The sequence below is a fragment of the Streptomyces sp. NPDC004284 genome, assembly GCF_042874035.1.
GTDB lineage: Bacteria > Actinomycetota > Actinomycetes > Streptomycetales > Streptomycetaceae > Streptomyces.
This window is the reverse complement of record NZ_JBIAMJ010000014.1, coordinates 1-57671: the sequence shown is the minus strand read 5'-3', so window position 1 is coordinate 57671 and position 57671 is coordinate 1. Positions and strand designations below refer to the sequence as shown.

Annotated in this window: 45 protein-coding genes and 2 pseudogenes (1 of these 47 running past the window's edge); 20 read left to right on the top strand and 27 right to left on the bottom strand. The window is 72.3% G+C overall.

Annotated features, from left to right (window positions below; all coding sequences use genetic code 11):
- The 5 genes from ACFYUS_RS29125 to ACFYUS_RS29105 form a co-directional block, all read left to right on the top strand.
- Nucleotides 1-1800: the 3' portion of an MMPL family transporter gene (locus tag ACFYUS_RS29125; RefSeq protein ID WP_388858398.1), read on the top strand. 423 nt of this gene lie to the left of the window's left edge; only the last 1800 of its 2223 coding nucleotides appear in the window; its start codon lies beyond the left edge, outside the window; its stop codon occupies nucleotides 1798-1800.
- 177 nt (nucleotides 1801-1977) lie between these two features.
- A complete protein-coding gene (locus ACFYUS_RS29120; RefSeq protein WP_388858395.1) occupies nucleotides 1978-3180 on the top strand; it encodes a sensor histidine kinase in 1203 nt (400 codons plus the stop codon).
- Nucleotides 3177-3860, top strand: a complete 684-nt coding sequence (locus tag ACFYUS_RS29115; protein ID WP_388858392.1) for a response regulator — start codon at nucleotides 3177-3179, stop codon at nucleotides 3858-3860. The genes ACFYUS_RS29120 and ACFYUS_RS29115 overlap by 4 nt, the downstream gene beginning before the upstream one ends.
- Nucleotides 3861-4013: 153 nt before the next feature.
- Nucleotides 4014-4463, top strand: coding sequence for a DUF2690 domain-containing protein (locus ACFYUS_RS29110; protein WP_388858389.1), 450 nt, complete (start codon nucleotides 4014-4016; stop codon nucleotides 4461-4463).
- A gap of 394 nt (nucleotides 4464-4857) precedes the next feature.
- A complete protein-coding gene (locus ACFYUS_RS29105) occupies nucleotides 4858-5154 on the top strand; it encodes a YncE family protein (protein WP_388858386.1) in 297 nt (98 codons plus the stop codon).
- Between the two features lie 132 nt (nucleotides 5155-5286).
- Here ACFYUS_RS29105 and ACFYUS_RS29100 read toward each other — a convergent pair whose 3' ends face one another.
- Together ACFYUS_RS29100 and ACFYUS_RS29095 are read right to left on the bottom strand one after the other, a co-directional pair.
- A complete protein-coding gene (locus ACFYUS_RS29100; RefSeq protein ID WP_388858383.1) occupies nucleotides 5287-6168 on the bottom strand; it encodes a diacylglycerol/lipid kinase family protein in 882 nt (293 codons plus the stop codon).
- Nucleotides 6169-6243: 75 nt separating this feature from the next.
- A complete protein-coding gene (locus ACFYUS_RS29095) occupies nucleotides 6244-7839 on the bottom strand; it encodes an FAD-binding oxidoreductase (protein ID WP_388858381.1) in 1596 nt (531 codons plus the stop codon).
- A 74-nt stretch (nucleotides 7840-7913) separates the two neighbouring features.
- On the opposite strand from ACFYUS_RS29095, the gene ACFYUS_RS29090 reads away from it, so the two are divergent.
- Together ACFYUS_RS29090 and ACFYUS_RS29085 are read left to right on the top strand one after the other, a co-directional pair.
- A complete protein-coding gene (locus ACFYUS_RS29090; protein WP_388858378.1) occupies nucleotides 7914-8513 on the top strand; it encodes a TetR/AcrR family transcriptional regulator in 600 nt (199 codons plus the stop codon).
- Nucleotides 8510-10078 (top strand): glycerol-3-phosphate dehydrogenase/oxidase, encoded by a 1569-nt coding sequence (locus ACFYUS_RS29085; RefSeq protein ID WP_388858375.1) that lies wholly within the window; start codon nucleotides 8510-8512, stop codon nucleotides 10076-10078. The genes ACFYUS_RS29090 and ACFYUS_RS29085 overlap by 4 nt, the downstream gene beginning before the upstream one ends.
- A 70-nt stretch (nucleotides 10079-10148) precedes the next feature.
- Here the strand turns inward: ACFYUS_RS29085 and ACFYUS_RS29080 are convergent, their stop codons facing one another.
- Nucleotides 10149-11195 carry an Lrp/AsnC family transcriptional regulator gene (locus tag ACFYUS_RS29080; protein WP_388858372.1) on the bottom strand — a complete coding sequence of 349 codons (1047 nt, stop codon included), beginning with the start codon at nucleotides 11193-11195 and terminating at the stop codon, nucleotides 10149-10151.
- 108 nt (nucleotides 11196-11303) lie between these two features.
- Between ACFYUS_RS29080 and ACFYUS_RS29075 the strand changes: the two genes are divergently transcribed.
- Genes ACFYUS_RS29075 through ACFYUS_RS29065 form a run of 3 tightly spaced genes read left to right on the top strand, consistent with a single transcriptional unit; the run spans nucleotide 11304 to nucleotide 15512 of the window.
- Complete coding sequence (locus ACFYUS_RS29075; RefSeq protein WP_388858369.1) at nucleotides 11304-12581, top strand: MFS transporter; 1278 nt, start codon at nucleotides 11304-11306, stop codon at nucleotides 12579-12581.
- On the top strand, nucleotides 12578-13861 hold the full coding sequence (locus ACFYUS_RS29070; protein WP_388858366.1) for an amidohydrolase: 1284 nt from the start codon (nucleotides 12578-12580) through the stop codon (nucleotides 13859-13861). Before ACFYUS_RS29075 ends, ACFYUS_RS29070 begins: the two co-directional genes overlap by 4 nt.
- The gene (locus ACFYUS_RS29065) at nucleotides 13854-15512 is read left to right on the top strand and encodes an amidohydrolase (protein WP_388858363.1); all 1659 of its coding nucleotides are present in this window, start codon (nucleotides 13854-13856) and stop codon (nucleotides 15510-15512) included. Before ACFYUS_RS29070 ends, ACFYUS_RS29065 begins: the two co-directional genes overlap by 8 nt.
- Before the next feature lie 84 nt (nucleotides 15513-15596).
- On the opposite strand, the gene ACFYUS_RS29060 is transcribed toward ACFYUS_RS29065, so the two are convergent.
- The 3 genes from ACFYUS_RS29060 to ctaD are packed head-to-tail and all read right to left on the bottom strand — an operon-like array spanning nucleotide 15597 to nucleotide 18455.
- Nucleotides 15597-16238 carry a vitamin K epoxide reductase family protein gene (locus ACFYUS_RS29060; protein ID WP_388858360.1) on the bottom strand — a complete coding sequence of 214 codons (642 nt, stop codon included), beginning with the start codon at nucleotides 16236-16238 and terminating at the stop codon, nucleotides 15597-15599.
- A 16-nt stretch (nucleotides 16239-16254) separates the two neighbouring features.
- Nucleotides 16255-16839 (bottom strand): hypothetical protein, encoded by a 585-nt coding sequence (locus ACFYUS_RS29055; protein ID WP_388858357.1) that lies wholly within the window; start codon nucleotides 16837-16839, stop codon nucleotides 16255-16257.
- The gene (gene ctaD / locus ACFYUS_RS29050; RefSeq protein ID WP_388858708.1) at nucleotides 16836-18455 is read right to left on the bottom strand and encodes a cytochrome c oxidase subunit I; all 1620 of its coding nucleotides are present in this window, start codon (nucleotides 18453-18455) and stop codon (nucleotides 16836-16838) included. Before ctaD ends, ACFYUS_RS29055 begins: the two co-directional genes overlap by 4 nt.
- 306 nt (nucleotides 18456-18761) lie before the next feature.
- Here ctaD and ACFYUS_RS29045 point away from each other — a divergent pair, with 306 nt between their 5' ends.
- Nucleotides 18762-20432: a GAF domain-containing protein gene (locus tag ACFYUS_RS29045; protein ID WP_388858355.1), complete on the top strand. Its 1671-nt coding sequence runs from the start codon at nucleotides 18762-18764 to the stop codon at nucleotides 20430-20432.
- A gap of 30 nt (nucleotides 20433-20462) precedes the next feature.
- Here the strand turns inward: ACFYUS_RS29045 and ACFYUS_RS29040 are convergent, their stop codons facing one another.
- The 4 genes and pseudogenes from ACFYUS_RS29040 to ACFYUS_RS29025 form a co-directional block, all read right to left on the bottom strand.
- A complete protein-coding gene (locus tag ACFYUS_RS29040; protein ID WP_388858352.1) occupies nucleotides 20463-21185 on the bottom strand; it encodes a response regulator in 723 nt (240 codons plus the stop codon).
- Nucleotides 21179-21439: a hypothetical protein gene (locus ACFYUS_RS29035; protein WP_388858349.1), complete on the bottom strand. Its 261-nt coding sequence runs from the start codon at nucleotides 21437-21439 to the stop codon at nucleotides 21179-21181. Before ACFYUS_RS29035 ends, ACFYUS_RS29040 begins: the two co-directional genes overlap by 7 nt.
- A 234-nt stretch (nucleotides 21440-21673) precedes the next feature.
- Nucleotides 21674-22198: a hypothetical protein gene (locus tag ACFYUS_RS29030; protein ID WP_388858346.1), complete on the bottom strand. Its 525-nt coding sequence runs from the start codon at nucleotides 22196-22198 to the stop codon at nucleotides 21674-21676.
- Nucleotides 22199-22389: 191 nt separating this feature from the next.
- Nucleotides 22390-22596 (bottom strand): annotated as a pseudogene (locus ACFYUS_RS29025) (protoporphyrinogen oxidase); the annotation flags it as partial.
- 160 nt (nucleotides 22597-22756) lie between these two features.
- Here ACFYUS_RS29025 and ACFYUS_RS29020 point away from each other — a divergent pair.
- The 3 genes from ACFYUS_RS29020 to lanKC all read left to right on the top strand — a co-directional run bounded on the left by ACFYUS_RS29020 (nucleotide 22757) and on the right by lanKC (nucleotide 27362).
- The gene (locus ACFYUS_RS29020; protein WP_388858343.1) at nucleotides 22757-23719 is read left to right on the top strand and encodes an acyl-ACP desaturase; all 963 of its coding nucleotides are present in this window, start codon (nucleotides 22757-22759) and stop codon (nucleotides 23717-23719) included.
- A 215-nt stretch (nucleotides 23720-23934) separates the two neighbouring features.
- Nucleotides 23935-24492 carry a pyridoxamine 5'-phosphate oxidase family protein gene (locus ACFYUS_RS29015; RefSeq protein WP_388858340.1) on the top strand — a complete coding sequence of 186 codons (558 nt, stop codon included), beginning with the start codon at nucleotides 23935-23937 and terminating at the stop codon, nucleotides 24490-24492.
- Nucleotides 24493-24773: 281 nt separating this feature from the next.
- Nucleotides 24774-27362, top strand: a complete 2589-nt coding sequence (lanKC, locus tag ACFYUS_RS29010; RefSeq protein ID WP_388858337.1) for a class III lanthionine synthetase LanKC — start codon at nucleotides 24774-24776, stop codon at nucleotides 27360-27362.
- Between the two features lie 555 nt (nucleotides 27363-27917).
- On the opposite strand, the gene ACFYUS_RS29005 is transcribed toward lanKC, so the two are convergent.
- From ACFYUS_RS29005 to ACFYUS_RS28995, 3 genes are all read right to left on the bottom strand, one after another.
- Nucleotides 27918-28799: a carbon-nitrogen hydrolase family protein gene (locus tag ACFYUS_RS29005; RefSeq protein WP_388858334.1), complete on the bottom strand. Its 882-nt coding sequence runs from the start codon at nucleotides 28797-28799 to the stop codon at nucleotides 27918-27920.
- A gap of 8 nt (nucleotides 28800-28807) precedes the next feature.
- Complete coding sequence (locus tag ACFYUS_RS29000) at nucleotides 28808-30334, bottom strand: APC family permease (protein WP_388858331.1); 1527 nt, start codon at nucleotides 30332-30334, stop codon at nucleotides 28808-28810.
- 426 nt (nucleotides 30335-30760) lie between these two features.
- Nucleotides 30761-31357 (bottom strand): TetR/AcrR family transcriptional regulator, encoded by a 597-nt coding sequence (locus ACFYUS_RS28995; protein WP_388858328.1) that lies wholly within the window; start codon nucleotides 31355-31357, stop codon nucleotides 30761-30763.
- A 177-nt stretch (nucleotides 31358-31534) separates the two neighbouring features.
- Between ACFYUS_RS28995 and ACFYUS_RS28990 the strand changes: the two genes are divergently transcribed.
- A complete protein-coding gene (locus ACFYUS_RS28990; protein WP_388858325.1) occupies nucleotides 31535-32716 on the top strand; it encodes a P1 family peptidase in 1182 nt (393 codons plus the stop codon).
- Between the two features lie 31 nt (nucleotides 32717-32747).
- Here the strand turns inward: ACFYUS_RS28990 and ACFYUS_RS28985 are convergent, their stop codons facing one another.
- From ACFYUS_RS28985 to ACFYUS_RS28935, 11 genes are all read right to left on the bottom strand, one after another.
- Nucleotides 32748-33110, bottom strand: coding sequence for a DUF1304 domain-containing protein (locus ACFYUS_RS28985; RefSeq protein WP_388858322.1), 363 nt, complete (start codon nucleotides 33108-33110; stop codon nucleotides 32748-32750).
- A gap of 54 nt (nucleotides 33111-33164) precedes the next feature.
- Complete coding sequence (locus ACFYUS_RS28980) at nucleotides 33165-34340, bottom strand: aldose epimerase family protein (RefSeq protein ID WP_388858319.1); 1176 nt, start codon at nucleotides 34338-34340, stop codon at nucleotides 33165-33167.
- Nucleotides 34341-34461: 121 nt separating this feature from the next.
- Nucleotides 34462-35928, bottom strand: coding sequence for a non-reducing end alpha-L-arabinofuranosidase family hydrolase (locus tag ACFYUS_RS28975; RefSeq protein ID WP_388858316.1), 1467 nt, complete (start codon nucleotides 35926-35928; stop codon nucleotides 34462-34464).
- Nucleotides 35928-36623 carry a cupin domain-containing protein gene (locus ACFYUS_RS28970; protein WP_388858704.1) on the bottom strand — a complete coding sequence of 232 codons (696 nt, stop codon included), beginning with the start codon at nucleotides 36621-36623 and terminating at the stop codon, nucleotides 35928-35930. Before ACFYUS_RS28970 ends, ACFYUS_RS28975 begins: the two co-directional genes overlap by 1 nt.
- Nucleotides 36620-37480, bottom strand: a complete 861-nt coding sequence (locus ACFYUS_RS28965) for a PmoA family protein (protein ID WP_388858313.1) — start codon at nucleotides 37478-37480, stop codon at nucleotides 36620-36622. The genes ACFYUS_RS28970 and ACFYUS_RS28965 overlap by 4 nt, the downstream gene beginning before the upstream one ends.
- Nucleotides 37477-38523, bottom strand: coding sequence for a Gfo/Idh/MocA family protein (locus tag ACFYUS_RS28960; RefSeq protein ID WP_388858310.1), 1047 nt, complete (start codon nucleotides 38521-38523; stop codon nucleotides 37477-37479). Before ACFYUS_RS28960 ends, ACFYUS_RS28965 begins: the two co-directional genes overlap by 4 nt.
- On the bottom strand, nucleotides 38520-39560 hold the full coding sequence (locus ACFYUS_RS28955; protein WP_388858307.1) for an endo-1,4-beta-xylanase: 1041 nt from the start codon (nucleotides 39558-39560) through the stop codon (nucleotides 38520-38522). The genes ACFYUS_RS28960 and ACFYUS_RS28955 overlap by 4 nt, the downstream gene beginning before the upstream one ends.
- Before the next feature lie 38 nt (nucleotides 39561-39598).
- Nucleotides 39599-40993, bottom strand: a complete 1395-nt coding sequence (locus ACFYUS_RS28950; protein ID WP_388858304.1) for a glycoside hydrolase — start codon at nucleotides 40991-40993, stop codon at nucleotides 39599-39601.
- A 64-nt stretch (nucleotides 40994-41057) separates the two neighbouring features.
- Entirely contained in the window at nucleotides 41058-41888 is an 831-nt protein-coding gene (locus ACFYUS_RS28945) for a carbohydrate ABC transporter permease (protein WP_388858301.1), read from the bottom strand.
- The gene (locus ACFYUS_RS28940; RefSeq protein ID WP_388858298.1) at nucleotides 41885-42886 is read right to left on the bottom strand and encodes a carbohydrate ABC transporter permease; all 1002 of its coding nucleotides are present in this window, start codon (nucleotides 42884-42886) and stop codon (nucleotides 41885-41887) included. Before ACFYUS_RS28940 ends, ACFYUS_RS28945 begins: the two co-directional genes overlap by 4 nt.
- Nucleotides 42879-44171 carry an extracellular solute-binding protein gene (locus ACFYUS_RS28935; RefSeq protein WP_388858295.1) on the bottom strand — a complete coding sequence of 431 codons (1293 nt, stop codon included), beginning with the start codon at nucleotides 44169-44171 and terminating at the stop codon, nucleotides 42879-42881. Before ACFYUS_RS28935 ends, ACFYUS_RS28940 begins: the two co-directional genes overlap by 8 nt.
- Before the next feature lie 233 nt (nucleotides 44172-44404).
- Here ACFYUS_RS28935 and ACFYUS_RS28930 point away from each other — a divergent pair, with 233 nt between their 5' ends.
- From ACFYUS_RS28930 to ACFYUS_RS28915, 4 genes are all read left to right on the top strand, one after another.
- The gene (locus ACFYUS_RS28930) at nucleotides 44405-45418 is read left to right on the top strand and encodes a LacI family DNA-binding transcriptional regulator (RefSeq protein ID WP_388858292.1); all 1014 of its coding nucleotides are present in this window, start codon (nucleotides 44405-44407) and stop codon (nucleotides 45416-45418) included.
- A 9-nt stretch (nucleotides 45419-45427) separates the two neighbouring features.
- Nucleotides 45428-47647, top strand: a complete 2220-nt coding sequence (locus ACFYUS_RS28925) for a glycoside hydrolase family 3 N-terminal domain-containing protein (protein ID WP_388858289.1) — start codon at nucleotides 45428-45430, stop codon at nucleotides 47645-47647.
- On the top strand, nucleotides 47644-49068 hold the full coding sequence (locus ACFYUS_RS28920; RefSeq protein ID WP_388858286.1) for a family 43 glycosylhydrolase: 1425 nt from the start codon (nucleotides 47644-47646) through the stop codon (nucleotides 49066-49068). Before ACFYUS_RS28925 ends, ACFYUS_RS28920 begins: the two co-directional genes overlap by 4 nt.
- A 363-nt stretch (nucleotides 49069-49431) precedes the next feature.
- Entirely contained in the window at nucleotides 49432-50865 is a 1434-nt protein-coding gene (locus ACFYUS_RS28915) for an endo-1,4-beta-xylanase (protein WP_388858283.1), read from the top strand.
- Nucleotides 50866-50949: 84 nt separating this feature from the next.
- Here ACFYUS_RS28915 and ACFYUS_RS28910 read toward each other — a convergent pair.
- Together ACFYUS_RS28910 and ACFYUS_RS28905 are read right to left on the bottom strand one after the other, a co-directional pair.
- Nucleotides 50950-51798, bottom strand: a pseudogene (locus ACFYUS_RS28910) (family 1 glycosylhydrolase); the annotation flags it as partial.
- A 63-nt stretch (nucleotides 51799-51861) separates the two neighbouring features.
- Nucleotides 51862-52875: a LacI family DNA-binding transcriptional regulator gene (locus ACFYUS_RS28905; RefSeq protein ID WP_388858280.1), complete on the bottom strand. Its 1014-nt coding sequence runs from the start codon at nucleotides 52873-52875 to the stop codon at nucleotides 51862-51864.
- Nucleotides 52876-53354: 479 nt separating this feature from the next.
- Here ACFYUS_RS28905 and ACFYUS_RS28900 point away from each other — a divergent pair, with 479 nt between their 5' ends.
- On the top strand, nucleotides 53355-55886 hold the full coding sequence (locus ACFYUS_RS28900) for a LuxR C-terminal-related transcriptional regulator (RefSeq protein WP_388858277.1): 2532 nt from the start codon (nucleotides 53355-53357) through the stop codon (nucleotides 55884-55886).
- Nucleotides 55887-55972: 86 nt separating this feature from the next.
- Here the strand turns inward: ACFYUS_RS28900 and ACFYUS_RS28895 are convergent, their stop codons facing one another.
- Nucleotides 55973-57391, bottom strand: a complete 1419-nt coding sequence (locus ACFYUS_RS28895; RefSeq protein ID WP_388858274.1) for an FAD-binding oxidoreductase — start codon at nucleotides 57389-57391, stop codon at nucleotides 55973-55975.
- Between the last annotated feature and the right edge of the window lie 280 nt (nucleotides 57392-57671).

Here is a 57671-nt window from a genome sequence, read left to right as displayed (position 1 = left end):
ACCGCTTCCGACCAGCTGGAGGAGGCCACACAGCACGGCCGTGACGCCGGGCTGACGGTCGAGATCGGCGGAAACGTGCTGGCGGCGGGCTCCGAGGAGGGTTCCTCCGCCGAGGCCGTCGGCATGGCGGTCTCCGCCGTCGTCCTGGTGATCACCTTCGGGTCCCTGCTCGCCGCGGGGCTGCCGCTGGTCACCGCTCTGGTCTCCGTGGGCCTCGGCCTCGCCGCGATCACCGCGCTGGGCAGCGCACTGGGACTTTCGAGCACCACCAGCACGCTCGCGATGATGCTGGGCCTCGCCGTCGGCATCGACTACGCCGTCTTCATCGTCTCCCGCTACCGTGCCGAGATCCTCGACGGGTACGAGCCGAAGGAGGCCGCCGGTCGTGCGGTCGGCACCGCAGGGTCCGCCGTCGTCTTCGCCGGCCTGACCGTCGTGATCGCGCTGGCGGGGCTGTCGGTCGTCGGCATCCCGCTCCTCGTCAAGATGGGCCTCGCCGCGGCCGGCACCGTCGTCGTCGCCGTACTGGTCGCGCTCACCCTCGTACCCGCGCTGCTCGGCTTCCTCGGCCGGCGCGTGCTCCCCCGCCGTCTGCGCTCGCCCGGCCCGACGGGCAGGCACGGGGCGGACGCGGCCGGCGCCCGTGCCAACGGCGGCACGCGCTGGGCCCGGTTCGTGCTGCGCCGCCCGGTCGCGGTACTCCTCGGCGGAGTGATCGGCCTCGGTGTCCTCGCCGTGCCCGCCCTCGACCTGCGGCTCGGCCTTCCAGGCGACGAGGCCAAGCCGACCTCCACCACCCAGCGCCGCGCCTACGACGCCCTCTCCGCCGGCTTCGGTCCCGGCTTCAACGGACCGCTGACCCTCGTCGTCGACGCCAAGGGCGCGGACGACCCGAAGGCGGTCGCCGAACAGGCCGAGAAGACCGTCGCCGCCCTGCCGGGCGTGGTCGCGGTCACGCCGCCGGTGTTCAACCAGGCCGGCGACACGGCCCTGGTCACCGTCGTGCCAGCCACCGGCCCGAGTACCGCCGAGACCTCGGACCTGGTCCACGCCATCCGCGGGACGGCCCAGGGCCTGAAGGCCGAGACCGGTGCGAACGTGCTGGTCAGCGGACCGACGGCGATGAACATCGACGTCTCGCAGAAGCTCAACGACGCCCTGGTGCCCTACCTCGTGCTCGTGGTCGGCCTCGCCGTACTGCTGCTCCTGGTCGTGTTCCGCTCGGTGCTCGTCCCGCTGAAGGCCGCGCTCGGCTTCCTGCTCTCCGTGGCCGCCGCGCTGGGCACCGTCGTCGCCGTCTTCCAGTGGGGATGGCTGGCCGACGTGTTCGGCGTCGAACAGACCGGGCCGGTGATGAGCATGATGCCGATCTTCATGATCGGTGTGGTGTTCGGCCTGGCCATGGACTACGAGGTGTTCCTGGTCACCCGTATCCGGGAGGCCCACGTCCATGGCGAGCGGCCCGACGAGGCCGTGGTCACCGGCTTCCGTCACAACGCCCGGGTCGTGACCGCCGCCGCGCTCATCATGATCAGCGTCTTCGCCGGCTTCATCGGCATGAACGACCCGATGGTCAAGATGCTCGGCTTCGGACTGGCCGCCGCCGTCGCCTTCGACGCCTTCGTCGTCCGGATGGCGCTCGTGCCGGCCGCCCTCGCCCTGCTCGGGAAGAGGGCCTGGTGGTTGCCGCGGGCGCTGGAGCGGATCCTGCCCGATGTCGACGTCGAAGGAGCCCGGCTGCAGACGTCCCCCGCCGTGGGAGCCGCCCCCGAGCGGGCCACGCAGTCGACCGCCGTCTGACTCCACGCCACGCCCTGCCCCGCACCCTGGACCTCCCAGGGGCCGGGGCAGGGCCGTCGCCCGTGGTCGACGGCCGGAACGGGTCAAAATGGTGGTAAACCTACCCCTTCGGTAAACCTGCCTTCCCGGCAGACCTGCCCCTTCGTCGCCCGATCAGCCTTCGGCCCCGGAGAAACGATGACCGACACGTGGTGGCGGCGAGCCGCCCGCCACCCCCGCCTGCTCGACACGCTGCTCGCGCTCGCCCTGCTGGTCATCGCCGGCGGGACGACCCTGCTGAACCGCCTCGGCAAGAACGTCGAGCCCGATCCCGTCGCCCTGACCCTGGCCTTCGTCGCCTGCGCCGCCGTCCTGTTCCACCACAGCCACCCGTACGCGGTCTACGGGGTGACGCTCCTGTGCGGCCTGGCGATCTGCTTCGCCGCACCCCGCCTCGACGCGGGCCTGATCGCGCCCCTCCTGGCGGCCCTCTACTTCCTGGCGGTCCAGACCGACCGGAGGACCGCCCGCCTCGCCACCGCCGTCGCGGCCGTCCTGGTCACGGGCGCCGCGATCATCAACGAGCCCACGGCATCGCTCAACACGAAGATCGGCATGATCGCCTGGATCCTGCTGCCCGGTTCCATCGGCGACTCCGTCCGCACCCACCGCGCCCACCTGGCCGCCACCAAGGAACGCGCCGAACTCGCCGAACGCACCCGTGAGCGGGAGGCCCGCCGCCGGGTCGCCGACGAACGCGTCCGCATCGCCCGCGACCTGCACGACGTCGTCACCCACCACATGACCCTCGCCAACGCCCAGGCCGGCATCGCCCTCCATCTCCTCGACCGCAACCCGGACAAGGCCCGCGAGGTGCTCACCCACCTCGGCGACGCCACCGGCTCCGCCCTGCGTGAACTCAAGGCCACCGTCGGTCTGCTGCGCCGCGCCGACGACCTCGGGGACCCGCTCGAACCGGCCCCCGGCCTCGCGCGGCTCCCCGACCTGATCGGCTCCTTCGAACAGGCCGGCCAGCCGGTCCGCCTCACCGTGGAGGGCGAACCGCGGCCGTTGTCACCGGGCGTCGACCTGACCGCCTACCGCATCCTCCAGGAGGCCCTCACCAACGCGGCCACACACGCGCCCGGCTCCACCACGGCCATCACCGTGAAGTACACCGGCATCCGCATCCGGCTCACCGTCGCCAACGACCGGCCGACCGCCCCCACCCCCACCTCCGAAACCGAACCCGGTGGCTTCGGGCTCATCGGCATGCGCGAACGGGCCGCGTCCGTCGGCGGAAGGCTCGTCGTCGACCGCCGGGCCGACGGCGGCTTCCTCGTCACCGCCGACCTGCCCCTGCTCACCGGTACCGCACCACAGGACAAGGACTCCTCATGACCATCCGCGTACTGCTCGCCGACGACCAGGCCCTGCTGCGCGGCGCCTTCCGCGTGCTCATCGACACCGAGGACGACATGGAAGTGGTCGCGGAGGCGTCCGACGGCCGCGAGGCGCTCGACAGGGCCAGGGCCACCCGTCCCGATGTCGTCCTCATGGACGTGCGGATGCCGGGCACCGACGGGCTCTCGGCGACCGCCGCCATCTGCGGCGACCCCGAGCTCGCCGACACCCGCGTCCTCATCCTCACCACCTTCGAGACCGACGAGTACGTCGCCCAGGCGCTGCGGGCCGGCGCCGCCGGCTTCCTCGGCAAGGACGTCCAGCCGCCCGAACTGCTCTCCGCCCTGCGCCGTGTCGCCGCCGGGGACCCGCTGCTGTCGACCGCCGCGACGCGCTCCGTCATCGACAGCTTCCTCGCCCAGCCCGAACCCGCCCCGGCACAGGCCGCCCTTCCCGAACGGCTCGCCTCCCTGACCGCCCGCGAGCGCGAGGTGATGGCCATGGCCGCCACCGGTCTCAGCAACGAGGAGATCGCCGCCCTCATGTACGTCAGCCCCTTCACCGTCCGCACCCACGTCCACCGCGCCATGTCCAAACTCGACGCCCGCGACCGCGCGCAACTCGTCGCCATCGCCTACCAGTCCGGCCTGGTCCGCGCCCCTCGGCCGCCGGAGTGAGAGCGCGTCGACCAGAAGTCGAGTGACGCAGATCACAGAAGCGATCTCGCCATGTTGTCCGGTTTTGCTGGCTCCGGAGAGGATCTGTAGCTGATCGTTTCGACCTTATGATGACGCGTCAAATCGCACGAACTCACGTAAGGTGACGCCCCCATGAGGATCTCTGCCGTCAAGAAGTCGCTCGCCGTGGTGACCGCTTCGGTCGCCCTCGCCGTCGGGTTCTCGGGGAGCGCAAGCGCTGCCGCCTACGACAACCAGGACCCGAACTCCAGCGGCTGCGCGAGCACCGCGATCACCGCGAAGTCGAGCCCGATCTACGTCGGCAGCACCCAGGTCGGCACGATCGAGCTGCGCTACAGCACCTCCTGCCGCACCGTCTGGGGCCGCGTGCGCTCGACCGGCCCCTACGGCCACGCCACGGTCACGCGCACCTCGGACTGGGAGTGGAACTACTGCGACAACCTGTCGTGGAACTCCTCCCTGGGCCAGTACAGCTGCTACACCGCGATGCTGAACGACACGAACGTCGAGTCCTACGCCACGGGCCACGCCTCGGCCTCCAACGGCTACAACTCGAGCGACGTGAGCACCGGCCGCTACTGAGCCCGGACCTGAGCCCGGCCGGCTCGGTTCACCTCGACCGACGGGCATCAGTACGGATCCGCCTCCGGCCGTGTGCCGCCGTCCGACACGGCCGGAGGACCCCGTCCCGTCGCCCGACAGTCCGGGGCATCCCCCCTGGACCGTCCATGCCCATGCGACGGACGGCCGCTTCGGCCAGAACATTCCGAACCGGGTCCGGAAGTTCCAGGGCGACTTCCACCCTGCCGGTCCGGTGAAGGACGACGCACCGCCCGTCCCGCACCCCGCGGGGCGGGCGGCTCCGCGTCACACGCCCCAAAGCGATCAGATTCGGGCGGCATCGGCCCCGTCGGTCCACGATGAGACATCGGGCGGATCGTCAAAAGACGTGCAGACAGCATGAGTTGAATTGGGTATGCGAACTCCGGCCAGTTCCCGGGATGCGGGACTCCTCATGCCACCGACCCCCAGGGCCGTCCCATGCGGGGAGTGTCCCCCTGGGGCGGCGGTCTCGCCGGACGGCACGCGGCTGTACGTGACGAACCTCGACGCGGGAACACTCCCGGTCGTCGACCGCGCGTCCGGGACGCCGACGGCGACCATCAAGAGCAGCCGCCTCGGCGCATCACCCCTGACGGAGCGTCGGCCAGTCTGTGTCCACGGCTACGGTCGCGGGGAAGCCGTGAAGACACTCGGGTGGCACACGGCTTGAACACCGCGCCGGATGGACGGAGTCCAACGCCTGCTGTCCGCCGACGCATGAGTGCGTGCGCCGGCGGACAGGAGGAAGGGCCTCGCGGTGCCGGGTCCTCTTGGTGGAGCGGACCGCGGCGGGCTCCGAAGGTCAGGCCAGGACGTTCAGGGCCGCGGGCCGCACCCGGAGCGTCACCGGCAGGGTCGCGTCGACCTCGCCGTCCGCGCCGTACGGCAGGGGGCGGTCGGCCTCGATGCGGATCTCCTTGCCGCGCAGGATCTCGACCTGGGGGCGGGCCAGGTGCGCGCCCGTCTTCAGTTCGTTCATCATGGCGAAGAAGAGGTGCTTCGGGGCTTCGTTGATCACCACGACGTCCAGGAGTCCGTCGTCGACCCGGGCGCCCGGCGCGATCTTCCGGCCGAAGCCGTAGAAGCCCGAGTTCGCCGCGACGACCGTGTAGCCGCGACGCTCGTGCGGCACCCCGTCGATCGTCAGCCGGTACGTGGCGTGCCGCCAGCCGACGACCGCCCGGAAGCCGCCGGCGTAGTACGAGGCCGCGCCGCGGAGCAGCCGGGAGGCGTTGGCGTGGCGGTTGGCGACCGCGTCGACTCCCGCGTACACGCTGCCCAGGACGCAGGTCTTCGCGTGCGTCGCGGACTCCACCTCGATGGTGTCGACGGCCCGGGGCTCGCCCTCCAGGAGCACCCGGGCGAGCGCCGGGGCCTCGGTGGGCAGCCCCAGGGCGCGGGCGAAGTCGTTGCCGCGCCCCGCGGGCACCAGCCCGAACACGATGTCCGTGCCGCTGAGGGCGCCACCGATGCAGCCGGCCATGCCGTCACCGCCGACGGCGAGCACGGTGTGCCCGCGCGCCCCGGCGTCCAGGGCGAGCTCCTGGGCGTGCTCCAGACTGCGGCTGTAGACGGTGTCGAGCCCTGCGCCCGCCTCCCGCAGCAGCCGGGCCAGCGGGAGCAGGCCCGCCGTGCCGCTGGAACCCCCTGCGGTGGGGTTGACGACGGCGGTGAACTGTCGCATGGAGCATGCCTCCGGACGGCGGGATGAAGGATCGGCAGGAGCGGGGATCACGAGGAGCAGAGGTCGGGCGGGGAGTCAGCGGACGGGGATCAGGACTCCGGGGCTGAGGACGCCGGACGGGTCGACCTCGGCCTTGACCGCCTGCAGCATGCGGATGCCGAGGGGGCCGATCTCGCGGGCGTACCAGTCGCGGTGGTCGGTGCCGACGCCGTGGTGGTGGCTGATGGTGCCGCCCGCCGCCAGGATCGCGTCGTTCGCCGCCCGCTTCACCGGCGCCCAGTGCGCGACGGCGTCCTCGCCCTGGGCGGAGACGACGGTGAAGTACAGCGAGGCGCCGTTCTCGTAGGTGTGGGAGATGTGGCACATGACGAGCGGCGGGGTGCCGGCCTCGGTGAGGGTGCCGGTCAGCGCGTCGCGTACCGCGGTGTACAGGCCGGGGATCGCGGACCAGAAGGCGGCCGTCTCCAGGGTCTCGGCGAACGCGCCGGCGTCGAGCAGCGCGTCACGCAGGTAGGGGGCGTTGTAGCGGCCGTGCTCCCACTTGTCGCCGGCCTCCTCACCGATGAACTCGCCGTCGCAGGCGAGGAGGACCTCGCGGGCGGCGGCGCGGCGGGCGGCCGTCTCCTGCTCGGTGCCCTCGAAGCCGACGATGGCCATGCAGCCCGGGTTCTGCGGGAGTTCGGTGCTGCCGATGGCGTCCGGCTGCGCCAGTCCGATGAAGGTCTCCGACTCGTCCGACAGCCGCAGCACCGTGGGGCGCGGGCCGTCCTGGGCGAGCCGGCGCAGCGCCGCCGTCCCGGCCTCGAAGGAGGCGAAGCGCCAGCCCTCGTAGATCCGCTCCTGCGGCAGCGGGCGGACGCGCACGGTCACCGCCGTGATCACGCCGAGGGCGCCTTCGGAGCCGAGGATCAGCTGGCGCAGGTCGGGGCCGGCCGCGGAGCGCGGGGCCCGGCCGGTCTCCAGGGTGCCTTCGGGGGTGGCGACCATCAGGCCGAGGACCATCTCGTCGAAGCGGCCGTAGCCGGCCGAGGCCTGGCCGCTGGAGCGGGCCGCGGCGAAGCCGCCGACGGTGGCCCATTCGAAGGACTGCGGGAAGTGGCCGAGCGTCCAGCCCTGCTCGTTGAGCAGCGCCTCCGCCCGGGGACCGCGCAGACCGGGCTGCAGGATCGCGGTGCGGGAGACCTCGTCGACGGCGAGGAGCTGGTCGAGGCGGCGGAGGTCGAGGGCGACGAAGGGCCGCTTGATGGTGGGCGCGAGGCCGCCGACGACGGAGGTGCCGCCGCCGAACGGGACGGCGGACAGGCCGTGGTCCACGCAGGCCCGCAGGACGGCGAGGACCTCGTCGTGGCTGCCGGGGAGCACGACGGCCGCGGGGATGTCGTCGACCTCGCCGGCGCGGATGCGCAGGAGGTCGGGGGTCGACTTGCCGCGGGTGTGCCGGATGCGGCTCTCGGCGTCGTCCCGCAGGCCGTCGGGTGCGGAGACGGCGGCGCGCAGGGCGGCGCTCGCCTCGTCGGTCAGTGCCGGGGCGGGCGCTTCGATGTCGGCGAGGGCGGACGGGCCGCTCTCGCGCGGCGTGACGCCGAGCAGGTCCCGCAGCAGGCCGGTCACCGATTCGGGCAGGGGCGCCGCCTTGGCCGGGTCGCCCCAGCCACTCCACAACATGTCCACTTCGAGAGGTTCCTCACGGTCTGTTTCACGGACGGCGCTGCCGCTCGGCCCGCACTGGCATTACACTGTGACAGATGACGCCCATTCGTCACAACCATGCGGACTCAGATCCCGTGCTCGACGCCGCACGCGACTGCGTGCTCGCCGTCGGAGTACGGCGGACCACCCTCACCGACGTCGCCCGGCGGGCCGGCGTGTCCCGGATGACGCTGTACCGGCGCTGGCCCGATGTGCGCACCCTCGTCGGCGACCTGATGACCCGTGAATGGATCGCCGTCGCCGCCGACGCCATGCCGCCCTCCGACGACGAGCGGCCCGAACGGGCGCGGATCGTCGAGGGACTGGTCGCGGGAGTGGCCGCGTTCCGGTCCCATCCGCTGTTCCAGAAGATCCTCGACGTCGACCCCGAGCTGCTGCTGCCGTACGTCCTCGACCGGCGGGGGGCCAGCCAGGACGCCCTGCTCGGGCTCCTCGTCACCGCGCTGGACGAAGGGCACGAGGACGGTTCCGTACGGCGCGCCCACCCCGATCTGCAGGCCCGGTCCCTGCTGCTCGTCGTCCAGTCCTTCACGCTCTCGCTGCGCACCATGGCCGACGAGACCGATCCCGAACTGAGCGAAGCCGCCTTCCTCGGCGAGCTGCGCACCCTGCTGGAGAGGACCCTCGCCCCATGAACCCCACGAGCAGCACCGCCCTTCCCGGCTCCTCGCTCGACGCCGAGCGGCGCCGGCGCGAACTGGACCGGCTCGCCGACGGCGAGGTCGTCGACGTGCTCGTCGTCGGGCTCGGCGCCACCGGAGCGGGAGCCGCGCTCGACGCCGCCACCCGCGGACTGAGCGTCGCCGCGATCGACGCCCACGACCTCGCGTTCGGCACGTCCCGCTGGAGCTCGAAGCTGATCCACGGCGGACTGCGCTACCTCGCCTCCGGACAGCTCGACGTCGCGCACGAGAGCGCCGTCGAGCGCGGCATCCTCATGGAGCGGACCGCCCCCCACCTCGTCCGCGCCCAGCCCTTCGTGCTGCCCCTCACCCCGCTCGTCAGCCGCGGTCAGGCGGCCCTCGCCCGCGCCGGATTCGTCGCGGGCGACCTGCTGCGCGTCTCCGCCCGCACCGCGCGCCGCACGCTGCCGCAGCCGCGCACGCTGTCCGCCGTCGAGACCCGCCACCTCGCCCCGGCCCTGCGCCCCGTCGGCCTGCGCGGCGGCCTGCTCTCCTGGGACGGCAAGCTCTCCGACGACGCGCGCCTGGTCACCGCGATCGCCCGCACCGCCGCCGCCCACGGCGCCCGCGTCCTCACCCGCGCCCGGGCCCTGGAACTCCACGGCGACGGCGCGCTGGTGCGCGACGAGAGCACCGGCCAGGAGCTGCGCATCCGCGCCCGCACCGTCATCAACGCGGCCGGGGTATGGGCGGGCGGCCTCATCGACGACGTACGCCTCCGGCCCTCGCGCGGCACCCATCTCGTCCTGCGCTCCGAGACCCTCGGCCGGCTCTCCGCCGGCCTGCACATCCCGATCCCCGGCGAGACGAACCGCTTCGTCCTGGTCCTGCCCCAGGGCGACGGACGCGTGTACGTGGGCCTCACCGACGAGCCCGTCGACGGCGACATCCCCGACGTGCCGGAGGTCCCCGAGACCGACATCGGCTTCCTCCTCGACGTCCTCGGTTCCGCGCTGGACGTCACCGTCCACCGCTCCGACGTGGTCGGGGCCTTCGCCGGACTGCGGCCCCTGCTCGACACCCAGGACTCGGAGGGCCGCACCGCCGACATCTCGCGCAAGCACGCCGTGCTCACCTCGCCCGACGGGATCGTCACCGTCGTCGGCGGCAAGCTGACCACCTACCGCCGCATGGCCCAGGACGCCGTCGACGCCGCCGTGGCCGCGCGCGGACTGACCGCCGGCGCGTGCCGCACCGCGTCCCTGCCCCTCGTCGGCGCCGCCCGGCCGGGGACCCTCGCCGGGCTCGACGTCCCGTCCCGCCTCGTCCACCGCTACGGCACCGAGGCACCGGCCGTACACGCCCTCGGTCTGCAGGATCCCGCCCTCGCCGAGCCCGTCGTCCCCGGCCACCCCGTCACCCGCGCCGAACTGCTGTGGGCCGTCCGCCACGAAGGCGCCCTCGACGTCTCCGACCTCCTCGACCGCCGCACCCGCATCGGCATGGTCCCGGAGGACCGCGCCCTCGCCGAGGAAGCGGCCCGGGACGCCCTCGCCCGTACGGCCCAGGTGGGGTGAACGGATCGGTGCCCCTGCCCGGACACGCGGACAGGGGCGCCGGCCCGGGAGACCCGGGCGGCATCGGCCGTCAGGGCCGCGGCAGCGCGAGGGGAACGCGTCGGGTCGCGCGGCCGGCCTCGTCGAGGAGCCAGCCCATGCGTTTGGGCGAGTGGAGGACGACCGTGCGGTCCTTGATCTCCAGGGGCGGGAAGCGTTCCGCGAGGACGGCCTCGAAGGGGTCGACGGCGTGGAGGCCATGGAGCCAGACCATCACGAGCAGGTTGTGCGGACCGCTGACGGACACGCACAGACGGACCTCCTCCATCCGCGCCAGCGCGTTGCCCGTGGCCTCCACCTGCGCGTGCGGAACGGTCACGCGGTAGAGAACCATCGTCGACAGGCCCGCCAGGGGGTTGGCGAGGTCGCAGCGGATGGTGATGTCGCCCTCGCGGATCATCCGCCGGACCCTGCGGCGGGCGGTGTGTTCGCTCATGCCCGTCGCGGCTCCGAGCTCGGTGTAGCCGAGCCTGCCGTTGCCGCCGAGCAGCGTCATCAGAGCCTGGTCCTCCGGGGACGGCCGGTCGTGCATGTGGACGCTGTACACGGCGCGGCGTGAGGTGCGCGGGGCGGTGAGCTCCGCCCGGCCGGCGGGTTCCATGGCCCGCATGCGCCAGTCGCCGCCCTCGCCGTACAGCGTGATGCCCAGCCGCGTGCGCGTGGAACGCACTCCGCGCATGCCGCCGATGGCGCGGCTGACCGACCGGCCCAGGGCGGGCAGGTCGGCGGCGGCGACGGACACGAAGAGATCGAAGTCGCCCGCCGTCGCGTCGACGCTGAAGACCCAGGGCAGCCGGGTCAGGGCCTCGGTGACCGCTTCGAGGGAGCGGGGCCGGCAGCGTACGTCGACATAGGCGACGGTGGCCGATTTCGCCGCGTCGTAGGCGGTGACCCAGGCGAGTCCGCTCGCGCGCAGGCGTTCCCAGCGGCGGGCGGCGGTGGTCGCGTCGACGCCGAGCGCGCGGCCGATCAGTGACCAGGGCGCACGGGGGGCCGCCTGGAGCGCCTCGACCAGTGCCAGGTCCAGTTCCGTGAAACGGGCGTCCGGATCGGGAGTGCGGGAATCCTGCGGACTCATCGGTTCCAGGACGCTTTCCGGCATTTCCACGGCTTCATCGTGCACAGACCGGATCGTAGGGGCACTTCCGGCCGGCGCCCAGTGCCGGCCACCGGCGAGAGGAGAGCCGTGTCCGCTCCGCCCCTTCCGGCAGCCCTCAGGGGACCTGCTTCCCGTACGGTCAGGACGACCGTCGTCCTGCTGTTCGCCGCCTGGCTGGTCGACTACGCCGACCGCCTCGTGATCAACCTCGTGCTCCCCTCCTTCGGCGAGGAGTTCGGTCTCGGCCGCGGGCAGCAGGGCCTGGTCGTCTCCGCCTTCTTCCTCGCGTACGCCCTGTGCCAGATCCCCGGCGGGCTGCTCGCCGACCGCTTCGGTGCCCGGCGCGTCATCTGCTGGGCGCTGCTCGCCTGGTCCCTGTTCACGGCGCTGACCGGTCTCGCGTGGTCCTTCGCGGCGCTGCTCGTGCTGCGGTTCGCCTTCGGGGCGGCCGAGGGCGTCTTCCCGCCCGCCTCGATGAAGGCGCTGGTCGAGCGGACCGCGCCGGAGGAGCGGATGGGTGCCAACGGGCTGATCATGAGCTCGAACGCGATCGCCGCCCTCCTCACCCCGCTCGCCGTGGCCCCCCTGATCGCCGTCTTCGGCTGGCGTTCGGCCTTCTTCTCGACCGCCGCGCTCGGGGTCGCCGTCCACGCGGCCGTACGACTGCGGCTGCCGGATCCGCTGCCCCGCGCCACGGACGGCTCCCCCGCCGCCCCGCACGGTGTCCGCGAGATCCTGCGCGTGGGCGTGCTGTGGCGGTTCGCGCTGATGATGTTCGGATACTCCGTGATCGCCTGGGGCCTCACCACCTGGATGCCGTCCTACCTGAGCGAGGAGCGCGGTGTCCCCCTCGCCTCGGCCGGCGCCCTCATGGCGGTCCCCGCGCTCGGGGCGGCCGCGGCCACGATCCTGGGCGGCCGGATCTCGGACCGCCTGGGCGGACACCACCGCAAGGTGATCGTGCCCGGCATGACGGCGGCGGGGATCTTCCTGCTCCTCATGGCCTTCTCGGACTCGCTCACCGGCTTCGCCGTCTTCGGGACCCTCGCGGTCTTCAGCGCCTCGCTCGGCTACATGCCGATCTTCTCCGTGCCGCTGCGCGGTCTCGCGCCCGAGCACGTGGGGGCGGGCAGTGCCGTGATCGTCTTCGGCGGCCAGGTCGCCGGCATGGTCGCCCCGCCCGTCATGGGCCTCCTCGCCGACGCGATCTCCTTCCGGGCCGCCTTCGCCTTCCTCGTGCTCGGCGCGGTCATCGCCGCGCTGACGGCCCTCCTCACCCCTCAGGACGCCGCGTCGTTCCGGGCCGTGACCGGCCCGCTCGGTGAGGCGTCCGACCGTCCCTCCTCCGCAAAGGAACTCTCGTGAACGCTCTCGCCCCGCTGCTCTCCGGGCTCACCGACCGGCTGCCCGGCCTCCAGGCCCTCTACCGGGATCTGCACGCCCATCCGGAACTGTCCTTCCAGGAGTTCCGCACGGCCGGCGTCGTCGCCGCGCTGTTGCGGGAGCAGGGCTGGCAGGTCACCGAGGGCGTCGGCGGTACCGGGGTGGTGGGCGTGCTCACCAACGGCGAGGGCCCGGTGGTCCTGCTGCGCGCCGACATGGACGCGCTGCCCGTACGGGAGGAGACCGGCCTGCCCTATGCCTCCACCGCCACCGCCACCGACCCGGAGGGCAACGAGGTCCCGGTCATGCACGCGTGCGGCCACGACATGCACGTCACCTGTCTGCTCGGTGCCACCGCCCAGCTCGCCGCCCGGCGCGAGGGGTGGCGCGGCACGGTCGTCGCCGTGTTCCAGCCGGCCGAGGAGGTCGGCGGCGCGCCGGCCATGATCGAGGACGGCTTCCTGGAGCGGTTCCCGCGCGCCGACGTCTGCCTGGGGCAGCACGTGGCGCCCGCGCCCGTCGGTTTCGTCGGCACCCGTCCCGGGGCGGTGATGGCCGCCTCCGACAGTCTGCGGGTCCGGCTCTTCGGGCGCGGCGGGCACGGGTCCATGCCGGAGGCGACGGTCGATCCGATCGTGATGGCGGCAGCGGTCGTCATGCGCCTGCAGACCGTCGTCTCCCGCGAGGTGGGAGCGGCCCAGACCGCCGTGGTGACCGTCGGTTCGCTCCACGCGGGCACGAAGGAGAACATCATTCCCGACACCGCCGAGCTGCGGATCAACATCCGCAGTACGACTCCGGCGGTACGGGCCCGGGTCCTGGAGGCGGTCGAACGGATCGTCCGCGCCGAGGCCCTGGCCTCCGGCGCTCCGAAGGAACCGGAGATCACCCGGCTCCCCTCCTTCCCGGTCACCGTCAACGATCCCGAGGTCACCGGCGTCGTCCAGGACGCGCTCACCGCCGCGCTCGGAGACGGCCGTGTCTTCACCCTGCCCCAACCCCTCACCGGCAGCGAGGACTTCGGGACCTTCGGCACCGCCCTCGGCGTCCCCTCGGTCTTCTGGTACTTCGGTGGCGTCGATCCCTCGGTCTACCGGGACATCGACCCCTCCTCCCTCCTGGAGGACGGTCTGCCCGACGCCGTCCCCTCCAACCACTCCCCGCACTTCGCCCCCGTACCGGAGCCCACGATCGAAACCGGTGTGACGACGCTGCTCGCGGCCGCCGCCCACTGGCTGTGCGAGGAGGCCGGCCGTGCGTGACACCGCCCCCGACCTGATCCTCACCGGCGGCCCGGTCCTCACCATGGACCCCGCGCGCCCGCGCGCCGAGGCTCTCGCCGTCCGCGCGGGAACGATCGCCGCCGTCGGCGGCCGCGCCGAGGTGCTGGCGCTGCGGGGCCCCCGCACCGAGGTCGTCGACCTGGCCGGCCGGGCGCTGCTGCCCGGTTTCGTCGAGGCCCACGGCCACCCCACGATGATGGCGCTCGCCGTCGCCCCGCCCGCCGTCGACGTCCGCCCGTTCACGGTGCCGGCCGGTGCGGACGTCTCCGCCCTCATCCGGGCCGCGGTGGCCGCCGCGCCGGGCGAGCCGGTCTGCGCGTACGGGATCGATCCGCTGCTCCAGCGCGATCTGCCGGTCCCGACCCGGCGGGCGCTGGACGCGCTCTGTCCCGACGCCCCGCTCGTGGTCGTCTCGAACAGCGGCCACGCCGCCTGGGCCAACACCGCCGCCCTGCGTGCCGCCGGCATCACCCGGGACACCCCCGATCCGGCCGGCGCCCGCTTCCTGCGGGACGCCGACGGCGAACCCACCGGCGAGGCCCACGAGGGCGGGGCCGTCGAGGCGCTGCTGTGGGTGGTGGCCGGCGACCGGGTGAGGCCGGAGAGGCTGGCCGCCTCGCTGGACTGGGCGTACGCCGAACACGCCCGGGTCGGGATCACCACGGCCGCCGACATGTCGACCGAGCCGAGCTTCGTTCCGGCGCTGCGGGCCGCGGCGGCGCGCCCCGGCGCGGCCCTGCGGGTCCGTTCGTACCTCATCGGCACCCCGGAACTGGCCGCGGACTCCGGCCGCCGTTTCCCCGGACACGCCCCGGCCGAGGACCTCTTCGGCGTCTCCGGCGTCAAGCTGTGGGCCGAGGGCACGGCCTTCCAGGGCACGATCGCGACCAGCTTCCCGTTCCTGGACAGCGCGGCCACCCGGGGCATGGAGGCGATCCGCTGCGCGCACGCGCCGATGAACTACACACCGGAGCAACTGGCCGAGCTGGTCGCCGCGTTCACCGCGCAGGGCTACCCGATGGCCTGTCACGTCCACGGCGACGTCACCTTCGAGGCGGTCCTCGACGCCTACGCGAAGGCCGGAGCGGACGATCCGGGCCGGCTGCGCGCGCTGCGTCCCCGCATGGAGCACTGCGGCGCCGTCACCCCCGACCAGTACCGCAGGGCGGCCGGACTGGGGGCCACCGTCAGCCTCTTCATGGACCACATCCGCTGGTGGGGTGACGTCCTCGCGGACGACCTGTTCGGCGCGGAGGTCACCGACCGCTGGATGGCCGTGCGCTCGGCCTGGGACGCCGGTCACCGCGTCTCGCTCCACAACGACGGCGTCTGTTCGCCCACCGACCCCCTCTCCTCCGTCGCCACCGCCCTCACCCGCCGTACCCCCGCGAGCGGCCGCGTCCACGGCACGGCGGAGGTCCTCACCCTCGGCGAGGCGCTGCGCGCGGTCACCACGAACCCGGCCTGGCAGCTCCACCTCGACGACGAGATCGGCATGCTGCGCCCCGGCATGCGCGCCGACCTCGCCGTCCTGGCCCGCGACCCGTACACGGTCCCGCCCGCACTCCTGCCGGACGAGGCCGCCGTGACCGCCACGTACCTCGGCGGCCGTCCCACCTGGACGGAGTGAACGACATGCCTCCGGACCCGCGCATCGCCGCCCCGCCGCACGCCTCCCCGTCCCGAAACCCCGGGGTCGGTTTCCGTCCGGCCGTCAGAGCAGGGTCCGCCAGTAGTCCCACCAGCGGGTGGCGATGAGGATCACGATGCCCAGGTACCAGGTGACCGCCACCACCCAGTGGAACTCCTGCACCCCCGCCACGAGTCCCCGGGGGGCCCGGATGATCCCGTGCCTCAGGTTGTGCGCGGTCGTGTACCAGAACATCGCGATGGTCGCCGCCCAGGCCAGGCAGCACCACAGGCACAGCGCGCCGATCTCGTACAGCGCCTGCGTCATCAGCCACATGCAGAAGGAGGCGCCGAACAGCATGCCCGCGTTCAGCCCGAGCCAGACCCGGCGACGGAAGCGGGACCCGGAGAGCAGCGCGAACCCGACGAAGGCGACCACCGGGTAGGTCAGGAGTCCGAGCATCGGGTTCGGGAAGCCGAACACGGACGCCTGGTCGCTCGTCATCACGTTCGTGCACGACACGATCGGGCTGAGGTTGCAGGACGGACTGAAGCCCGGGTCGGAGAGGAGCCGGATCTTGTCGATGGTGATCACGAAGGAGGCGAGGGCGCCGAGGGCGCCGGTCACGATCAGCAGCCAGGCGAAGGTGCGCGAGGCACCGGTCGCGCCTGCCGGCGTGATCCGCCGCGCGCCTCTGTCCGCCTGTGCCTCGGAGGTAGTGGCCATCGGGGGTCGTTCCGCCTCACTGGTGTTCGGGGGCGAGCCTTCGGCCCCGGTGGGGCCGGGCGGGGCCGGGCCGGTGGACGCGGGCGGGGCCTGTCCTCAGTACGGCCGCGAGCAGGGCGGACGCCGCCAGTGCGGTGGGTGCCGCCACGGCGACCAGGGGACTCACCCCGTACGCCCGGCCCCAGGTCAGGAGCAGGAACGCCGCGGCGACGGCGACGAGCAGTCCCGTGCCGGCCCATCGGGCGAAGAGGACGTGCCGGCACGCCCCGTGCGGTGGCGGTACGGAGTCCAGGGCCGCCCAGCAGGCGGCGTCCTCCCGTTTCTCGCGGCGGCTGCGTACGGCCGCCCGTGCGCGCAGGACGGCGGCCGCGCCGGCACCGGCCGCCGCCACCGCGAGCAGTGGCCGGCCGGGAACTCCCAGCAGGAGGAGCAGGGCGGTCGTGGCGGCCGTGGCCCAGCCGGTGACGCAGGCGGCTGCGGCGAGGCGGCGGGAGACGGGGCGGTCGGCGCCCGCGCGCAGGTCGACGAGGGCGGGGACGTACCAGACGCAGCCGGAGGCGCTGACGGCGCCGATGCCCAGGGCCAGCACGGGGGCGGTCACCGCTGGCTCACCACGTCGTGCGGCCTGTTCTCGAGACGGTCGAGGGCCGCGATCTCGGGGTGGTGCAGGTCGAAGGCCGGGGATTCGGAACGGATCTTCGGCAGGGTGAGGAAGTTGTGCCGCGGCGGCGGGCAGGACGTCGCCCACTCCAGCGAACGGCCGTAGCCCCACGGGTCGTCGACCTCGATCTTCTTGCCGTACTTGGCGGTCTTCCAGACGTTGTAGAAGAACGGCAGGAAGGACAGGCCGAGGAGGAAGGAGCCGATGGTGGAGACGGTGTTGAGGGCGGTGAAGCCGTCGGCTTCGAGGTAGTCCGCGTAGCGGCGGGGCATGCCCTCGGCGCCGAGCCAGTGCTGGACGAGGAAGGTGGCGTGGAAGCCGACGGTGAGGGTCCAGAAGGTGATCTTGCCCAGTCGTTCGTCGAGCATCTTGCCGGTGAACTTGGGCCACCAGAAGTGGAAGCCGGCGAACATCGCGTACACGACGGTGCCGAAGAGCGTGTAGTGGAAGTGCGCGACCACGAAGTACGAGTCGGAGACGTGGAAGTCCAGCGGGGGCGAGGCCAGGATGACGCCGGTCAGACCGCCGAAGGTGAAGGTCATCAGGAAGCCGGTGGCCCAGAGCATCGGGGTCTCGAAGGACAGCGAGCCCTTCCACATCGTTCCGATCCAGTTGAAGAACTTCACGCCGGTCGGTACGGCGATGAGGAACGTCATGAAGGAGAAGAACGGGAGCAGGACGCCGCCGGTGACGTACATGTGGTGCGCCCACACGGTCACGGAGAGGCCGGCGATCGCGATCGTGGCGGCCACCAGACCGATGTAGCCGAACATCGGCTTGCGGCTGAAGACCGGGACGACCTCGGAGATGATGCCGAAGAACGGCAGGGCCAGGATGTAGACCTCGGGGTGGCCGAAGAACCAGAAGAGGTGCTGCCACAGCAGCGCTCCGCCGTTGGCGGGGTCGAAGACGTGCGAGCCGAACTTCCGGTCGCATTCGAGGGCGAAGAGCGCGGCGGCGAGGACCGGGAAGACCATCAGCACCAGCAGGGACGTGAGCAGCACGTTCCAGGTGAAGATCGACATCCGGAACATCGTCATGCCCGGGGCGCGCATGCAGATGATCGTGGTGATGAAGTTGACCGCGCCCGCGATCGATCCGAAGCCGGAGAGGGCCACACCCATGATCCACATGTCGGCGCCGAGGCCGGGCGAGTGGACGGCGTCGGAGAGCGGGGCGTAGAGGAACCAGCCGAAGTCCGCGGCGCCGCCCGGGGTGAGGAAACCGCCCGCGGCGATCAGCGAGCCGAAGAGGTAGAGCCAGTACGCCAGCATGTTCAGCCGGGGGAAGGCGACGTCCGGCGCGCCGATCTGCAGCGGCATGATCCAGTTCGCGAAGCCGGTGAAGAGCGGCATGGCGAAGAGCAGCAGCATGATCGAACCGTGCATCGTGAACGCCTGGTTGAACTGCTCGTTCGACATGATCTGCGTGCCGGGGCGGGCCAGCTCGGCGCGCATCATCAGGGCCATGACACCACCGATGATGAAGAAGAAGAGCGCGGAGCAGAGATAGAGCGTGCCGATCTGCTTGTGGTCGGTGGTGGTGAGCCACCCCACCCATGAGGGCCGGGCCGGCCGTGCGGCCTCGCCCTCACCCGTCGAGTGCGGGAGCCGCGACTCCCCTGCCACCACCTGAATACTGCGTGCCTCGTCCACCGGACGGCGACCTCCACTTCCGCGTTGCTGTCACCGGCCGGGAAGCACTCGCGTACGGGGGATGCCGCGGCGCTTCCCGGCCGCCGGACCATGCTCGTGGCCCTCCCCCGGGCCCGGCAGGGCCGAGCGGTACCCGGCGGCGGAGCGGCGGGAGGGCCGTTCGGCCCCTGCCGTTCGCGGCGACCGGGCACCGCGTACCCTGCGAACATGTCCGACACCGCACCGCACGTGGCCTGGCCGCGCCTCGACGTACCCGACCGGATGCACGGCCTGCTCGCCGCGGTCATGGACCTGGGCCGGGACCTCGAACTCCCGCAGGTGCTGCGGAGCATCGTGGAGGCCGCCGTCAGCCTCACCGACGCCGAGTACGGAGCGCTCGGAGTGATCGACGACCGGCAGAAGCTCTCCCAGTTCCTGCCCGTGGGCATGGCCGACGACATGGTGGCGCGGATCGGTCCGGCCCCGTGCGGCCACGGCATCCTCGGCGAGCTCATCAGCAACCCCTCGCCGCTGCGGCTCGACGACCTGACCTCTCATCCCAGCAGCTTCGGGTTCCCGCCCCACCATCCGCCGATGCGCACGTTCCTCGGGGCGCCCATCCGGGTCCGGGACGAGGTGTTCGGCAACATCTACCTGACCGAGAAGCGGGGCGGCGGCGCTTTCGACGCCGACGACGAGGCCGTGCTGACGACGCTGTCGATGGCGGCGGGCGTCGCCGTCGACAACGCCCGCCTGTACCACGACAGCCGGCGCCGGGAGCACCGTCTGGAGGCACTGGGCGAGATCACCCGCGCCCTGCTCGCGGGCACCGACACCGACGAGGTGCTGCGGCTGATCGCCCGGCGGGCCATGGAGGTGGCCGACGCCGACCTCGCCGCCGTCCTCCTGCCGTCCGTGCCCGCCGGCGATCTGACCGTACGGGTGGCTCACGGCGACGCCGCCGACCGCGTCCGGGGAGTGCGGCTGCCGGCGGCGGGCTCGCTCGCGGGCCTCGCGGCCCGCACCCGCGGGCCCGTCGTCACGACCGATGTGCACGAGGATCCCCGGGCCCTGCCCCTGGGCGGGGCCGACAGGGACGGGCACGGGCCCGTGGTGGCCGTGCCCCTGCCCGTGGACGACGTCGTGTGCGGGGCTCTGCGGCTGAGCCGGAGGGCCGGCAGGCCGGGCTTCGACCCGACGGAGACCCTGCTGATCAGTGGTTTCGCCGATCAGGCGGCGATCGCCCTGGAACTCGCGCGGCGGCGCGCCGAGTCCGAGGAGCTGGCGGTGCTCCACGACCGCGACCGCATCGCGCGGGACCTGCACGACGTCGCGATCCAGCGGCTGTTCGCGACGGGCATGACGCTGCAGAGCGCGACGCGGACGATCGAGGACGCCGGGGCCGCCGAGCGGGTCACCCGCGCGGTGGACGATCTCGACGCCACGATCCAGATCATCCGCTCGACCATCCTCCAGCTGCGCACGACCGCCGACGACCTGGGCGGCCCCGCCCTGCGCCGACGGCTGGCCGAGACGGCCCAACTGGCCGCCCAGCACTTGGGGTTCACGCCCTCGCTGCGCATCACGGGGCCGGTCGACAGCACCGTGCCGGAGGAGCTGGCCGAGCATGTGCTGGCCGTGGCGGCGGAGGCGCTGAGCAACACCGCGCGGCACGCCGGGGCGCGCCGCGCGGATGTCGGGCTCTCCGTCCCGGACACGGCCGACCGGATCGTCCTCACCATCACGGACGACGGGGCCGGCCTGGGCTCCGCCCGGCCGACCGGCGGGCTGCTCAACATGGGCTCGCGCGCGGAACAGTGCCGGGGCACCCTCCGCCTGGAGTCACCCCTGGAAGGCGGCACGAGGGTCGTCTGGAGCGCTCCGCTGTCCGTCGACTGATCCGGCTCCCCCCTTCGGGGGCCCTTCGGGTCACGTCTGGTTGTCGTGCGGATCCCTGAGGCGTTCGGCGATCATCGCCGCCTGGATCCGCCGTCCCACCCCCAGCTTCGCCAGGATGGACGACACGCGGTTCTTCACCGTCTTCTCCGCGAGGAAGAGCCGCTCGGCGATCTGCCGGTTCGTCAGCCCCAGGCCGATCAGGTCGAGGATCTCCAGCTCGCGCGGCGAGAGCCGGTCGAGCTCTCCCGGCACGACGGCCTTGTGCTCGGGCTCGGGTACGGAGCCGCGTATCCGGGCCATCACCCGGTCGGTCATCCTCGGGTCGATCAGCGACCTGCCCGTCGCCACCGTACGCACCGCGTTCACCAGGTCGGAGCCCCCGATCTGCTTGAGGACGTAACCGGCCGCGCCGGCCATGATGGCGTCGAACAGGGCCTCGTCGTCGTCGAAGGAGGTCAGCATCAGGCAGGCCAGCCCGGGGAGTTCCGTGCGCAGTTCGCGGCACACCTCGACGCCTTCGTGATCGCCGCCCGCCGAGGCGCCGAGGCGCACGTCGAGCACGGCGACGTCCGGCCGCGCGGCGGGCACCCGGGCGAGCGCCTCGCGGGCGTTCGCCGCCTCGCCCACCACCACGATGTCCGGTTCGGCTTCGAGCAGATCGCGCACGCCCCGTCTGACCACCTCGTGGTCGTCGAGCAGGAAGACCCGCACGGGCGCGGCGGCGGAGGGGGCGGGGTGGCCGGCGGTCAGCATGCCTGCCTCCCACAGGAACCGCACACCGCGCCGCCCGCGCAGGAGGTCGCCGACGCGCCTGCCGTACCCGCCCACGCCACCGCGCGGGTTCCGCGCGCGCAGTACCAGGCCGCGTTGGAGCAGAACCCCGCCGCGAGCACCCAGGCGAGCCCGGCCCACGAACCGCGGGCGAAGGACACGGCGGCGGCGGCCGTGCAGAGCAGGCAGAGCACGAGGGCCGCCAGGGCGACACGACGGGAAGGACGGGGTTTCACAGAGAACTCCTGATCAGGCGACAACGGTCGCGACGTGAGGGGTGGTCCACCGGCTGCGGCGGTGCCGGGCCGGGCGCGGAACGAGCGTCAGTATCGCAACCCCTCCACAGGGCCGAACGGCCCTGTCGGACTCCCGACGCGCCGTGATCGACTCGCCTCCGCGACCCGGGGCGCCGGCCTCGACGGGGTCCGGCCGTCCCCCCGGGCCACCGGTCGGCGCCCCGGGGCCGCGCTTCACCCGCGGGATGAGGGCGCCGAGCCCTCCCGGCCCGCCCCGTGGCGCGCCGGCTCGCGGATCGCCGCGACCGGCCACACCACGTCCACCGTCACTCCGCGGGCTCGCGCGTACGCCACCAGGTGCGCGGTGGCGTCCCTCCCGTTGGAGGGGGAGCCGTCCCACACCGCGAAGATCCGGGAGCACTGCCCGATCAGCGCCTCGTCCGCGCCCACACAGGCGTCACGGTCGTCCGGGTCGTAGGTGAGGAGTCGCACCTCCTCGGCGAGCGCGACCACCTCCCGGGCCGGCTCCAGGCCGGCCGACGCCAGTGGAGCCGGCACCGCCCGCTGGGCGGGCAGGAGCACGACGAGTCCCCGGCCCGAGGCGCGCACCGCGCGCCCGAAGGCCGCCGACAGCGCGGACCCGGCACGGACCAGGCCGGACACCGGCCCGCCCAGGCGCTCCAGGCGCACGCGGAGTTCGCGCTCGACCGCTCTCAGCGTGTCCGGGGCCAGGTCGGCGTGTCCCACCGCCGTGATCATCGTTCCCCTCGCTTCCTCGCCCTGGGGGCGCTGTGCCGACGTGCTCCGCACGGGGCCGGTTCGGCCCGCAGCACAGTGAACCGGCCTCGTCCGACGGGACGACAGGGGCCGAACGGCCCTTCTGCGGTGCGTCCGCGCGGCACGTCCTCGCCGTCACGCGGTGCCCAGCACCGCGTCGGCCGCCGTCGGCCGCTCGCCACGCAGTGGGCGATGCCGACCCCGTCGTAGGCCGCTCCGCACATCCCTGTCCCCGGCGGCTTCGCGACCGCCTCCCTGATCCGCCCGACCCGCGCCGTGTGACCGACCGCGTACGGGGGCAGCCCGCCGTGCCGGCGACTGACCCGTGACGCCACCGGCGCGGCGGTCAGGCCCAGGATCTCGCCCAGGTCGTGCCGCGCGGCCTGGTTCCGGAGCGTCGGCGGGCCGGAGGCCCACGGGCGGTGAACGCGAGCCGTCCGTACCGGCAGAAGGGGCCGAACGGCCCCATCGGAACATCACCGCGGGCCCGTAACTTACGGCTCCGTAGGTACGAGAGATTCCGTGAAAGGCCCCCTTGCCGTGACCCTGCCGACCCTCCGCACGTCCGATTCCTGGGCGGACATCCGCATCCTGCACGCGCTCGAAGAAGTCGTGGAGCGTGAACTCGACCGCCATGTGAGCGTCTTCAAGGAGTGGATGCCCCACGCGTACGTTCCCTGGTCCAGGGGACGGGACTTCGACGGGGTCCTGGAGGGCGAGCCCTGGTCCCCGGAGCAGTCGCCGCTGTCCGAGGTGGGCCGGGTGTCGATGGTGGTGAACCTTCTCACCGAGGACAATCTGCCCAGCTACCACCACGAGATCGCCACCCTGTTCGGGCGTGACGGGGCGTGGGGCACGTGGGTGCACCGCTGGACGGCGGAAGAGGCCCGGCACTCGATGGTGATGCGGGACTATCTCCTCGCCTCGCGGGCGGTGGACCCCGCGGCCCTGGAGCGCGCCCGGATGACCCACATGTCCGCGGGCTTCGAGTCGGACAACCGCCACTCCCCTCTGCACACGGTGGCGTACGTCGCCTTCCAGGAGCTGGCCACCCGGATCTCGCACCGCAACACCGGCCGCAGTTCCGGGGACCCCGTGTGCGACCGCCTGCTCGCGAGGGTCGCCCTCGACGAGAACCTGCACATGCTCTTCTACCGCAACCTCCTCGAAGCGGCCCTGGAGATCGCCCCGGACGACGCCATGCGCGCCGTCGCCGACGTGGTCTCCGGCTTCCGGATGCCGGGCCACGGCCTGCCCGGCTTCGAACGGGCCGCGGCCCGCATCGCCCTCGGCGGCGTGTACGACCTGCGCATCCACCACGACGACGTCCTGCAGCCCGTCCTGCGCCACCTCAAGGTGATGGACCTCTCCGGCCTCGGCCCCGAGGGGCTCGAGGCCCAGCAGGAACTCGGCGAGTTCCTCATGTCGCTGGACGCCCAGGCCACCCGGTTCGAGGACCGCAGGGCCACGCTCCTGGCGCGCCGGGCCGCCGCGCGGGGCTAGGGACGGCCGTGGCCGGTGGAGCCCCCGGCCCCCGGCCGGGCCCGTCTCCTTGCCTGGCGCGGCCTCACCCGAGCGCCTGGCCAGACCGGGTGAAGCCGCGCGGTCGGTGAAACGGGCCCGTCGGACAGGGGGCCAGGGGCCGAACGGCCCTTCCAGCGGGCCACGGCGGGTCCTCTAATGAAGCTCCGCCCCCCTTCCGCCCCTCAGGACGCCCCGTGAACGACGTTCCGTCCCTCTCCACCGCCCCGGTCGGCCAGGCAGCCCCGGCGGCCGCCGCCGGGCCACGCCGTACGGTCGCACTCGACCCGGACGAGGCCCTCCATCTGCTGGGCAGCGTCCCCATGGGCCGGATCGTCTTCACCCGGCAGGCACTGCCGGCCATCCGTCCGGTCAACCACGTACTCGACGGCGGCGAAGTCGTCATCCGCACCCATGTGGGCTCCGCGCTGACGCTCAGCGCCCGGGAGGCCGGGGCCCGGGGCATCGTCGTCGCCTACGAGGCCGACGACATCGACGCCGCCACCCGCCTCGGCTGGAGCGCCGTCGTCACCGGCTACTGCCGCCTCGTCACCGACCCCGCGGACATCGCCCGTTACGAGAGCCTCCTCACCCCGTGGTCGGACCGGCACACGGACCAGGTCGTGCGCATCCACCCCGACCTCGTCACCGGCATCCGCCTCATCGACCCGAACGCCTCCGCCGACCATGTCGCCGACGACAGGCCGGAGTCCGGGCCCGCACGCCGGCAGGCACCGCGGGCACGTGTGATCTGAGGCGGCCTCCTCACCGGCCGATACGGCACCTCCTCCGGCCTCCCCGGACACCGGCCGTCGGGCGACGACCGGGCGCCGCGGGCGACGACCGTGCGCCGCAGGTGGCCGGCCGATCGCCTCAGGTGGCCGGCCGATCGCCGGCCGGACGGCCGCCGGAGCCGGCGGGGAGGTGTGCCGCCCGTCGTCGCATACCGCCGCCGAACTGCCTGCGTACCTGCCGGTCCCGGCGTCCGGCGCACGAGACCGTGGGGACGGCCCACCACCCCCTGTGAGGAGATCCCGTGCTCGAAGGCTTCGGCGAGGCGCTCGCGGACCGGGAGTACTACCTGCCGCTGACCGGCGTGGCCGACCCCGGACCGCGCTTCGTCCCCGGCGAGGTGCCGCCGGGCCTGCGCGGCTCCGCCCAGGGCATCTGGACGGTCTGGGGAAGTCCGGGGTCCGGGCTCGCCGAGCAGGGCTGGAAGATCCATGTGTCGGCGCGGCTCGACCGGGCGCAGCACGTGCTCGACACGGTCGCCGGGATCTGTTTCTCCGAAGGGGTGCCGTTCAAGCACCTGAGTGCCCGGCTCTTCTTCCTGTTCCTCCATCACAAGCACGCCGTACGGGCCCAGTCGGGCAAGTTCTGCGCCGTCTACCCGCCGGACACGGCGACCGCCCGCCGACTCCTCGAACGCCTGCGTGACGCGCTCGACGGGGAGGAGGGGCCGTACGTCCTCACCGACCGGCGCTTCCGCGACTCGCGGACGGTCCACTACCGCTACGGCTCCTTCGGCGGCGCCCGCAGCCGGCTCCGGGCCGACGGCACCCGGGAGGGGATGGTCCTCGACGGCTCCGGCCGCGAGGTCGTGGACGCGCGGCTGCCCGCCTTCCACGTGCCCGCGGGGATCACGGACCCGTTCGTCGAGCAGGAGGAGCAGCCGCACGCGGGCCCGATCCTGATCCGCGACTACGAGGTGACCCGCGCGGTGCGCCTGAGCAACGCCGGCGGCGCCTATCAGGCCCGCGACCGGCGGACCGGCCGTACCGTCTTCCTCAAGGAGGCCCGTGCCCACAACGGTCTGGTCTTCGACGGGACCGACGCGCGGCGGCGACTGCGGCACGAGTACGACGTGCTGCGCGAGCTGCACGCGGCCGCCCCGGGAGTGGGCCCGGAGCCGCTGGACCACTTCACGGAGTGGGAGCACGACTTCCTCGTCACCGAGTACGTCGTGGGGCAGCCGCTGGTGGGCTGGCTGAGCCGGTCCTCCCCGCTGGCCCGCGCCGACCGCACGGCCGAGTCCGTCGCCGCGTACTACGGGGCGTGCCGGCGGCTGCTGGCCGCGCTGGACGCCTCGCTCGAACGGCTGCACGCCGCCGGCTACCGGTTCGGCGACCTCAGCCTGGGCAATGTCCTGGTCACGCCGTCGGGCGGGGTCCGTCTCGTGGACTTCGAGGCGGCCTCGGCGCTGTCCTCGGCCCCGTCCGGGATGGGCACTCCGGGGTTCACGCCGCCGCCCGGTCTGCGCCGGGCCGACACCGATCCGCTGCTGCAGGACCGGTACGGCGCGTCGGCGGTCGCGCTCGCCTTCCTGGCACCGTTCCACGAGACCGCCGAGCACGCGCCCGCCAACCTCGCGCTGCTGCGCCGCGATCTGGCGGACGTGGCGCCGCCGCAGGACCTGTGGCAGCGGGCGACCGCTTTCCATCCGACGGAGGACCAGGACGGTCCCGGCCGCCTCCCCTCCCCCGCCGAGCTGGACGCCGATCCGCGCGGCTGCCTCACCCGGCTGGCCGGGGAGGTGACCGCGGGTCTCCTTGGGACGGCTGACGCCGACCGCCCGGAGTGGGCCTTCCCGCCCTCGCCCGAGGCGTTCCGGACCAACAACGTGTGCCTGGCCTACGGCACGGCCGGGGTGGTGCACGCCCTGCACCGCGCCGGGGCCGCGGTGCCGGAGGAGATCCGCGAACGGCTGCGCCGCGACACGCTGGCGCTGCGCGGCGCGCTGCCTCCCGGACTGCTCGTCGGCTCGGCCGGCATCGCCCGGGTGCTGGCCGACCTGGGCCGGCTGGACGAGGCCGTCGACCTGCTCCGGGACGCCGACGGCCACCCCCTCACCGCCTCCTGCGGCACGCTGGCCGGCGGGCGGGCCGGGGTCGGCCTGGGCTGGCTCGCCCTGCACCGGCTGACCGGGGAGAGCAGCCACCTGGAGCGGGCCGCCGCAGCGGGGGAAGGCCTGCTGCGCACCCCCGACCTGTCGGCCGCCCTCGGCGAGCACGACGCCCGCGGCCTGCTGCACGGCCGCTCGGGGCTCGCCCTCTTCCTCCACCGCCTGGCCCGCGCCACCGGCGAGGCCCGTTTCCTGGAGGCGGGCCGCCTGCTGCTCCACCAGGAACTGGACCGGACCTTCCCGCTGGACGACGGCGCCCTGTCCCTCTCCGACAACGCGCGGCTCACCCGTGCCATGCCGTACCTGGCCACGGGCGCGGCCGGTCTCGCGGTGGCGCTCACCCGCTACGTGGCCACCGCGCCGGACGAGCGCTGCGCCACGGCACTGCCGCGGCTGGTCTCCGGCATCCGGGTCTCCTGCGCCACGAAGGAGGCGGGCCTGTACCGGGGACTGGCCGGACTGACCTGGTTCCTCACCGAGCACGCCGAGCTCACCGGCACGGACGCCGCCCGCGAGGACGCCGTACGCGCCGCGACCGGCCTGGTGAAGTACGCCGTCCCGTACCGGCGCGGTGTCCGCTTCCTCGGAGCGGGCTCACAGCGGTTCACCGCCGACCTGTCCACCGGCGGAGCCGGTGTCCTGCTGGCCCTGCACCGCCTACTGGCCGGCCCGCTCCTGACGGAGCCCCACCACGCCCGTCCCCGCCTCCCGGCAGCCGTCTGACGTCACCGGACGGGCCTCCCACGACCCCCTGGGCACGGCGGCGAACACCTCCGCGCCCAGGTGTGCAGTGACCATCCGACACGACCCCGACAGAAAAGAGGAGATCACCCATGAGCCAGATCATCGCGCTCCAGACCCTGGAGACCGAGCAGGAGACCGACGCCTTCGCCCCCTGCTTCAGCGTCGCCTGGAGCATCAGCGACATCTTCCCCGACCCGATGTAACGAGCCGGCACCCGCGAAGGCCGGAACCGGTGGCCCACCACCGGTTCCGGCCCTCCGCGTTCACCCGCCCGGCGTCCGGCGGTTCACCGGACCCCGTGCGGAGAAGGTCCTGGTCCACGGCCACCGCGGCTTCGGTGCCGGCGGCGGCGGGCGGGCACTCCCTCGTGCCGGGCGCCACCGGTCGACGACTCAGGGGCGAGGACCTCGCCCGCCGCGCGGCCACGGGCCCACGGAAGAACCCGGTGCCGCCTGCCGCCCATGGGCAGAGAAGCGGGACAGGCGGCACCGGTGGGGGACCCTCCCCGGGGGCTGGTCCGGGTGGGTTCCCGGCTCAGTGACCCGCGGGCTCCTTGAGCCAGTCGGGGGTGCGGAACGTGCCGCCGTACATGGGTAGTCCGATGTGGTCGCCGTGGCGGGCGAGCTGGGCCCAGGGGCGGTTGATGCCGGCGGAGCCGTAGGTGCGGACGCGGGTGACGGCGTCGAGGTCGAGGACGTCGACGAGGACCTCCTCGCCGGTGCCCGCCTGCTGGCGGACCGTTCCCTCCGGGTCGACGATGACGCTCGCGCCGACGCCGGCCGGGTCGGGGGCGTTGACGTTGACGACGTAGAGCTGGTTGGTCCAGGCGTTGGCGCGGGCGCAGACCAGCTCCATGTCGCGGTCGCGGGTGGTGGTCAGCGTCGGCTGGATCATCACCTCGGCTCCCAGCCAGGCCAGCTGCCGCGCGGTCTCCGGGAACGAGCCGTCGTAGCAGACGGCCAGGCCGGCGCGGCCGATGCCGGGCAGGTCGAAGACGACGAAGTCGCTGCCGGGCCGGGTCTGCTCGTACGGCTGCCAGGGGAAGACCTTGCGGTAGCGGGCGGCGATCTCGCCCTCGGGGGAGATCGCGAGGGCGGTGTTGTAGACGTGGCCGTCGTCGCCCCGCTCGTACACGGTGCCGGGGACCAGCCAGAGGCCGGTCTCGCGGGCCAGGCCGGCGAGGCGGTCGGTGAGCGGTCCGGGGATGGTGACGGCGGCCTCCTCCATCCACTTCTCGGGGTGTTCGGCGAGCATCGGACCCTCGGCGGCGAGGAGCAGTTCGGGCACGACGACGAGCTGGACGTGGGGGAAGAGCTCGCGGACGGTCCGGATCTGGTGGGCGAACCGGGACCAGGTGGTTTCCGGGTCGTACGGCACGGGGGCGGTCTGGACGGCGGCGATGGCCAGGGTACGCATCGGCGGGGTCAGCTTTCGTTCGGGGCGGATTCGGTGGTGGCCGGCGGGGCGACGGAGGCTTTGCCCTCGCGGAAGAAGCGGGGGAAGCGGGCGCGGATCAGCAGGACGACGAGGACCCCGAGGGCCACGGCGCCGACGCCGAGGAGGAAGACGCCGCCGATGCCGTGGAAGGAGGTGCTGCCGTAGTCCGGGGCGATCGTGTCGTAGGCGCTGCGGGCGAGTGCGGCGAGCATCATCAGTCCGCCGAGCGCCGGCAGCACGCCCTTGAACAGCAGGTCGCGTACGGAGTCGCGCAGGCGGTGGCGGAAGTGCCAGACGCAGGCGAAGGCGGTGGCTCCGTAGTAGCAGGCGATCAGGAGCCCGATGCAGAGGATGGCGTCGCCCAGGAAGCGGGGCGAGGCCAGTTTGAGGACGACCAGGGTCACGGCGGTGGCGATGCCGAAGAAGACGGTGCCGACGGTGGGCGTCCGGTGGCGGGGGTGGATGCGGGCGAACCTCCCCGGCAGGGCCCCGTGGGTGGTCATCGACAGAAAGCCGCGGCCGCTGCCGACCAGACTGGTGAGCATCGCGGACAGGGCGCTGACGCAGACGGCGAGCTGGACGACGGTCGCCAGCGCCTTCCCGAGCAGCGGCGGAGCGAGGGCCGCCAGGAAGTCCGTGGCGTTGTCGGGGTTGCCGAGGCCGATGCCGGTGGTGCCGGTCCCGGCATAGCCGACGGCGGCGAACGCGGTGAACAGGTAGGTGACGAGGAGGACGAAGGTCGAGATCAGGACCGCGCGGCCGGGTACGCGGTCGGCGTCGCTGCTCTCCTCGTTCACGGTGATCAGCGCGTCCCAGCCCCAGTAGATGAAGAGGCACAGCAGCACCGCCTCGGCGAACGGACCGGCGCCGTCGAAGGCGAAGGGGTTGAGCCAGGACAGCGACGGCGTGGCTGCGCCGGGCCGGGTGAAGGCCGCGAGGCCGAGCCCGAACAGCGCCACGAGCTGCAGTCCGAGCAGCGCGTACTGGATGCCGGTGGCGATCTGCAGTCCCCGGCGGGCCAGCGCGGTCGCCCCGGCGAGCAGGAGCAGACCCGTGACGGTCACGGCGGCGTCGTTGCCGGCCAGACCGTCGAGGCCGAGGACGGAGAGCAGGTAGGTGGCGCTGACCTGGGCGAGCGCGGTCATGGCGAAGAGGGTGGCCACGGTGGGCACCCAGCTTCCGACGAGCCAGCCCGTCCAGGGGCCGAAGGCCCGGGTGTTCCACACGAAGGTGGTGCCGCAGTCCGGCATGTCCCGGTTGAGCTCGCGGAAGGCGAACGCCGTCAGCAGGATCGGCACGAAGCCGATCAGCAGCGCGGCGGGCGCGAGGTGCCCCACGGTCATGGTGACCAGGCCGAGCGTGACGGCGATGGAGTAGGCCGGCGCCGTGGAGGAGAGTCCGAGGGCGACCACACCGAGCAGGCCCACGCTGCCGCTGCGCAGACCTTTGCTGACGGGGCTGGGGGATGTGCCGGCTCTCGGTCCGGCAGCGGTGTCATTCGAATCGAGCGTCACGGTGGAGGCTCCTCACAGGAGACGCTTTGTTAAACCGAGATTTAAGAAGCTGACCACCTCGTCGTCAAGGGCAGAGATTCTGTCGTTAAACACAAATACGGAGAGCCACCGGGCGGCCGTGATCGACCGGACCGCCGACGAAGGGCGAGATACGGCGGAGGGGAACGGCTCAAGGCGGCCCGTCGAGAGCAAGCCGAGCACGGCCCGCCCAGCGGGCGCTACCGGTACGGGGCTTGGACGGGCCGCCAGCGCGGCGCGAAGCAGCGGCCTTCGGCCTTCAGCCGCCTTCGGCCTTCAGCCGCCTTCGACCTTCAGGCGCCGAGGCGCTCGACGCCGTGGACGCTCACGCCGTCGACGCCGGCCTCCTCGGCTCGTGCGGCGCGCCGAGGAGGCCGGCGTACGGGGCGGGACGGTGTCGAGCCGGCTTCAGGGCGTCCAGCCGGTGACCGCCCGGACGTAGGCGTGCAGGGCGGCGATCACCTGGGCGCGGGAGCGGCGGCCCGCGAGGACCTCCATCTGGAAGCCGTCCTCCAGGGCGAGGAAGGTGGCCGCGAGCTGCAGCGGCGGATCCTGGAGGGTGAAGTGCCCCTGGGCCTGGCCGAGCAGCAGGATGCCGTAGTAGATCGCGATCTGGCGCTCGGTCAGGGAGCTGTCGAGCGTGGCGGCCTTGACGTCGCGCAGGCAGCGCGGCCAGTACTCGAACAGCAGCCGCGTGAGCGTGTCGTCCGGTCCGGTCGCCACTCCCTTGTCGATGCAGGCGCGCAGCCGGTCCCGCGCGTCGGGGTGGGCCTCGACGGCCTCCTCGCGTTCACGCGCGAAGCGCTCGATGGCCCGTTGGTACGTCTCGTGGACCAGGGCGTCCAGATCCCCGTAGTACAGCAGCGCGGCCGGGGTGACGCCCGCTTCCTCCGCGACGTCCCGGAGCCGGAGGGATTCCAGCCCGCGCACGAGGAGTGCCCGCTCCACCGCCTCGGTGAGCTCCGCCATGCGGGCTTCCTTGCCCTTGCCTCCGCCGCGCCCCACGACACTGCCTCCTCGCTCATACGGTCACGCTTCACCGCATCTCGCCCCCATTAAAACAGCGGGTGTCATCTGTTGACAGCCTTGAGCGAGGGTTCTTAAATCTCGTTTTAACGATATGGCCGATCCCTCCGCAGGACCCGGGCGGCCGGCCGCCACTCACACGGAGAGCCCCGCATCATGACCCCCAGCAGCACCCCGAGCACGACCGAGGCCGTCCCCGCCCACCACACTCCCTCCGGCCGTCCCCGGGCGCGCGCCCTCGGCATTCCGCTCGACGGCACCCCCGGGCCCTGGAACGCGATCACGGACGTCCCCGGCGTCGAGGTGGGGCACGTCACGCTGATCGAGGGCGAAGGCGTACGCACCGGAGTCACCGCCCTGCTGCCGAGAGGCCGTGAGGGGGTCGGCACGCCCTGCGCGGCCGGGTGGTACTCGCTCAACGGCAACGGCGAGATGACCGGCACCACCTGGATCGAGGAGTCCGGCGGCTTCAACCTGCCGATCGCGCTCACCAACACCCACGCGGTCGGCGCGGTCCACGCCGGCGTGGACCAGTGGGTCGCCGAGAGCCGTCCGCGGCTCGCCGCGCAGTGGATGCTCCCCGTGGTCGCCGAGACGTGGGACGGCTACCTCAACGACATCAACGGCCGCCATGTCCGCCCCGAGCACGCCGTCGCCGCCCTCGACGCGGCCGCCTCCGGTCCGCTGGAGGAGGGCTCGGTCGGCGGCGGCACCGGCATGAACTGCTACGGCTTCAAGGGCGGTTCGGGAACCTCCTCCCGTACCGTCGCGTACGGGCCGGACACCTGGACCGTCGGCGCCCTCGTCCAGGCCAACTTCGGCGACCGGCGCGAACTCGTCGTCGCCGGCACGCCGGTGGGCCGCTCCCTGCCCGACGACAACCCGATGGAGGAGGACGACTGGTTCCGGCGGGACCTGGGAGGTGCGCCCGGCCGCGTACCGGGCGGGGCGGGTTCCGTCATCGTCGTCCTCGGGACCGACGCGCCCCTGCTCCCCGGCCAGTGCAAGGCCCTCGCCCGCCGCGCCGCCCTCGGCCTGGCCCGCACCGGCACCAGCGGCGGCCACTTCTCCGGCGACATCTTCCTCGCCTTCTCCACCGCCAACGCCGGTGCCCTGAACAGCACCTTCCCCGAGGGGGAACCGACCGGAGAGGACTACGACAACCTCCGCTTCGTCCCGTGGGGCCGGATCGACCCCTTCTACGAAGCGACCGTGCAGTGCGTCGAGGAAGCGGTGCTCAACGCCCTCGTCGCCAACGCGTCCATGACCGGCCGCCGGGGGCACCGCACACCGGCCCTCCCCCATGACCGGGTCCGCGCCCTGCTCGGTCTCGCCTGACCCGAGCCGAGCGCGGTGCCGCCGGCGCCGCTCAGTGGGCGGCCAGCACCAGTGCCAGGCCGATCAGCGCCGGTACGGTCTGCACGAAGAGGATCTTCCGGCTGGCCGTGGCGGCACCGTACGCACCGGCCACGGCCACGCACACCAGGAAGAACACCTTCGCCTGGAAACCCACCGGGTCGGACGCCACCACACCCCACACCAGCCCGGCCGCGAGGAAGCCGTTGTACAGCCCCTGATTGGCCGCGAGCGCCTTCGTCTGGGAGGCGAACTCGACACTGGTCCCGAACGCGGCCCGGGCCCGCGGACCGGTCCACAGGAACATCTCCAGGACCATGATGGAGACGTGGAGCACGGCGATGAGCAGTACCACGACGGTTGCGGTGATCGACATGGACGTCAGTCTCACACAGGACATCCACGCCCCTACTCGGCCACAGCGGCCGTATCAGCGGGTGGCGAAGGAGTGGACCGTCGTCGAGCGGTAGGTCTGCCCCGGGCGGAGCACCGTCGACGGGAAGGACGGCTGGTTGGGCGAGTCGGGGAAGTGCTGGGTCTCCAGGCAGAAGCCGTCGCCCTGGCGGTAGGCCTTCCCCGAGGTGCCCGTCAGCGTGGCGTCGAGGAAGTTGCCGCTGTAGAACTGCAGGCCCGGCTCGGTGGTCGCGATCTCCATCACGCGGCCGTGGACGGGCTCCGTGACGGTCACGACGTGCCGCGGGGCGTCGGTGAGCCCCTTGTCGAGCACGAAGTTGTGGTCGTAGCCGCGGCCGAAGACGACCTGCGGGTGCCCCTCACGGATGTCCCGGCCGATGGGCTTGCCGTGGCGGAAGTCGAAGGGGGTGTGCGCGACCTCGGCGCGTTCGCCGGTCGGGATGAGGGTGGGGCCGACGGGGGTGTAACGGGAAGCGGCGATCCTCAGGGTGTGGTCGAGGATGCTGCCGCTGCCTTCGCCCGCGAGGTTGAAGTACGTGTGGTTGGTGAGGTTCACGACGGTGGCCTTGTCCGTCGTGGCCTCGTACTGGATGCGGAAGTCGCCGCGCGGGGTGAGGACGTAGTCGACCCGGACGCGCAGGGTGCCGGGGTAGCCCATCTCGCCGTCCGCGCTGACGCGGCGCAGGGTGAGGCCGGTGTCCGGCCCTTGCGCGTACGGCTCGACGTCCCACACCCGCTTGTCGAAGCCCTTGTCCCCGCCGTGCAGGCTGTTCGGGTCGTCGTTGACGGGCAGTCGGTACGTTCTGCCGTCGAGCGTGAAGGCGCCGCCCGCGATGCGGTTGCCGTAGCGGCCGATGACCGCGCCGAAGTACGGGCTGCTCGCCACGTAGTCGTCGAGGTTGTCGAAGCCCAGCGACACATTCGCGTACCGGCCGCGTCGGTCGGGTGTCTCCAGGGACTGGACGATGCCGCCGTACGACAGCACGCGCAGCCGGGTGCCCCCCGCGGCCACCGTCCAGCGGTGGACGGGTGTGCCGTCGGGCAGCGTGCCGAACAGCTCCTTCGCCGGCTTTCCCTCCGGTCGTTCCGGTCGTTCCGTGGCTCCCGAGGCGAACGCCGGGGCCGTCCCCACGGCCGCTGCCGCCACTCCGGCGGCGCCCGCCGCCATCACCGTACGCCTGTTGATCGTCATGTCGTTGTGGCTCCTTGACGTAGAAGGTTCGATGTCTCGTCGCACGCTGGGGGGGCGGGCCCGGTCGTCGGCCGGGCCCGCCGCGCCGGCTCCGCACCGGAGCCGGACCGGGGTCGCGTCGTCAGCGCTGCAGCGTCAGCAGACCCGGCCGGTAGGGCAGCAGGCCGTAGTCGCCGCCGGAGTGGGGATCGCGGCCCTGGTAGAGGAACCGCAGGTTGCAGGGGTCGACGGTCATGGTCTGATCGGCACTGGTGCGGATGAGTTCGCCGTGGCTGATGTCGTTGGTCCAGGTGGCGCCGCTGTTGGCCTTGCCGGCGAAGGGGTTGCCCTCGGTCGCGGCCTGGGGCGTCCATGAGCCGTTCAGGCCGGTGGCCGTGAACGAGCGGAAGTACCGGCCCTGCGAGCCGATCGCCTCGACGATCATGAGGTAGCGGTCCTGGCCCTGGAGCTTGTAGACCTGCGGGGCCTCGAACAGGTTGTTCTGCGTGTCGCTCATGACCACGGTCGAGGTCGAGCCGAAGCTGCCCGGGAAGTTCCCGATCGGCATGCCGGCCCGGTAGATCTTGCCGTTGTCGCCGGCGAAGAACAGGTACATGTTCGTCCCGTCACCGATGAGCGTCTGGTCGATGGGCCCGGTTCCGGAGTCGGCGATGCTTCCGGAGAAGAGCACCTGCTCCGACGACCAGCCGTTCGGGTCGGTGGGGTCGCTCGACGTCCGGTAGGAGAAGGCGGTCCCACCCCACTGGTAGGTGAGCACCCAGATGTTCTTCGGCGCGAAGTAGAAGAGCGTGGGCGCGACGGTGGAGCTCGACATGGTGTTCTGGCCGGCCGAGGCCATGTCCGACCAGTTGGCGAACAGGCCGAAGTTCATCGAGCCCCACCTCGTGCCGGTGTCGTGCGTCGTCGCGTAGACGAGCTGCCTGCCGTCGTAGGGGACGACGGTGAAGTCCTTGAGCGAGGCCCAGCCCGGCTTGGGCTGGGCCAGCGCGCCCGTCGACGTCCAGCGGTACGTCGACGGCAGAGCGCACGTGCCGGGGTCGCCGGCGCCGACCTTGACGAGCTGCCACTGCTGGTTGGTGCCGCCCCAGTCGTCGTACTGGACGACGTTGGCGCCGTCGGCGGTGGAGGCGCCCTGCACTTCGAGGGCCTTGCCGCTGTGGCGCGCGATGAGCCTCACGTAGCCGTCCGAGCTGTCGGCCGGCCGCCACTGCTGGTCGGTGCCGTTCAGGTCGGTCCACTGGACGATCGCGCCGCCGTCGGCGGTGGACCCGTTCTGGACGTCCAGCACCTTGCCGGAGAGGCGGGACTTGATGCGGAAGTAGCCGCCGCCGGAGTCGACGAACTGCCACTGCTGCTGGTTCTGGTCGTTCCTGGCCCACTGGGTGATGCGGGCCCCGTCGGCGGTCGCCAGGTTGTAGACGTCCAGGGCCTTTCCGCTGTTGCGGTTGACCAGCACGTACCAGGCGTTGGTGTCGACGGTGGCCGCGGCGGCGGGCTGGGCGCCGAAGGAGGCGGCCAGGAGCAGCAGGGGCGAGAGGACGGCGAGCAGGCGTTTCAGCTGGTTCGGTGGCCGATGGCGAGACGGCATCAGGCGTGCTCCTTCGGGGAGTCGGGGACGGGATAGGTGTGGAGTCGGCCGCACATGCCGAAGAGTCGGCGATCCGGGCGCTGGAGCCGTGACACTTCGCCCCGGCCGAGGTGGGAGAGGTCTCCGGCCTTCAGCGCTTCCAGTTGACGGCCGGTCGTGACGGCCGCTGCCAGCGGGCCGTCACGCCAGCGGATGCGCCAGTCGTCGAGGAGGTCGCTCTTCAGGCGGTGGGCCGCCGTGTGGAACTCCCTCAGTCCGCCTTCGCGCAGGGCCAGGAATCCGTCGAGTGCCAGGTCGCGGCGGCGGCGCGCCGCCGTGGCGGGGTCGCCGGTCAGGGAGGCCGCCGCCCGGTAGGCGTGCGGATCGGCCAGCACGGGAACGGGGAAGGTGAAGACGGCGTCGCCCGCCTCGGGGAGTCCGCTGTTCTGCATGAGCACCACGAGGCGCAGGCCGCCGGCGTTGACGAGGCGGTGGATCGTGCCGGGGGTGAACCAGACGACGTCGCCGGGGTGCAGCGGGGTGTCGGCGAAGCCTGAAGCGGTGAGGGTCTGGACGCTGCCCGCGCCGTCGATGACGACGTAGGCCTCGGAGCAGACGAGGTGCATGTGGGGTGTGCCCCCGCACAGCCCGTCGGCGGCCTCCCAGTCGTACACGGTCAGACCGGAGACGCCCACGCCGCCGGGGAGCGGGGTCACCACGGGTGTTCCGCGACGTGGCGGGACAGGCGCGCGGGCGTCCACGCGCCGTCGGCCACGACGATCCGGTAGCGGCGCGACAGGGTGTCGCCGGGGGCCAGCGGCAGTTCCTCGTCGAACGCCAGGGACGGGTTGACGGCGGGGATGGGCTCGCTGCGGACGAACCAGTGGCAGGGGGCGTCCGGATCGTCCAGGAACAGGAGCGTGGAGGAGCGGTCGACCTCGTCGTGCGTGCCGATGAAGGCCAGCCAGTCGCCCTTCTCGCCCATCGCGGGGCCGATCACCCGGCCGCCGGTGAAGGCGCGCGGGCCGCGCCAGAAGAGGCCGGAGTATCCGGCGAGCTCTCTGCCCTGTGTGCCCGGGCTGCCGAACCTCAGGGGGGCGTCGTGGACGTTGGTCAGCGCGGTGGTGACCTCCAGGGTCCAGGAGTCGGCCTCGACGTCACGTGCGGTGAGCGTGCGGTGCTCGTCGATCCAGTGCTCCCCCGCCCTCGTGTGCCAGGCCAGGTCCTCGGTGATCACGGCGCGGTCGTGGCCCGTTTCGGCGGACACGGCGAGGCTGCGCATCGTGCCGAGGTTCGGCAGGTCGACGTAGCCCCGGCCGCGCAGATAGGTGCCGCCGCCCCAGAAGTTCTGCCCCGACACCCACGACGCCGTCATCTGGACGCCCTTGTGCCAGCGGTGGTCGTGCGGCCGGTACCCGGTGACCACGTCGCCGGCGAGCGTGCGCACCGGGTGCAGGTAGGGCTTCGGTGCCTCGAAGGGGTCCATGACCGGCCGGTGCACGTAGCGGAAGAGGTCGACGTCGCGGACCCGGACGATCAGCGAGTCCTCGTTCTCCAGGAGTGCGAACGTCATCGGAACACCTCCGGGCGTCCCCCGTCGAGCGAGCCGTAGAACGGGTCGGACGCGTCGATCTCTCCGCGCCGGACCGGCAGGCCGGTGATCGCGGCCTTGTACAGGGCGGTGACCAGTTCCATGGTGGATCTGCCGAGGTCGGGCCGGATCCCGGCCTCGTAGCCGTCCAGGAGGTCCGCGAGCTGGGCGGCGTGCGAGCTGGGCAGGTCGTCGGGCGGCTCCCACTTCGCGTGGGACGACCCGGCGGTGAACGTCCAGTCCGCGTTGGAGTAGCCGTACAGGTGCCGCAGTTCGACCGTGGCGTCGGCGAGGTCGAACCGCAGGTAGCTCTCCTCGCGTGGGGAGAGGACGCTGTTGACGACCGTCGCGATGGCTCCGTTCTCGAACCGGACCAGGGCCGCGGACACGTCCTCGGTCTGGACGGCGCGGGCGAGGCGACCGGCCATCGCGCGCACCTCGGCCCATGGGCCGAGCACCTGGAGCAGCAGGTCCATCTGGTGGATGCCGTGGCCCAGCGTCGGGCCGCCGCCCTCGCTCCGCCAGGTGCCGCGCCAGGGCACCTCGTAGTAGGCGTCGTCGCGGTACCACGCCGTGACGCACTGCGCGACCAGGGGACGGCCCAGGGTCCCGGCCGCGATCCGGTCGCGCAGGTACCGGGCCCCCGAGCCGTACCGGTGCTGGAACACCGCACCCGCGACGGCGGGCCCTTCGGCGGCCTGGATCCGGTCGAGTTCGGCCAGCGACAGGGCCACCGGCTTCTCGCACCACACCCACGCGCCCGACTCCAGGCAGGTCACGGCCTGTTCGGCGTGCAGGTACGGCGGCGTGCACAGGTGCACGATGTCCGGGCGCTGCTCGTCGAGCATCGTGCGCAGGTCGGTGTGGACCGCGGGAATGCCGTGCTCGGCCGCGAACGCCTCGGCGCGCGCGACGTCCACGTCGACGACCGCCACGATCTCGGCCCGGTGCGCCTGTGCCCGGAGGGCGGGAACGTGGCAGATGCCGGCGATCCCGCCCGCTCCGACGATCGCCGTGCTGATCATCCGCCCAGCACCTTCCTGATCGCGTGGTACGCGGGCTTGGGCGCCAGGTTCTCGTCGTAGGGCAGCGCGGCGCCCTCACCGGGGAAGACCGAGGGGATCCACGAGTACTTGTCCGTGTAGTCCCAGACGGTGACGCCGACGCACTTCTCGACCTCCAGGCAGGCCTTGACGTAGTCGGCGTACCAGGTGGCCTGGGTGGCGAGCGTCGAAGGGGTCGCGGGGAGGTTCATGCGGATGTCGAGCTCGGTGACCGCGACCTCGACCCCGAGGTCGGCGAAGCGCTGCATGTTCTGCCGCACGTCGGCGGGGAAGCCGTACTGGAGCGCCAGATGGCCCTGGATGCCGAAGCCGTCCACCGGGACGCCGTCGGCCTTCAGCTGCTTGATCAGGGTGTGGTAGGCGTCGCTCTTGGGGCCGATCCCGTCGACGTTGTAGTCGTTGAGGTACAGCTTGGCGTGCGGGTCGGCCTCGTGGGCCCAGCGCAGGGCGTCGGCGATGTAGCCGGGGCCGAGCGTCCTGGAGAAGAGCGACTCGCGGTAGGTGCCGTCCTCGTTGAAGGCCTCGTTGACGACGTCCCAGTGGATGACCCGGCCCTTGAAGTGCCGGACCTCCGTCTGGATGTGGTTCTTGAGGACGGCGCGCAGTTCGGCGGCGGTCCAGGTGCCCCGGGTGAGCCAGGCGGGGAGCTGGTTGTGCCAGACGAGGGTGTGGCCGCGGACCTTCTGGTGGTGGGCCTTGGCGAAGGCCATGACCTCTTCGGCGGCGGTGAAGTCGAAGACGCCGCGCCGGGGTTCCGTGGTCTCCCACTTCATGGCGTTGCCGGGGGTGGTCTGGCCGAACTCGCTGCCGAGGAGCCTCCGATAGGCGGCGTCGGTGAACTCGGGGTTGTCGGTCGCGGAGCCGAAGTACTTGTGGTGCCTCTCGGCCAGTTCGGCGAGCGTTCTGGGGCGGGGTTCGGCGGTGGCGGGCGCGGCGGCGAGGCCGGCCGCGAGGCAGACGACGGCGGACAGGGCGATGAGATGCCGGGACTTGAGCATGGATGGCTCCTCGGGTGCGGGACGGTTCGCTGGACGGTTCAGTCGAGGACGATCGTGGTCAGCGCGCGCGGGGCGAGCGTCGCCGTGAGGGTCGTGCCGTTCGTGAAGACGATGTCGGCCGGGGTGATCGAGCGGGTCTCGTCGGTGACGTAGGCGTCGGGGTGCCGGTCGTGTCCGCCGCGGAGGGCGAACTCGGCGGACTTCTCGGTGGTCGCGGTGTTGAGGATCTCGATCACACGGCGCCCGTCGGTGTTGCGGAAGGCCGTGACGCGCAGTTCCGGGTCGGCGTTCGTGACCGGCACGCGGACGGCGCCGGGGCGGATGAACCGGCTGAAGGCGGCCAGTGCCCAGTACCGCTTGGACACCCGGTAGGCGTCACCGGGGTCGGCGAGCTGGATGAGCCCCCGGGTCGCGCCGAGGGACGCGCCGGTCCAGTAGACGTAGGCGTTGGCGTTGCCGACGGTCAGGGTGTTCTGGATGTCGGCCGCGACGGTGAGACCGTCGTAGCCGCTGCCGTCGTCCCAGTTCTCGTTCCAGGTGGTGCCGTCCGGCGACCACTCCGACATCCACACGTGTTTGTCGGTGGGCTGCGGGATTGCGGTCGGACCGCTGTAGCGGTGGCCGGTGACGGTCCGTACGGCCCTGCCGGCCGCGGGGTCCGCCTCGATGGCCCCGGTGTAGGCGGCCTGCCGGTCCCAGCCCGCGGCGTCGCAGCAGACCAGCCGCGTCTTCAGTCCGGACGCGCGGACGGTCGGCCCGAGGACCTTGAGGAAGTCGACGGCCTGCTGCGGGGTGAAGCGCATCGAGGCGTAGGCCGCCGTCCAGTCGGGTTCGTTGGTGAACCCCAGGTCGGTGATCCCGATGCCTTCCCGCTGGTAGAACTCGGCGTACCGGACGAGGTAGTTCGCGTAGGCCTGACGCCATTCGGGCCGGAGCTCACCGCCGTTGTTCTCGCTGCCGTTGGTCTTCATGAAGGCCGGTGCGCTCCAGGCGTCGGCGTAGAACCGTTCGACGCCGTACGCCTTGGCCTCCTTGGCGAGCCATACCTGGCCGCCGTCCCAGCCGTCCCAGACGTACTTCGGAGGGGCGTCCGGGCCGCCGGGATCGGCCGGCAGGATCGTCGGCATGTGGTCGTAGACCCTGTCGGTCGACGACCCGATGCCCAGGCGCAGGATCGAAAGACCCGCGCCCTTCTCCTTGCCGAACAGCAGGTCGAGCACCTCGCGCCGCTTCTCAGGGCCGAGGCCGCGCGCGCCGTGGAGCAGGTCGGCCCGCTGGAAGGCCATCGAGAAGCCGAATCCGTCGATGGGCTGGAGCTCGGCGCGGAAGTCGACGGTGGGCCGGGCGGGGTCGGCGGCGGGTCGCGCCGGATCGGCGGCGGCCTGCGATGTTAGCGCTAACAATGCGGCGGTCAGTACGGCCAGGCGTTTCACGGGGTCTCCTCGGGGGGGGGTGGAGGTCGCGCGGGACGGGTCAGCCCTTGGTGGCGCCCGCGGGTCAGCCCTTGGTGGCGCCCGCGGTGAGGCCGCCGATCAGCTGGCGCTCGGCGACGGCGTAGAAGGCGAGGGCGGGGACCATGGCGAGCACGATGTAGGCGAGGACGAGTGCGTAGTCGGTCGAGTACTGGCCCTGGAACTGCTGGACGCCGACCGGGATCGTCTGCCACTTCGGGTCGTTGAACACCAGCAGCGGCAGGAAGAAGTTGTTCCAGCTCGCGACGACCGCGAGCACCGAGACCGTGCCGAGCGCCGGACGCGCCATCGGCAGCAGGATCTTCCAGAAGAAGCGGAACTTGCCGCAGCCGTCCATGACGGCGGCCTCCTCGATCTCCGCCGGGATGGTCCGGAAGAAACCGCGCAGGATGACGATCGTCATGGGGAGCCCGAAGGCCGCCTGCGGAAGGATCACCCCGAGCGGGTTGTCGAGCAGACCGAAGGTGCGCAGCATCAGGAAGAGCGGCAGGACGGCCACCGCGAACGGGAACATCAGCCCGATCGTGAAGAGCGTGTAGAACAACTCCCTGCCCCGGAAGGCATAGCGGGCCAGGACGAACGCCGCCATGGCGGAGGCAACCACCGTGCAGACCGTCGTGCCGACCGCGATGCCCGCGCTGTTGGCGATCTGCCGCCAGAACATGCCGTCGCCGAGAATTCCGGTGTAGTTGGAGATCTTCCAGTGCTCCGGCAGCCCGAACGGGTTGTTCGTCAGTTCCGCGGTGCTCTTGAAGCCGGAGATCACCGCGTAGAGCAGCGGTACGGCGACGAAGGCGGCGATCGACCAGACCACGGCGTGCAGCGACAGGCCGCGCACCGTCCGGCGGGCGTTCATCGGTCACCTCCCGAGGTGACGGCGCCGCTCAGGTCCCGGCGGAGCACGTACCGCTGGTAGAAGAGGGAGAAGACGAGGCTGATCATGAACAGCACCACGCTGATCGCGCTGGCGTAGCCGACCTGGTACCGCTTGAACCCGAACTGGAACATCGCGATCGCCATCGTCTCGGAGGAGTGGTTGGGCCCGCCCGCGGTCATGACCCAGACGAGGTCGAAGAGCTGGATGGACCCGATGATCGACAGGAAGACGCTGATCCGGATCGTCGGGCCGAGCAGCGGCAGCGTCACGTGCCGGAAGCGCTGCCAGGCGTCGGCGCCGTCGATGGCGGCGGCTTCGAGGATCTCGGACGGGATGCTCTGCAGCCCGGCGAGGAACAGCATCATGTGGAAGCCGAAGTACTTCCAGATCATGACGACGAACAGGGTCGGCACGACCGTCGAGGGATCGGCGAGCCACTTGCCCTGCAAGCCCTCCAGGCCCAGGAGGCCGGCGAGGTGGTCGGCCATGCCGGCACCGGGCAGGAAGATCATCGTGAAGAGGACCGCCGTGACCACCTCGGAGAGGATGTACGGCGCGAAGAACAGCATTCGGTAGACGGCCCGGCCGCGGAGCTTCTGGTTGAGCAGGACCGCGGTGAACAGGGCGAACGGCAACTGCACCGTGATCGACAGGATGATCAGGTAGAGCCCGCGCCCCAGGTCGCCGAGGAAGACCTGGTCGTAGAAGAGCCTGGTGTAGTTCCCGAAGCCGACGAACTCGTCCATGGGGCCGATCCCGCCCCATTTGAAGAAGCCGGTCCAGACCGCGACGACGATCGGGGCGAGGACGAAGACGAGGAAGAGGACGAGGGCCGGGACGAGGAACCAGGCGACCGACGCCCAGGCCGCCCAACGGCGCGTGCCCGACCGGGCCCGGAGCGGCAGGCGCGCGGGAGCGGCTTCCTCCGTGCGCTCCTTCGTGCGCTCCTTCGTCAGGGCGGAGACGGAGCTAGGCACTCTTCGCAGCCTCGGTGATCGACGCGGTGACCTGCTCGGGCGTCTTCTTGCCCGCCATGAGGTCGGCGACGCTGTCGTTGACCTCCTGGCCGACCGCCGGCGGGTACGCCTGGTCGAGGAAGAGCTGGAAGCCCGTCGCCTTGACCAGGCTCTCGGCCACCACCTTCTTGTTGGCGTCGGTGAGCCGGCTCTCCGCGCCCTTGACCACCGGCAGGTAGCCGTTGGAGGCGAGCAGCTCGGACTCGTTGTCCAGGACGAAGAACCTCAGGAAGTCCAGCGCTTCCTTCGGGGCGCCCTTGCGCAGCGCGAAGCCACCGCCGCCGCCGAACACCTCGGTCGCCCGCCCCGCACCGCCGTCGACCGTCGGGAAGGGGAAGAAGCCCAGGTCCGCTCCGAGGTCGGCGCCCGCGTCCTTCTGCACCGACGGACCCCACTGGCCCATCAGCTCCATGGCGGCCTTGCCGTTGCCCATGGTCGCGGCCTGGCCGCCCGGGGTGGCGTAGCCGGCGCCGAGGAAGCCCGGCTGGAACGGCTGGAGGTCGACGAGCTCCTTGAGGTGGACGCCCGCCCGGACGAAGCCGGCACCGGTGAAGTCCTTGGTGGCCGCGGCCTTCTGCAGGGCGGGGAGGCCGGCGACGCGCATGGCGAGGTAGGCCCAGTAGTAGTGGCCGGGCCACTTCTCCTTGCCCGCCAGGGCGATCGGGGTGATGCCCGCGGCCTTGAGCTTCCTGACGTCTTCGAGGAGTTCGGCCCAGGTGGCCGGCGGGGCGGTGATCCCGGCCTCGGCGAAGAGCTTCTTGTTGTACCAGAAGCCGACCATGCCGATGTCGTACGGCACTCCGTAGGTCCGGCCCCCGAACTGGTAGGCCTGGAGCGACACCGGGGTGAGCCGGGACGACCAGTCGAGGAGGTCGGTGAGGTCCTCGACGAGGCCCGCTTCGACCTGCTGCTGGAGCACTCCGCCGCCCCAGGTCTGGTAGACGTCGGGGAGCTTGCCCGAGGAGGTGGTGGCGGTCAGCTTGGACTTGAACGCCTCGTTCTCCAGCGAGGTCGTGTTGATCGCGATCTTCGGGTGGCCCTTCGTGAACGCCGAGGAGATCTGCGGGAAGAGGGACTTGCCCGGTTCCGTCGTGGCGATGTTCCACCACTCCAGGGTGACCTTGCCGTCGGCCGCCGGCCCGGCGCCGGAACCGCCGGATCCGCAGGCCGCGGTCAGGGAGACGGACAGTGCGGTCAAGCCCGAGAGCGCCAGGAAGCTTCGTCGGCTCGGGAGGGTGCTGGCCATGGGACCTCCGGGGTGAGGGATGCCGATATGTGCCCGAAAATTTTTCGAAATACTCTCGAATTCTGCGTTGCCACAAACTAGGAACGCGGGCCTTCCCGGTCAAGACCCCGCGTCAATTTATCTACGGACAGCGGTTGTTGGCGGGCTTGACAAGCAGGTCGAGCCGCCCAGAGACTCATCGAAAGTTTGCGATATCTGTCGCTTGCCGGAGGCATCCGCGCAGAGGAGAGAAGTTGAGTGAGCAGCGCCCGACCCTGGCCGTCATCGCCGCGGAGGCAGGGGTCTCCCAGGCCACCGTGTCCAAGGTGATCAACGGCCGTTCCGATGTCGCACCCTCGACGCGCGAGCGGATCGAGGGCCTGCTGCAAGCCCACAACTACCTCCCACCCGGCCGGCAGGGCAGAGCCCGCAGATCGGGTCTCGTCGACCTGATCATCGGCGGTCTGGACAGCGCGTGGGCGGTGGAGATACTGCGCGGCGTCGAGGCCGAGTGCGCCCGGCGGAACGTCGGCACCGTCGTGTCGCTCGTCCCGCCGGGCGAGGCCACGCCGTCCAGTTGGGCCGCGCTGCCGGTCCTGCACCACAGCGACGGCGTCATCCTCGTCACCGCCTCGGTCACCCAGGCCCAGCGCGCCCAGGTCGAACGGGCCGGAGTGGCGCTGGTCGTCATCGACCCGATCGACCTGCCGGGCAACGGCGTGCCGAGCGTCGGGGCGACCAACTGGGCCGGCGGCCTCGCCGCCACCGAACACCTGCTGGAGCTGGGGCACCGCCGGATCGCCACGATCGGCGGACGCAAGGAGATGCTCTGCAGCCGGGCGCGCATCGACGGGTACCGGACCGCCCTGGAGCGGGCCGGGATCGAGGTCGACCGCGACCTGATCCGGTTCGGCGACTTCCAGCACGAGGGCGGGTTCCGGTGCGCCCAGGAGCTGCTCGCCCTTCCCGAGCCGCCGACGGCCGTCTTCGCCGGTAGCGACCAGCAGGCGATGGGCGTCTACGAAGCCGCCCGCCAGAGCGGACTGCGCATCCCGCAGGACCTCAGCGTGGTCGGCTTCGACGACCTGCCGATGTGCGAATGGCTGTCACCACCGCTGACGACGGTGCGTCAGCCGCTGGAGGAGATGGGCCGGGTCGCCGCCCGCACGCTGTTCCAGCTTCTGGAGGACCAGCCCCTGGTCAGCCCGCGGATGGAGCTCTCGACCGAACTCAAGGTCCGCCTCTCCACCGCCCCGCCCCGTCCCTAGGAGAATCCCTTGACCGAGCCCTGGTGTGACCCCCTCCTGCCCGCGTCCGCGCGAGTCGCCGATCTCCTGACACGGATGACGCTGGAGGAGAAGGCGGGACAACTCGCCGGCTTCTGGGCCCTGCCCTCGAATCCGGGAGCACCCGTCGCGCCGATGGAGGACGATTCCGGCGAGTCCGCGCCCGGCTTCGACGACCTCGTCGTCCACGGGCTCGGCCAGCTCACCCGGGTGTACGGCACCGCGCCGATCACCGCGGAGGAGGGAATGGAGCGGCTCGCCTCGCTCCAGCGGCAGGTGACCGGATCCGGCCGGTTCGGGATCCCGGCGATCGCTCACGAGGAGTGCCTGACCGGGTTCATGACGTTGGGAGCGACGGTCTTCCCCGGGCCGCTGGCCTGGGGTGCGTCCTTCGATCCCGGGCTCGTGCGCCGGATGGCCGCCGCCATCGGCGCCGGGATGCGGCGGGTCGGCGTCCACCAGGGACTGGCTCCGGTGCTCGACGTGGTCCGCGACTACCGGTGGGGCAGGACCGAGGAGTGCATCGGCGAGGACCCCTATCTCGTCGGAACGATCGGCACCGCCTACGTGCAGGGCCTGGAAGGCGCCGGCATCGTGGCGACGCTCAAGCACTTCGCCGGGTATTCGGCCTCGCGCGGCGGCCGGAACATGGCCCCCGTCGCCTCGGGGCCCCGCGAGTTCGCCGACGTGCTGGTCGAGCCTTTCGTACGGGCCCTGCGCGAGGGAGGCGCCCGGGCGGTGATGAACAGCTACACCGACGTGGACGGCGTCCCGGTGGCCGCCGACGAACGGCTGCTGACCGAACGGCTCAGGGGGGAGCTCGGTTTCGGGGGCGTCGTCGTCGCCGACTACTACGCCGTCTCCTTCCTGGAGACCCGGCACGGCGTCGCCGGATCGCGCGGCGCGGCCGGCGCGCTGGCGTTGACCGCCGGGATCGACGTCGAACTGCCCACGGCCCGCTGCTACGGCGAGCCGCTGACCGAACTCGTGCGCTCGGGAAGCGTTCCCGAAGCGCTCGTCGACCGGGCCGCGGAACGCGTCCTGCTCCAGAAGGCCGAACTCGGCCTGCTCGACCCCGACTGGGAACCCGTCAAGCCCGAGCCGGTCGACCTCGACCCGCCGGAGAACCGGGCGCTGGCCAGGCTCCTGGCCGAACGGTCCACCGTGCTGCTCGCCAACGACGGCATCCTGCCGCTGCGGCCGTGCCGGGTCGCGATCAGCGGTCCGTACGCCGACGACCCCCATGCCTTCCTCGGCTGCTACTCCTTCCCCAACCACGTCGCGCTGCCCGGCGACCCCGGGCTTGAGATCCCGACGCTCGGCGAGGCGCTCGCCTCCGCCGGGTTCACGGTCACCGCGGACGATCCGGACGTGAACGTGCTGGTGCTCGGCGACCGGGCCGGCATGTTCGGCCGGGGCACCTCCGGAGAGGGCTGCGACGCCGAGACCCTCGACCTGCCCGGCGACCAGGCCGCGCTCGCCTCCACCGTGCTGGACTCCGGAGTGCCGACCGTCCTGGTCCTGGTCTCCGGCCGGCCCTACGCACTCGGCTCGCTGGCCGAGCGCGCGGCGGCCGTGATACAGGCCTTCTTCCCCGGTGAAGAGGGCGGGACGGCACTGGCCCGGATCATCAGCGGGGCCGCGGAACCGTCCGGGCGGCTGCCCGTCTCCCTCCCCCGCCAGGTCGGCGGCCAGCCCGGCACCTACCTGCACTCCAGGCTCGGCGGGCACACCGACTGGAGCTCGGTGGACCCGACCCCGCTGTTCCCCTTCGGACACGGGCTGAGCTGGACCCGGTTCGCCTGCTCCGACCTCTCGGTCGATCCCGTGGCGGCGACGGACGGGGTCGTCGCCGTCTCGGTCACCGTACGCAACGTCGGAGAGGTGGCCGGGACCGAGGTGGTCCAGCTGTACCTCTCGGACCCCGAGGCGTCCGTCGTCCGGCCGCAGCGGTGGCTCGCCGGATTCGCCAGGGTCGAGCTGCAGCCGGGCGCGGCCGCCCGGATCACGTTCTCCGTCCATGCCGACCGGACGTCGTTCACCGGGCTCGACCTGCGCAGAAGAGTGGAACCCGGGGAGATCGGCGTGGCCGTCGGACGGTCCAGCGGCGATCTTCCGCTCCAGGGCTCCTTCACCCTGCACGGCCCCGTACGCCACCCGGCGGCCGACCGGGTGCTGTCCGTGCCCGTCGACATCGCCCCGGTCTCATGAGCGCGCGATTCGGTGAACCCGTGCTGCCCGGGTTCCGGCCCGACCCGTCCGTCTGCCGCGTGGGGGCGGACTACTACCTGGTGACGTCCAGCTTCGAATGGTTCCCGGGCCTTCCCGTGTTCCACAGCCGCGATCTCGTGAACTGGCGGCGTCTCGGCTCCGCGCTCGACCGGCCGTCCCAGCTCGACCTCGACGGATGCGAGCCTTCCCGGGGCCTGTTCGCCCCGACCATCCGGCACCACGACGGGGTCTTCCACCTCGTCTGCACGCTGATGGACGGCCCCGGCCATTTCGTCGTCACGGCGACCGACCCGGCGGGACCGTGGTCGGAACCGCACTGGCTGGAGGGCGAGGGCTTCGACCCGTCGCTGTTCTTCGACGACGACCGGGCCTGGTTCACCGCCTCCCGCGTGGTGGACGAGGCCGCCGGCCACACCGAGATCTGGATGCGCGAATACCTTCCCCACGAGCGACGGCTCACGGGGCCCGAGTACGTCCTGTGGTCGGGAAGCCACCCGGGCGCCCGATGGTCGGAGGCTCCGCATCTCTACAAGGTCGACGGAAGCTACCTCCTGCTCACCGCCGAGGGCGGCACCGCCGAGGACCACACCGTGGTGGCCGCCCGCGCCGACCACGTGACCGGCCCCTACGAGGGCGCCCCCGACAACCCGGTGCTGCCTCCCGCCGAGGGTCCGGTCACCTGCACCGGGCACGCCGACCTCGTCCAGACCCCGTACGGCGAATGGCGGGCCGTCCTCCTGGGCGTCCGCCCGGGCTCCGGCATCGGCCGCGAGACGTTCCTCAGCCGGGTCACCTGGAACGACGGCCGGCCGGCCTTCTCCCCCGTCGTCCACACCGACCGTCGCCGCCCCCTCCACGACGACTTCGCCGCCCTCTCCCCCGACTGGAACACCCTGCGCACCCCGCGCGAGCGGTTCTGGACCGCCGGCGACGGGCTCCGCCTCCGGCTCCGCCCCGAACGCCTCGGCGAACGCACCACCCCGTCCCTCCTGGTCCGCCCCCAGGAACAGCCCGACTGCGACGTGTCCACCGAACTGCACTTCGCCCCCGCCGCGCCGGACGAACAGGCGGGTCTCGCCGTCGTCATCGACGACGACACCCACCTCCTCCTCCTTCGCACCGCGGAAGGACTCGCCCTTCGCCGCGGGCCCGATGTCCTGGCCCGCGTGCCCGTCCCCCCGGGCCCCGTCCGTCTGGGGGTCCGCATCCGCGGCTTCAGCCACACCTTCGCCCACGCGACGCCCGACGGCGCCTGGCAGGACCTGGCCACCGTCGAAGCCACCTTCCTCACCCCGGTGTTCACCAGCGTCCAGCTCGGCCTCTACGCCACCTCCGACGGCCGCCCCTCCACCAACCAGGCCCGCTTCACGAGGTTCGACATCATGTACCCGAGCCGCTGAGAACCGTCTGACCTTTCCGGGGCGCCGGAATTCGGCGCCCCGGAAAGGCGGGCCGAACGAAATGCCCGCCCGCATCGCCACCGAAAGGCTTTCGGTGGCTTCTCGTGCGGCCTCAAGCCGCTATTCGGCCGCCCCGAAAGGGAAGGTTCTCGAAAACCCTTCGAAACCATTGACATGTTTCTGTCAAATTTCCACGCTGGTTCTCGAAGGCGGCTTCGCCCGCCCGCCCCGACGCCGGTCACCGGCCTCGGATCGCTACGCCCTGATGGCTAGCGTCTCTTGTCCATGGACGCGGACACCGCTGACGCGGATTCGTTCTGCCGCGCTCCATCCTCCTGCAGTTTCCGCCTTGGAGGCTCAGTCATGCGATCAAACGCCATTCCCCTCACTATCCGCCGGAAGATCGGCGGCCTGTGTACGGCCCTGGTCGTCGGCGCCCTGAGTTCGGCCGCCGTACTGGTGGCGCCGTCGACCTCACAGGCCGCCGAGAGCACGCTCGGCGGCGCGGCGGCGCAGAGCGGCCGCTACTTCGGCACCGCCATCGCCTCGGGCCGGCTGGGCGACCCGGCGTACACGTCGATCGCGGCCCGCGAGTTCACCTCGGTGACGCCCGAGAACGAGATGAAGATCGACGCCACCGAACCCCAGCAGGGCCGGTTCGACTTCACCGCCGGAGACCGCGTCTACAACTGGGCGGTGCAGAACGGCAAACAGGTGCGCGGCCACACCCTGGCCTGGCACTCCCAGCAGCCCGGCTGGATGCAGAGCCTCAGCGGCAGCACGCTGCGCCGGGCGACGATCAACCACATCAACGGCGTGATGGCCCACTACAAGGGCAGGCTCGCCCAGTGGGACGTCGTGAACGAGGCCTTCGCCGACGGCAGCTCGGGAGCCCGGCGCGACTCGAACCTGCAGCGCACCGGCAACGACTGGATCGAGGTCGCCTTCCGCACCGCGCGCGCCGCCGACCCGGCCGCCAAGCTCTGCTACAACGACTACAACACCGAGAACTGGACCTGGGCCAAGACCCAGGCCGTGTACGCCATGGTCCGGGACTTCAAGCAGCGCGGCGTGCCGATCGACTGCGTCGGCTTCCAGTCGCACTTCAACAGCGACAGCCCGTACAACAGCGACTTCCGCACCACCCTGCAGAGCTTCGCCGCCCTCGGCGTCGACGTGGCCGTCACCGAACTCGACATCCAGGGCGCCCCGGCCACGACCTACGCCAACGTGACGAACGACTGCCTGGCCGTCCCGCGCTGCCTCGGCGTCACCGTCTGGGGCGTGCGCGACACCGACTCCTGGCGAGCGGACCAGACGCCGCTGCTGTTCAACGGCGACGGCAGCAGGAAGCCCGCCCACACCTCCGTCCTCAACGCGCTCAACGCCGCGTCCCCCACTCCGACCCCCACGCCCGGTTCCGGACAGATCAAGGGCATCGCTTCGGGCCGCTGCCTGGACGTGCCGGGATCCAGCGGCGCCGACGGCACCCAGCTCGACCTGTGGGACTGCAACAACCAGGCCGACCAGCAGTGGACCTACACCGCCGCGGGCGAGCTCAGGGTCTACGGCGACAAGTGCCTGGACGCCGCCGGCACCGGCAACGGCGCCAAGGTGCAGATCTACAGCTGCTGGGGCGGCGACAACCAGAAGTGGCGCCTGAACTCCGACGGATCCATCGCCGGCGTCCAGTCCGGCCTCTGCCTCGACGCCGCCGCCAACGGCACCGCCGACGGCACCCCGATCCAGCTCTACTCCTGCTGGGGCGGCACCAACCAGCGCTGGACCCGCACCTGACACCCTGCGGACCACGGGAACGGCTAGGCCGTGGAGGTACGAGGTGCCTCCACGGCCCGCATCGGCCTCGGAAGCCCAGAGACCCGGGATCGCGTTCGCGCCGATGGTCCTGGCGTACCAGCGGGCGCTGCGCTTCGGGGTACGCAGCTGGGTGGCGCAGTCGACGTGGACGGCTCCGAGGCGCTTCTCGTAGCCGTAGGCCCACTCGAAGTCGTCGAGGAAGGACCAGAGGAAGGGGCCGTGCGCGTCGGCGCCGTCCGCGATGGCCCGGTGGACGGCGGCGAGGTGGCGGTGGAGGTGGTCGATCCGGTCGTGGCCGTGGATCCGGCCGTCCGCCGTGGGGACGCCGGGGAAGGCGGCGCCGTTCTCGGTGACCGCCGGGGGGAGGCCGGGGTGGGCGCGGGAGGTGTCCACGAGGAGGTCGTGGAGGCCGGTGGGGTCGATGGTCCAGCCCATGTCGGTGGTGTCGGCGAGGAGGTCGGCCGGAGAGCCGCCGGAGAGCATCGGGCCGGTGAAGACGCGGTTGCCGACGGCGTCGATGCGGCGGGCCGCGTCGAGGTCTGGGGGCTCCGTCGTGAGCGGGCGGACCTGGTGCAGGTTGAGGGAGACCGTGACCCGGGCGTGGGCGGGCAGTGCCGCACGCAGGGCGGCGGTGGCACGGCCGTGGCCGAGGTTGAGGTGGTGGGCGGCGCGCAGGGCGAGGGCGGGGTCGGTGCGGCCGGGGGCGTGGACGCCGGAGCCGTGGCCGAGGAAGGCCGAGCACCGGGGTTCGTCGAGGGTCGTCCACGGCGCGACCCGGTCGCCGGGGGCCTCGGCCGCCAGGGCGGCGTACTCGCCGAAGCGCTCGGCGGTCTCGCGTACCGTCCAGCCGCCTTCGTCCTCCAGTACCTGGGGGAGGTCCCAGTGGTGGAGGGCGGACGGAGCCCTGCGGCCCCTTCGGCGGCCTGTCAAGGCCGCTGCCCGGGGTCGGCCGGGCTCTTCTCGCGGTGGTGCCCGTCAGGCGCTGGCACGGGTGACCAGGCGCGTGGGCAGGATCAGCGGGGTGGGGTCCTGTCCGTCGATGAGGGCGACGAGCATGCGCGCCATCTCCCGTCCGAGACCCTCTACGGGTTGATGCACCGTGGTCAGCGGCGGGTCGGCGATCCGGGCCACGGCCAGATCGTCGAAACCGACCACGGCGATGTCACCGGGGACCGACCGGCCGGCCTCGCGCAGCGTGCGCAGCGCGCCGACGCCCATGTTGTCGCTGGCGGCGAACACCCCGTCCACGTCGGGGTGTTCGGCCAGCAGGGCGGCCATGGCACCGGCTCCGCCGCACTCGGTGAAGTCGCCGGCTTCCGGCGGGTGCGGTTCGAGGCCGGCCGCCAGCACGGCGTCCCGGTAGCCGCGGTAGCGGGCGCGCCCGACCTCGGTGTCCAGACGTCCGCAGATCGTGGCCACGCGGGTCCGGCCGGCCGAGATCAGGTGCTCGGTCGCCGCACGCGCTCCGCCGACGTTGTCGACGTCCACGTACCACCGGGGGTCCAACCCGACCGGGCGCCCGCCGAACACGACGGGCATCTCCGCCTCCTGGGCCATGCGGGCCAGCGGGTCGTCCTCGCGCAGCGCCATCAGCATCACGCCGTCGGCCCCCTTGAACCGCAGGAGCTGCTCCACGCGTCTACGCCCCCGGTCGGAGGCGGCCAGGCACAGCATCAGATGCAGGTCGGCTTCCTCCAGGGCGGCCGAGGCCCCCACGATCACCTGGGCGAAGAACGGATCCGTGAAGATCGACGGATCCTCTCCCGAGACGACCAGGGCGGCCGCACCGGTCTGACGGGTCGCCAGTGCGCGTGCGGTCGGGTTCGGCACGTAGTCGAGCCGCTGGACGGCCCGTTCGACGGCCTCGCGTTTGGCGCGGCTGACGTGGGGGGCGTTGTTGAGCACCCGCGAGGCCACCGACCGCGAGACGCCGGCCAGTTCGGCCACCTCGTCGAGTGTCGACCGCCGGCGTGGCACACCTTCAGCCATGACCTGCCTCCCTGGCGCGGTCTGCACAGCCGGAAGGCTGGGAGCGCTTCCAGTTCCAGGACTGTAAAGCCTTCCCGCCGCCATGTGAAGTGCTGGTCAAACGCGACCACTTGACAGGCCGAACAGTGCGCCACACGATACCGGCCACAACCCCCGGCGTACGGAGCGAGCACTGGGACCGCTTCCAGTGGGAGCGCTTCCACTCGCTCCGCAGGCCCGGGGTCCCGTGCACCGCCCGCTCTGGACGAGAGCGTGCGGCGCGTCCGCCGTCAGGAAACCGAGGCACGTTCATGCGCCGCAGAATCCGCACCCACGTGGCAGCCCTCTCCGCGCTGCCGTTGGCGCTCGCCGTCGCACCGTCCGCCCACGCGGCGGACCCGACCGGCTGAACTCCCTTCCACGCGGCCTTGAAAGCCGCTGGGAACGAGGGCTTCGTCCCTTCCAGGGGACTCCCATGGGGCGTTCCTACCGTGTGACGCATGGTCGATCCACACGCACGCTTTCAACAGGCCGACATCCACGGGACGCCCCTCGCGGGCCGTGCACGCGAACTCGACAGGGCGTGCCGGGTGCTCGGTGCGGCCGGCCGGCCCGCGGGGGTCCTCCTGACCGGGGTCACGGGGATCGGGAAGTCCCGGCTGGTGGACGAGATCGCGTCGCTCCACGGGCAGGACGCCGTGGACATCGATCCCGCGCTGGAGGACGCGCTGCGCTCGCCGGAAGCGGTCGGTCTCCTCGACAGGGCGATCGCCCGGGCCGTCCGCCTCCGGCTCCTGCTCCGTGTCCACGACGCCCATCTGCTCGACCCGGCGGCGGTGCCGGTCCTCCTCCGGGCCGTGCGCCGTCACCAGGTCCGGCTGCTGGCGGAGGTCAACACGGACGCCGTCACGGACACGGGCGACCTGCTGTGCCGGAGTCCGTACCTGCACAGCATCCCTGTGGGGCCGCTCGACGCGGCCTCGGCACGGCGGCTGGCCGGGGGCTTCTCCGGGCAGCGGCTGTCGCAGCGGTCCGCGGCGCATCTCGCCGGCCTGTCCGCCGGGAACCCGTCGGTGCTGCGGGAGCTCGTCCGTGCCGTCGAGTACGAGCGCCCGTCGGCCGCCCACGCAACCGCCACCCCGGTGATCCCCGGGTCGACGGCGCTCGGAAAGCTCGCGGACGCGCGCCTCGCCGCACTCGACGCGCCGTCGAGGGACGCGCTCGAACTCATCGCCCTCGCGGAACCGGCCCGGCTGACGGCCGTCGAGGAGGTCGTCGACACGAGCGTTCTCGTGTCCCTCGAGGACCGCCGGCTCATCGCCACTCATGTGGGTGACGCTCAGGCGCACATCAGGGTCGCGGATCCGCTGCTGTGCCACGCGCTGCGCCAGGAGACGGGTCCGCTGCGCCGTACGCGGTGGCTCGCGTCCTGGAAGGCCGCGCTGCCGGAGAGCGAGTGGCGACCGGACGAGTTCGTACGGGTCGTCGGCTGGGAGCAGCAGAGCGGGCACCTCCCGTCCGAGGAGCGGCTGCTGAGGGCGTGCGGGTACGCGCTTCGCGGCGACGACCTGCCGGCCGCGACGCACCTGGCGCGCGTCGCGTGGCGCGCGTACCGGTCGGTGGGCGCCGCCGACGCGTACGGGCAGGCCCTGCTGGCCGGTGGTGCGCTCGACGAACTGCACGAGCTGTGCGCCGAGGCGGCCGAGAAGCACGGCCCGGAGATCGAGGAGGCGCTTCGGCCGTGGCGGGCCCGCGCCTGGATCCTGGGCGGTGAGTACGCCCGGGCCGAGGCGGTCGTCGCCGGGATGCGGGGGCCGGCGAAGGAGCTGCTGACGGCCGTCGCGGACCATTTCCAGGGACGCTACCGGGACTGCCTCCGGCGCTGCTCTCCGCTCGTCGACGCCGCCGGTCCCGCCGTACGGGTCGAGGCCGCGGTGTTCGCCATGTCCGCGCTGTGCCATCTGGGACGGCCGCTGGACGCTCTGGCACTGTACGAGGACGCCTCACGCGCCAGGCGAAGCGCCGGCGACGCGTGGGCACCGCACCTGGACTGCCTGGAGGAGACGCGCGCGAAGGCGCTGCATCACGCGGGAGACCTGCGGGGCGCCCAGGAGATACTCGAACGGGAGTACCGTACGGCCGCGTCCGGCCCGTCCTTCCGCACCGACGCCCAGCGGGGCATCGCGCTCGGCTTCACGCTCTACGAGCGCGGACTGGTGCGTCAGGCCCTCGCGCACTTCGCTCTCTCGCCCGCGTACCGGGTGGGCTGGGAACCGTGGGACGCGCGTGCCGGGATCTACGCCCGACTGGCCTCCGACTGTCTGCCGGACCCCTCGCGGAAGGCCACGGGCGCCTGCCTCGACGACGCCCTGCCGACCGGCCCCGGAGGTCACAGCACGCATCTCGCCATCGCGTACGCGCACCGGGCCGTGTCCCGCGGAGACCGGGCGACGGCGCTGTCGCTCCTGCGGGACGCGGTGGACGACGCCGAGGCGCGGGGGGCCAACGGCGACGTGGCGGTCCTCGTGCACGAGACGGCGCGCATCGGCCTGGCGTCGAGCACGCGCGAACGGTGGACCGTCGACGTACAGGGGCCGTACCTCCAGGCCCGGCTGCGGTACGCCCAGGCGTTGGCCACCGGTGACCACGTGGAGATGAAGGCGGTCGCCCACGCGTTCTCCGCGGCCGGCGCGGAACTCTACGCGGCGGAGGCGTACACCGAGATCAGCCGCATGCGGCGCAGGTCCGGTGACAGCGGTGCCGCGGCCGCCGCGGTGACGGCGGCCCGGGCCCATCTCAGCGCCTGCGACGCGGTGCGTACCCCCACGCTGCGCTTCCTGGAACAGCCCGCGTCCCTGTCGGCCCGAGAGCAGACCATCGCCGTGCTCGCCGCCGAGGGGTTGTCGGACAGGGAGATCGCGCAGCGGCTCGTCCTCTCGCCGAGAACCGTGAGCAACACCCTCTACCGCGCCTACCAGAAGCTCGACGTCCCCGGACGCCGCCACCTCCGGAAGCTTTTCGAACCCGCGTGACGCAGAACCGGGGACCAGCACCCCCGTGGTGCTGATCCCCGGTACGGGATCGGGTCCCGTGTCGTCCGGCCTGCCCCTGGGGCCGGTCAGACGCCCAGGTCGGGCCCGAAGCGGAAGAGGTTCCCCGGGTCCACCGCACCCTTGATCCCGACGAGCCGCGCGTGGACGTCCGGGCCCCAGGCCGCGGCCAGGTCCTGGGCGGTGGCCTCGCCGAGGAAGTTGAGCAGTGCGGTGCCGGTGGTCCAGGGCTTCAGGGCGTCCAGGATGCCGTTGCCGGTCGCCGGAACGGCGTCCTCCAGGCCCGGCAGCAGCGGGCCGGCCACATGGACGACGTAGGCGCCGTCCCGGCCCGCCACCGCGTTCGGCGGAGTGGCGGGACGGGACAGCGCGCCGCCGAGCTGGCGGATCTCCACCATGACCGGCGGGATGTTCAGCTGCGGCCCGGCGGCGTCGAGCAGGGCGTCGACCGTGTCGGCGTCGAGCGTGCGGAGCAGGGCACCCTGGTGCCAGGCCGCCATGGGGTCCTTGGGGTCCTGGTGCACCGCGTCGGTGTCCTGGAAGGGCAGTTCCCCGACCTCGCCCAGTACGGATTCGCCGGCCGCCCGCATCGGTGCCAGCAGCGCCCGCCCCTCCTCGGCCGGGCCGTTGTAGGAGAAGCGCAGGTGGACGACGAACTTCCCGCGCAGCGGCTCGGGCAGCTCCTCCAGCGGCGGCATCCGCAGCAGCGCCACGGAGCTGCTCGCGGACTCGGGCAGGGTCGGCGTCCAGGCGCGGTAGGCGTGCAGGACCTCGGAGGCCGAGGAGGCGGCGAAGAAGATCCCGCCCGCGTACAGGGTGGGCACCGGGAAGAGCCGCACCTCGAAGGCGGTGACCACGCCGAAGCCGCCTCCGCCGCCGCGGACCGCCCAGAACAGGTCCGGCTCGGTGTCGGCCGTCACGTGCCGCGGGCGCCCGTCGGCCGTCACCAGGTCGAGCGCGAGCACGTGATCGGCGGCGAAGCCGTACTCACGGCTGAGCAGTCCGATGCCGCCGCCGAGGGTGTAGCCGACGGCTCCGACTCCGGAGAACGAGCCGCTCAGCGGTGCGAGACCGTGCGCGGCGGCGGCGTCGATCACCTCGCGCCAGGTGGCCCCGGCCTCGACGCGTGCCACGCGCCGCTCCGCGTCGACGGTGACCTGGTGCAGGCGTCGCGTGGTGATGAGCAGCGCGCCGTCGGTCGAGACGCCGCCGTGGCCGGTGGCCTGGACGGCGACCGGGATCCCGCGCCCGGCGGCCCACCGCACCGCGGTCACGACGTCCTGCGCGGAGGCGGCCGCGACGACGGCCACCGGGTGGTGCGTGGCGGCCAGGTGGAAACCGGCGGTCTCCTCGGGGAGTTCGGGGTCTCCCGGCACGAGCACCCGGCCGGCCACGTCCGAGCGCAGCAGCCGCAGGTCCTCGGCGGTGAGGTGGTGGGTGATCCGGGACATGGGCGTCGTCTCCAAGTTCTGAGCTGGGTTGTCCATGCCGACGATGCTCTCCCTCGGTGCTGGAAGGGAGCTGGGAAGTCACCAGGACCGGTCGGGCACGGCTCCCAGGCGCTTTCAAGACGGCGGCCTGGGCAGCAATCCGGGTGGGCAGCCTGGGTGGTGGCCGGAAGGGCGCGGCTGTCGCCGGTTCAGGCTCAATGACCCGATCTGGCATCCTCACGTGCACGTGAGGATCTGGGGAGAGGTATGCAGGGCGTTCGTTTGGGTGTGCTCGGGTCGGTCGCGGCGTGGGTGGACGGTGGTCCGGTTGTCCTGG

Excerpts from the sequence above, each read along its gene's own strand:
- ACFYUS_RS29115 (WP_388858392.1), top strand. The coding sequence starts at position 3,177 with ATGACCATCCGCGTACTGCTCGCCGACGACCAGGCCCTGCTGCGCGGC.
- ACFYUS_RS29120 (WP_388858395.1), top strand. The coding sequence starts at position 1,978 with ATGACCGACACGTGGTGGCGGCGAGCCGCCCGCCACCCCCGCCTGCTC.
- ACFYUS_RS28990 (WP_388858325.1), top strand. The coding sequence starts at position 31,535 with ATGACCCCCAGCAGCACCCCGAGCACGACCGAGGCCGTCCCCGCCCAC.
- ACFYUS_RS28935 (WP_388858295.1), bottom strand. The coding sequence starts at position 44,171 with ATGGCCAGCACCCTCCCGAGCCGACGAAGCTTCCTGGCGCTCTCGGGC.
- ACFYUS_RS29030 (WP_388858346.1), bottom strand. The coding sequence starts at position 22,198 with ATGATCACGGCGGTGGGACACGCCGACCTGGCCCCGGACACGCTGAGA.
- ACFYUS_RS29100 (WP_388858383.1), bottom strand. The coding sequence starts at position 6,168 with ATGCGACAGTTCACCGCCGTCGTCAACCCCACCGCAGGGGGTTCCAGC.
- ACFYUS_RS29105 (WP_388858386.1), top strand. The coding sequence starts at position 4,858 with ATGCGAACTCCGGCCAGTTCCCGGGATGCGGGACTCCTCATGCCACCG.
- ACFYUS_RS29085 (WP_388858375.1), top strand. The coding sequence starts at position 8,510 with ATGAACCCCACGAGCAGCACCGCCCTTCCCGGCTCCTCGCTCGACGCC.
- ACFYUS_RS28900 (WP_388858277.1), top strand. The coding sequence starts at position 53,355 with ATGGTCGATCCACACGCACGCTTTCAACAGGCCGACATCCACGGGACG.
- ACFYUS_RS28920 (WP_388858286.1), top strand. The coding sequence starts at position 47,644 with ATGAGCGCGCGATTCGGTGAACCCGTGCTGCCCGGGTTCCGGCCCGAC.
- ACFYUS_RS29110 (WP_388858389.1), top strand. The coding sequence starts at position 4,014 with ATGAGGATCTCTGCCGTCAAGAAGTCGCTCGCCGTGGTGACCGCTTCG.
- ACFYUS_RS29060 (WP_388858360.1), bottom strand. The coding sequence starts at position 16,238 with ATGGCCACTACCTCCGAGGCACAGGCGGACAGAGGCGCGCGGCGGATC.
- ACFYUS_RS28975 (WP_388858316.1), bottom strand. The coding sequence starts at position 35,928 with ATGCCGTCTCGCCATCGGCCACCGAACCAGCTGAAACGCCTGCTCGCC.
- ACFYUS_RS29080 (WP_388858372.1), bottom strand. The coding sequence starts at position 11,195 with ATGAGTCCGCAGGATTCCCGCACTCCCGATCCGGACGCCCGTTTCACG.
- ACFYUS_RS28895 (WP_388858274.1), bottom strand. The coding sequence starts at position 57,391 with ATGGACAACCCAGCTCAGAACTTGGAGACGACGCCCATGTCCCGGATC.
- ACFYUS_RS29040 (WP_388858352.1), bottom strand. The coding sequence starts at position 21,185 with ATGCTGACCGCCGGCCACCCCGCCCCCTCCGCCGCCGCGCCCGTGCGG.
- ACFYUS_RS28960 (WP_388858310.1), bottom strand. The coding sequence starts at position 38,523 with ATGATCAGCACGGCGATCGTCGGAGCGGGCGGGATCGCCGGCATCTGC.
- ACFYUS_RS28955 (WP_388858307.1), bottom strand. The coding sequence starts at position 39,560 with ATGCTCAAGTCCCGGCATCTCATCGCCCTGTCCGCCGTCGTCTGCCTC.
- ACFYUS_RS28905 (WP_388858280.1), bottom strand. The coding sequence starts at position 52,875 with ATGGCTGAAGGTGTGCCACGCCGGCGGTCGACACTCGACGAGGTGGCC.
- ACFYUS_RS28965 (WP_388858313.1), bottom strand. The coding sequence starts at position 37,480 with ATGACGTTCGCACTCCTGGAGAACGAGGACTCGCTGATCGTCCGGGTC.
- ACFYUS_RS29045 (WP_388858355.1), top strand. The coding sequence starts at position 18,762 with ATGTCCGACACCGCACCGCACGTGGCCTGGCCGCGCCTCGACGTACCC.
- ACFYUS_RS28980 (WP_388858319.1), bottom strand. The coding sequence starts at position 34,340 with ATGACGATCAACAGGCGTACGGTGATGGCGGCGGGCGCCGCCGGAGTG.
- ACFYUS_RS28985 (WP_388858322.1), bottom strand. The coding sequence starts at position 33,110 with ATGTCGATCACCGCAACCGTCGTGGTACTGCTCATCGCCGTGCTCCAC.
- ACFYUS_RS28945 (WP_388858301.1), bottom strand. The coding sequence starts at position 41,888 with ATGAACGCCCGCCGGACGGTGCGCGGCCTGTCGCTGCACGCCGTGGTC.
- ACFYUS_RS29005 (WP_388858334.1), bottom strand. The coding sequence starts at position 28,799 with ATGCGTACCCTGGCCATCGCCGCCGTCCAGACCGCCCCCGTGCCGTAC.
- ACFYUS_RS28915 (WP_388858283.1), top strand. The coding sequence starts at position 49,432 with ATGCGATCAAACGCCATTCCCCTCACTATCCGCCGGAAGATCGGCGGC.
- ACFYUS_RS29090 (WP_388858378.1), top strand. The coding sequence starts at position 7,914 with ATGACGCCCATTCGTCACAACCATGCGGACTCAGATCCCGTGCTCGAC.